At 55.7% G+C, this 56,990-nt stretch carries 52 protein-coding genes, 7 tRNA genes and 1 pseudogene (1 of these 60 running past the window's edge); 15 read left to right on the top strand and 45 right to left on the bottom strand.

What is annotated here, in order from left to right:
- Both recQ and pldA read right to left on the bottom strand, forming a co-directional pair.
- Window positions 1–1,246: the 5' portion of an ATP-dependent DNA helicase RecQ gene (recQ, locus tag ACH1XZ_RS21760; protein WP_395597135.1), read on the bottom strand. Its footprint begins 584 nt before the window's first position; 1,246 of the gene's 1,830 nt are visible here — the first part of the coding sequence; it begins with the start codon at window positions 1,244–1,246; its stop codon lies beyond the left edge, outside the window.
- A 117-nt stretch (window positions 1,247–1,363) separates the two neighbouring features.
- Complete coding sequence (pldA, locus tag ACH1XZ_RS21755) at window positions 1,364–2,230, bottom strand: phospholipase A (RefSeq protein WP_395597134.1); 867 nt, start codon at window positions 2,228–2,230, stop codon at window positions 1,364–1,366.
- 159 nt (window positions 2,231–2,389) lie between these two features.
- On the opposite strand from pldA, the gene yigI reads away from it, so the two are divergent.
- Window positions 2,390–2,857 (top strand): acyl-CoA thioesterase YigI, encoded by a 468-nt coding sequence (gene yigI, locus ACH1XZ_RS21750; RefSeq protein WP_395597133.1) that lies wholly within the window; start codon window positions 2,390–2,392, stop codon window positions 2,855–2,857.
- Window positions 2,858–2,907: 50 nt separating this feature from the next.
- Window positions 2,908–3,801 (top strand): EamA family transporter RarD, encoded by an 894-nt coding sequence (gene rarD, locus ACH1XZ_RS21745; protein ID WP_395597132.1) that lies wholly within the window; start codon window positions 2,908–2,910, stop codon window positions 3,799–3,801.
- 94 nt (window positions 3,802–3,895) lie between these two features.
- Here the strand turns inward: rarD and corA are convergent, their stop codons facing one another.
- The 8 genes from corA to lptM all read right to left on the bottom strand — a co-directional run bounded on the left by corA (window position 3,896) and on the right by lptM (window position 10,808).
- Window positions 3,896–4,846, bottom strand: coding sequence for a magnesium/cobalt transporter CorA (corA, locus tag ACH1XZ_RS21740; RefSeq protein ID WP_035896467.1), 951 nt, complete (start codon window positions 4,844–4,846; stop codon window positions 3,896–3,898).
- Between the two features lie 149 nt (window positions 4,847–4,995).
- Complete coding sequence (gene ysgD / locus ACH1XZ_RS21735) at window positions 4,996–5,052, bottom strand: YsgD/CorL family protein (protein ID WP_368301982.1); 57 nt, start codon at window positions 5,050–5,052, stop codon at window positions 4,996–4,998.
- Window positions 5,053–5,199: 147 nt separating this feature from the next.
- Window positions 5,200–7,362, bottom strand: a complete 2,163-nt coding sequence (gene uvrD, locus ACH1XZ_RS21730) for a DNA helicase II (RefSeq protein ID WP_395597131.1) — start codon at window positions 7,360–7,362, stop codon at window positions 5,200–5,202.
- 63 nt (window positions 7,363–7,425) lie between these two features.
- Window positions 7,426–8,142: a 5-amino-6-(5-phospho-D-ribitylamino)uracil phosphatase YigB gene (gene yigB / locus ACH1XZ_RS21725; RefSeq protein WP_395597130.1), complete on the bottom strand. Its 717-nt coding sequence runs from the start codon at window positions 8,140–8,142 to the stop codon at window positions 7,426–7,428.
- Window positions 8,142–9,044, bottom strand: a complete 903-nt coding sequence (gene xerC / locus ACH1XZ_RS21720) for a tyrosine recombinase XerC (RefSeq protein ID WP_395597129.1) — start codon at window positions 9,042–9,044, stop codon at window positions 8,142–8,144. The genes yigB and xerC overlap by 1 nt, the downstream gene beginning before the upstream one ends.
- Window positions 9,041–9,748 (bottom strand): DUF484 domain-containing protein, encoded by a 708-nt coding sequence (locus ACH1XZ_RS21715; RefSeq protein WP_185669768.1) that lies wholly within the window; start codon window positions 9,746–9,748, stop codon window positions 9,041–9,043. The genes xerC and ACH1XZ_RS21715 overlap by 4 nt, the downstream gene beginning before the upstream one ends.
- The gene (gene dapF, locus ACH1XZ_RS21710) at window positions 9,745–10,569 is read right to left on the bottom strand and encodes a diaminopimelate epimerase (protein ID WP_185669777.1); all 825 of its coding nucleotides are present in this window, start codon (window positions 10,567–10,569) and stop codon (window positions 9,745–9,747) included. Before dapF ends, ACH1XZ_RS21715 begins: the two co-directional genes overlap by 4 nt.
- A gap of 35 nt (window positions 10,570–10,604) precedes the next feature.
- Window positions 10,605–10,808 (bottom strand): LPS translocon maturation chaperone LptM, encoded by a 204-nt coding sequence (gene lptM / locus ACH1XZ_RS21705; protein WP_395597128.1) that lies wholly within the window; start codon window positions 10,806–10,808, stop codon window positions 10,605–10,607.
- A 139-nt stretch (window positions 10,809–10,947) separates the two neighbouring features.
- Between lptM and cyaY the strand changes: the two genes are divergently transcribed.
- Window positions 10,948–11,268 (top strand): iron donor protein CyaY, encoded by a 321-nt coding sequence (gene cyaY, locus ACH1XZ_RS21700; protein WP_035896460.1) that lies wholly within the window; start codon window positions 10,948–10,950, stop codon window positions 11,266–11,268.
- 98 nt (window positions 11,269–11,366) lie between these two features.
- Here cyaY and cyaA read toward each other — a convergent pair whose 3' ends face one another.
- Window positions 11,367–13,913, bottom strand: coding sequence for a class I adenylate cyclase (gene cyaA / locus ACH1XZ_RS21695; protein WP_395597127.1), 2,547 nt, complete (start codon window positions 13,911–13,913; stop codon window positions 11,367–11,369).
- Window positions 13,914–14,330: 417 nt separating this feature from the next.
- Here cyaA and hemC point away from each other — a divergent pair, with 417 nt between their 5' ends.
- Genes hemC through hemY form a run of 4 tightly spaced genes read left to right on the top strand, consistent with a single transcriptional unit; the run spans window position 14,331 to window position 18,427 of the window.
- The gene (gene hemC / locus ACH1XZ_RS21690; protein WP_395597126.1) at window positions 14,331–15,272 is read left to right on the top strand and encodes a hydroxymethylbilane synthase; all 942 of its coding nucleotides are present in this window, start codon (window positions 14,331–14,333) and stop codon (window positions 15,270–15,272) included.
- A complete protein-coding gene (hemD, locus tag ACH1XZ_RS21685; protein WP_395597125.1) occupies window positions 15,269–16,009 on the top strand; it encodes a uroporphyrinogen-III synthase in 741 nt (246 codons plus the stop codon). The genes hemC and hemD overlap by 4 nt, the downstream gene beginning before the upstream one ends.
- A 21-nt stretch (window positions 16,010–16,030) precedes the next feature.
- Window positions 16,031–17,227, top strand: coding sequence for a uroporphyrinogen-III C-methyltransferase (gene hemX / locus ACH1XZ_RS21680; protein ID WP_395597124.1), 1,197 nt, complete (start codon window positions 16,031–16,033; stop codon window positions 17,225–17,227).
- A gap of 3 nt (window positions 17,228–17,230) precedes the next feature.
- The gene (gene hemY / locus ACH1XZ_RS21675; protein ID WP_395597123.1) at window positions 17,231–18,427 is read left to right on the top strand and encodes a protoheme IX biogenesis protein HemY; all 1,197 of its coding nucleotides are present in this window, start codon (window positions 17,231–17,233) and stop codon (window positions 18,425–18,427) included.
- Between the two features lie 439 nt (window positions 18,428–18,866).
- Here hemY and ACH1XZ_RS21670 read toward each other — a convergent pair.
- The 21 genes and pseudogenes from ACH1XZ_RS21670 to trxA all read right to left on the bottom strand — a co-directional run bounded on the left by ACH1XZ_RS21670 (window position 18,867) and on the right by trxA (window position 36,144).
- Window positions 18,867–18,943, bottom strand: a tRNA-Pro gene (locus ACH1XZ_RS21670).
- An 89-nt stretch (window positions 18,944–19,032) separates the two neighbouring features.
- Window positions 19,033–19,109 (bottom strand) — tRNA-Pro (locus ACH1XZ_RS21665).
- A gap of 44 nt (window positions 19,110–19,153) precedes the next feature.
- Window positions 19,154–19,239, bottom strand: a tRNA-Leu gene (locus ACH1XZ_RS21660).
- A gap of 23 nt (window positions 19,240–19,262) precedes the next feature.
- Window positions 19,263–19,338 (bottom strand) — tRNA-His (locus ACH1XZ_RS21655).
- Window positions 19,339–19,395: 57 nt separating this feature from the next.
- Window positions 19,396–19,472, bottom strand: a tRNA-Arg gene (locus tag ACH1XZ_RS21650).
- 102 nt (window positions 19,473–19,574) lie between these two features.
- The gene (gene thrP, locus ACH1XZ_RS21645) at window positions 19,575–20,960 is read right to left on the bottom strand and encodes a bifunctional threonine/serine APC transporter ThrP (protein WP_395597122.1); all 1,386 of its coding nucleotides are present in this window, start codon (window positions 20,958–20,960) and stop codon (window positions 19,575–19,577) included.
- A gap of 233 nt (window positions 20,961–21,193) precedes the next feature.
- Entirely contained in the window at window positions 21,194–21,934 is a 741-nt protein-coding gene (wecG, locus tag ACH1XZ_RS21640; RefSeq protein ID WP_395597121.1) for a lipopolysaccharide N-acetylmannosaminouronosyltransferase, read from the bottom strand.
- Complete coding sequence (wzyE, locus tag ACH1XZ_RS21635; RefSeq protein ID WP_395597120.1) at window positions 21,927–23,285, bottom strand: ECA oligosaccharide polymerase; 1,359 nt, start codon at window positions 23,283–23,285, stop codon at window positions 21,927–21,929. The genes wecG and wzyE overlap by 8 nt, the downstream gene beginning before the upstream one ends.
- Window positions 23,282–24,361: a TDP-N-acetylfucosamine:lipid II N-acetylfucosaminyltransferase gene (locus ACH1XZ_RS21630; protein ID WP_395597119.1), complete on the bottom strand. Its 1,080-nt coding sequence runs from the start codon at window positions 24,359–24,361 to the stop codon at window positions 23,282–23,284. Before ACH1XZ_RS21630 ends, wzyE begins: the two co-directional genes overlap by 4 nt.
- A complete protein-coding gene (wzxE, locus tag ACH1XZ_RS21625) occupies window positions 24,358–25,608 on the bottom strand; it encodes a lipid III flippase WzxE (RefSeq protein ID WP_395597118.1) in 1,251 nt (416 codons plus the stop codon). The genes ACH1XZ_RS21630 and wzxE overlap by 4 nt, the downstream gene beginning before the upstream one ends.
- A 1-nt stretch (window position 25,609) precedes the next feature.
- Window positions 25,610–26,740, bottom strand: a complete 1,131-nt coding sequence (gene rffA / locus ACH1XZ_RS21620) for a dTDP-4-amino-4,6-dideoxygalactose transaminase (protein WP_395597117.1) — start codon at window positions 26,738–26,740, stop codon at window positions 25,610–25,612.
- Between the two features lie 4 nt (window positions 26,741–26,744).
- Complete coding sequence (gene rffC / locus ACH1XZ_RS21615) at window positions 26,745–27,419, bottom strand: dTDP-4-amino-4,6-dideoxy-D-galactose acyltransferase (protein WP_395597116.1); 675 nt, start codon at window positions 27,417–27,419, stop codon at window positions 26,745–26,747.
- Window positions 27,397–28,278, bottom strand: a complete 882-nt coding sequence (gene rfbA / locus ACH1XZ_RS21610; RefSeq protein ID WP_395597115.1) for a glucose-1-phosphate thymidylyltransferase RfbA — start codon at window positions 28,276–28,278, stop codon at window positions 27,397–27,399. Before rfbA ends, rffC begins: the two co-directional genes overlap by 23 nt.
- A gap of 22 nt (window positions 28,279–28,300) precedes the next feature.
- Window positions 28,301–29,368 carry a dTDP-glucose 4,6-dehydratase gene (gene rffG / locus ACH1XZ_RS21605; protein WP_395597114.1) on the bottom strand — a complete coding sequence of 356 codons (1,068 nt, stop codon included), beginning with the start codon at window positions 29,366–29,368 and terminating at the stop codon, window positions 28,301–28,303.
- Entirely contained in the window at window positions 29,365–30,627 is a 1,263-nt protein-coding gene (wecC, locus tag ACH1XZ_RS21600) for a UDP-N-acetyl-D-mannosamine dehydrogenase (RefSeq protein ID WP_395597113.1), read from the bottom strand. The genes rffG and wecC overlap by 4 nt, the downstream gene beginning before the upstream one ends.
- A complete protein-coding gene (gene wecB / locus ACH1XZ_RS21595) occupies window positions 30,624–31,754 on the bottom strand; it encodes a non-hydrolyzing UDP-N-acetylglucosamine 2-epimerase (RefSeq protein ID WP_395597112.1) in 1,131 nt (376 codons plus the stop codon). Before wecB ends, wecC begins: the two co-directional genes overlap by 4 nt.
- Window positions 31,755–31,811: 57 nt before the next feature.
- A complete protein-coding gene (gene wzzE / locus ACH1XZ_RS21590; RefSeq protein WP_395597111.1) occupies window positions 31,812–32,858 on the bottom strand; it encodes an ECA polysaccharide chain length modulation protein in 1,047 nt (348 codons plus the stop codon).
- Window positions 32,859–32,871: 13 nt separating this feature from the next.
- Window positions 32,872–33,975 carry a UDP-N-acetylglucosamine--undecaprenyl-phosphate N-acetylglucosaminephosphotransferase gene (wecA, locus tag ACH1XZ_RS21585; RefSeq protein WP_395597110.1) on the bottom strand — a complete coding sequence of 368 codons (1,104 nt, stop codon included), beginning with the start codon at window positions 33,973–33,975 and terminating at the stop codon, window positions 32,872–32,874.
- 240 nt (window positions 33,976–34,215) lie between these two features.
- Entirely contained in the window at window positions 34,216–35,475 is a 1,260-nt protein-coding gene (rho, locus tag ACH1XZ_RS21580; protein ID WP_312079719.1) for a transcription termination factor Rho, read from the bottom strand.
- Between the two features lie 86 nt (window positions 35,476–35,561).
- A pseudogene (locus tag ACH1XZ_RS21575) lies at window positions 35,562–35,624 on the bottom strand (rho operon leader peptide); the annotation flags it as partial.
- Window positions 35,625–35,814: 190 nt separating this feature from the next.
- Window positions 35,815–36,144: a thioredoxin TrxA gene (gene trxA, locus ACH1XZ_RS21570; protein ID WP_002883224.1), complete on the bottom strand. Its 330-nt coding sequence runs from the start codon at window positions 36,142–36,144 to the stop codon at window positions 35,815–35,817.
- Between the two features lie 143 nt (window positions 36,145–36,287).
- Between trxA and rhlB the strand changes: the two genes are divergently transcribed.
- The gene (gene rhlB, locus ACH1XZ_RS21565; RefSeq protein WP_035895780.1) at window positions 36,288–37,553 is read left to right on the top strand and encodes an ATP-dependent RNA helicase RhlB; all 1,266 of its coding nucleotides are present in this window, start codon (window positions 36,288–36,290) and stop codon (window positions 37,551–37,553) included.
- Between the two features lie 7 nt (window positions 37,554–37,560).
- Complete coding sequence (gppA, locus tag ACH1XZ_RS21560; RefSeq protein WP_395597109.1) at window positions 37,561–39,069, top strand: guanosine-5'-triphosphate,3'-diphosphate diphosphatase; 1,509 nt, start codon at window positions 37,561–37,563, stop codon at window positions 39,067–39,069.
- Between the two features lie 63 nt (window positions 39,070–39,132).
- On the opposite strand, the gene rep is transcribed toward gppA, so the two are convergent.
- Window positions 39,133–41,154 (bottom strand): DNA helicase Rep, encoded by a 2,022-nt coding sequence (rep, locus tag ACH1XZ_RS21555; RefSeq protein WP_395597108.1) that lies wholly within the window; start codon window positions 41,152–41,154, stop codon window positions 39,133–39,135.
- A 116-nt stretch (window positions 41,155–41,270) separates the two neighbouring features.
- On the opposite strand from rep, the gene ppiC (ACH1XZ_RS21550) reads away from it, so the two are divergent.
- Together ppiC (ACH1XZ_RS21550) and ppiC (ACH1XZ_RS21545) are read left to right on the top strand one after the other, a co-directional pair.
- Window positions 41,271–41,552, top strand: coding sequence for a peptidylprolyl isomerase PpiC (gene ppiC / locus ACH1XZ_RS21550; RefSeq protein ID WP_035896545.1), 282 nt, complete (start codon window positions 41,271–41,273; stop codon window positions 41,550–41,552).
- A gap of 51 nt (window positions 41,553–41,603) precedes the next feature.
- Window positions 41,604–41,885, top strand: a complete 282-nt coding sequence (gene ppiC, locus ACH1XZ_RS21545) for a peptidylprolyl isomerase PpiC (protein ID WP_003017999.1) — start codon at window positions 41,604–41,606, stop codon at window positions 41,883–41,885.
- Window positions 41,886–41,973: 88 nt separating this feature from the next.
- Here the strand turns inward: ppiC (ACH1XZ_RS21545) and ACH1XZ_RS21540 are convergent, their stop codons facing one another.
- The 3 genes from ACH1XZ_RS21540 to ilvC all read right to left on the bottom strand — a co-directional run bounded on the left by ACH1XZ_RS21540 (window position 41,974) and on the right by ilvC (window position 44,443).
- The gene (locus ACH1XZ_RS21540) at window positions 41,974–42,339 is read right to left on the bottom strand and encodes a DUF1360 domain-containing protein (RefSeq protein WP_395597107.1); all 366 of its coding nucleotides are present in this window, start codon (window positions 42,337–42,339) and stop codon (window positions 41,974–41,976) included.
- Window positions 42,332–42,775, bottom strand: coding sequence for an Rrf2 family transcriptional regulator (locus tag ACH1XZ_RS21535; protein ID WP_395597106.1), 444 nt, complete (start codon window positions 42,773–42,775; stop codon window positions 42,332–42,334). The genes ACH1XZ_RS21540 and ACH1XZ_RS21535 overlap by 8 nt, the downstream gene beginning before the upstream one ends.
- A 192-nt stretch (window positions 42,776–42,967) precedes the next feature.
- Complete coding sequence (ilvC, locus tag ACH1XZ_RS21530) at window positions 42,968–44,443, bottom strand: ketol-acid reductoisomerase (RefSeq protein ID WP_395597105.1); 1,476 nt, start codon at window positions 44,441–44,443, stop codon at window positions 42,968–42,970.
- 84 nt (window positions 44,444–44,527) lie between these two features.
- Between ilvC and ilvY the strand changes: the two genes are divergently transcribed.
- A complete protein-coding gene (gene ilvY / locus ACH1XZ_RS21525) occupies window positions 44,528–45,499 on the top strand; it encodes an HTH-type transcriptional activator IlvY (protein WP_395597104.1) in 972 nt (323 codons plus the stop codon).
- 172 nt (window positions 45,500–45,671) lie between these two features.
- On the top strand, window positions 45,672–46,865 hold the full coding sequence (fabV, locus tag ACH1XZ_RS21520; protein ID WP_395597103.1) for an enoyl-ACP reductase FabV: 1,194 nt from the start codon (window positions 45,672–45,674) through the stop codon (window positions 46,863–46,865).
- Window positions 46,866–46,930: 65 nt separating this feature from the next.
- Here fabV and ilvA read toward each other — a convergent pair whose 3' ends face one another.
- The 6 genes from ilvA to ilvL form a co-directional block, all read right to left on the bottom strand.
- A complete protein-coding gene (gene ilvA, locus ACH1XZ_RS21515; RefSeq protein WP_395597102.1) occupies window positions 46,931–48,475 on the bottom strand; it encodes a threonine ammonia-lyase, biosynthetic in 1,545 nt (514 codons plus the stop codon).
- A 2-nt stretch (window positions 48,476–48,477) separates the two neighbouring features.
- Window positions 48,478–50,328, bottom strand: a complete 1,851-nt coding sequence (ilvD, locus tag ACH1XZ_RS21510; RefSeq protein ID WP_395597101.1) for a dihydroxy-acid dehydratase — start codon at window positions 50,326–50,328, stop codon at window positions 48,478–48,480.
- Between the two features lie 65 nt (window positions 50,329–50,393).
- The gene (gene ilvE / locus ACH1XZ_RS21505) at window positions 50,394–51,323 is read right to left on the bottom strand and encodes a branched-chain-amino-acid transaminase (protein WP_035896405.1); all 930 of its coding nucleotides are present in this window, start codon (window positions 51,321–51,323) and stop codon (window positions 50,394–50,396) included.
- Window positions 51,324–51,340: 17 nt separating this feature from the next.
- Window positions 51,341–51,607 carry an acetolactate synthase 2 small subunit gene (ilvM, locus tag ACH1XZ_RS21500; protein WP_035896406.1) on the bottom strand — a complete coding sequence of 89 codons (267 nt, stop codon included), beginning with the start codon at window positions 51,605–51,607 and terminating at the stop codon, window positions 51,341–51,343.
- Window positions 51,604–53,250, bottom strand: a complete 1,647-nt coding sequence (ilvG, locus tag ACH1XZ_RS21495) for an acetolactate synthase 2 catalytic subunit (RefSeq protein ID WP_395597100.1) — start codon at window positions 53,248–53,250, stop codon at window positions 51,604–51,606. The genes ilvM and ilvG overlap by 4 nt, the downstream gene beginning before the upstream one ends.
- Before the next feature lie 139 nt (window positions 53,251–53,389).
- Complete coding sequence (gene ilvL, locus ACH1XZ_RS21490; protein WP_001311244.1) at window positions 53,390–53,488, bottom strand: ilv operon leader peptide; 99 nt, start codon at window positions 53,486–53,488, stop codon at window positions 53,390–53,392.
- Window positions 53,489–53,841: 353 nt separating this feature from the next.
- On the opposite strand from ilvL, the gene ACH1XZ_RS21485 reads away from it, so the two are divergent.
- On the top strand, window positions 53,842–55,362 hold the full coding sequence (locus tag ACH1XZ_RS21485) for a YifB family Mg chelatase-like AAA ATPase (protein ID WP_395597099.1): 1,521 nt from the start codon (window positions 53,842–53,844) through the stop codon (window positions 55,360–55,362).
- A 24-nt stretch (window positions 55,363–55,386) separates the two neighbouring features.
- Here the strand turns inward: ACH1XZ_RS21485 and ACH1XZ_RS21480 are convergent, their stop codons facing one another.
- A complete protein-coding gene (locus ACH1XZ_RS21480; RefSeq protein WP_035896409.1) occupies window positions 55,387–55,725 on the bottom strand; it encodes a MaoP family protein in 339 nt (112 codons plus the stop codon).
- Window positions 55,726–55,843: 118 nt separating this feature from the next.
- On the opposite strand from ACH1XZ_RS21480, the gene hdfR reads away from it, so the two are divergent.
- On the top strand, window positions 55,844–56,662 hold the full coding sequence (gene hdfR, locus ACH1XZ_RS21475) for an HTH-type transcriptional regulator HdfR (RefSeq protein WP_395597098.1): 819 nt from the start codon (window positions 55,844–55,846) through the stop codon (window positions 56,660–56,662).
- A 100-nt stretch (window positions 56,663–56,762) separates the two neighbouring features.
- Here hdfR and ACH1XZ_RS21470 read toward each other — a convergent pair.
- Together ACH1XZ_RS21470 and ACH1XZ_RS21465 are read right to left on the bottom strand one after the other, a co-directional pair.
- Window positions 56,763–56,838, bottom strand: a tRNA-Trp gene (locus ACH1XZ_RS21470).
- Window positions 56,839–56,901: 63 nt separating this feature from the next.
- Window positions 56,902–56,978, bottom strand: a tRNA-Asp gene (locus ACH1XZ_RS21465).
- Window positions 56,979–56,990 lie beyond the last annotated feature (12 nt).

The following is a 56,990-nucleotide window of genomic DNA, read 5'->3' as shown; positions in this document are numbered from 1 at the left end:
CGTCCTGCACGCCGTCGTACTGTTTCGGTGGGTCGAGGCAGATATCGCAGTTACCGCACGGCTCCTGACGACCTTCGCCAAAGTAGTTGAGCAGCACCAGGCGACGGCAGGTCTGCGCTTCAGCAAACGCCCCCATCGCGTTGAGCTTATGCCGCTCAATGTCCTGCAACATGCCCTCAGGTTTTTCTTCCAGGCAGCGGCGTAGCCACGCCATATCCGCCGGGTCGTAAAACAGCATCGCTTCCGCTGGCAAGCCGTCTCGACCAGCGCGACCGGTCTCCTGATAGTAGGATTCGATATTGCGCGGAATGTCGAAGTGCACCACGAAACGGACGTTAGGCTTGTTGATGCCCATCCCGAAAGCCACGGTAGCCACCACGATTTGCAAATCGTCGCGCTGGAATTTTTCCTGCACGTCGGCGCGCACGTTATTTTCAAGCCCGGCGTGATAGGCCCCCGCGCTGATGCCGCGGCTCTGCAAGCGGGCGGCGGTGTCTTCCACCTTCGCGCGGCTATTGCAGTAAATAATGCCAGATTTACCGCGCTGCTCCTGCACGTAGCGCATCAGTTGGTCGAGAGGCTTGAACTTCTCCATCAGCATGTAGCGAATATTCGGGCGGTCAAAACTGCTGATTTGGATAAACGGATCGTTCAACCCCAGCAGGCGGACAATATCGCTGCGGGTGGTGTCATCGGCGGTGGCGGTCAACGCCATAAACGGCAACGCAGGGAATCGCTGGCGCAGTTGACCCAGGGCGGCATATTCCGGGCGGAAATCATGCCCCCACTGCGAGATACAGTGCGCTTCATCCACCGCCAGCATCGCCGGATTCCAGTGCGCCAGATGCTCAAGGAAGTTATCCAGCATCAGGCGTTCCGGGGCGATATACAGCAGGCGAATCTGCCCGCTGCGGCAGCCAGCCATCACCTCTTGCTGCTGTTCACGAGTTTGAGTGGAGTTAATACAGGCCGCCGCGACGCCGTTCGCCAGCAGCTGATCGACCTGGTCCTTCATCAGCGAGATCAGCGGTGAAACCACCACCGTCAGGCCGTTAAGCACCAGCGCAGGAATTTGATAGCATAGCGATTTACCGCCGCCGGTGGGCATCACGACCAGGCAGTCGCGCCCTTCCAGCACGGTGTCGATAATGGTTTCCTGGCCAGGACGGAACTGCTGGTAGCCAAAGGTCTCTTGCAAAACCTGTTTAGCCAGCGATTCCTGATTTAAAACTTCCGCCTGTGCCACATTGACCCCATTACCGTTAAATAAAAACAGGCGCTATTTTCAGCGCCCGCGTGCCAAACTGCAACGTTTTAGACGAATTCCTTCGGCCATGCTCGCAACAAACCGCAGGATTTTCACTTAAAACAGATCGTTAAGCATCACCCCGACCCCAACGCGAGTCTGGTTAAAGTTATAGTCGATAAGCGATTCACCGTATCCACTATACACCTGAGTATAGAAACGGACGTGCTTAGTGATCGGATAGCTGACGCCAATCTCAGCGCCGCCGTAGCCGGTATTCCAGTTATATTGCCCCTGTGCGCTTAACACGGCATCTCCCAGCTGATAGCCAATTTTCAGCCGGTAATAGCCCATATATTTGGTGATATCCGGGTTATCGTCGGTATCGCCAATCACGTACCAAGGCTTCACTTCGACCAGCCAGTTGCCGTTCTGCGCCATTAAGCGTGTGTACAGACGGTTCCAACTGCGGGAGGTGGGGTCTGAGCGGCCGTTGGAGTCATGGTTATAGCCCATCTCAACGTCGCGAAGCGTCCAGCCCGCAAAGCGGTAGTCGGTCGCAAAACCAAGGAAAAGCTGCGGCTCATAGTTGGTTTCGCGGAATGGCGCAGACTCCTCGCTGTTGGAGAGCTGCCACCATGAACGCTGGGTGTAGGAGGCTGCCAGCACCGAGTTATCCCCCAGAATGCCACGCCACAGCGGGAAGGCCAGGCTAAGCTGGAATTTCACCTCATCTTTGCGCGCATTCTCAGCCCAATCGTAGGAACGAATCGCCTCTTTGTTGAGGTCGCTGGTCCAGGTGTAGAGCAGATAGTTGCTTTCATAGGGGTAGAGCGTGAACGGATTATCATGGTCCTGTAGAAGGTTGGCGATAATACTGCCGCGTACTGCCGGCGCATCGTGCACGTCTTTCATTGTCGCTTCCTGCGCCAGCGCCGCGACAGGCATCAGCAACGCCAGCAGCCCACTTAGTGAGATCCGCATCAATCAACTTCCCCTGAGATATATAAGTAATGGGTAACAAATTGACACGTATTCTACCCGTTTACGCGGTTCTTGCTCATCAAACCTTTCTGAAAGTAGAAATCAACATCCATTAGGCATAAAATCAACATTTTATTAACAATAAAATGTAAGGTTACTATGTCTGCAGAACTCACCGCGGAAGCCGCACTCAAGCTGGTTGGCGAAATCTTTGTCTATCACATGCCGTTCAACCGGGCGCTGAATCTGGAGCTGGAGATCTATGAGAAAGCGTTCGCACAGCTGAGTTTCAACAATCAGCCGATGATGGTCGGCAACTGGGCGCAAAGTATTCTGCACGGCGGGGTGATTGCCTCGGCGCTGGATGTCGCGGCAGGGCTGGTCTGCGTAGGCAGCACGCTGGCCCGCCATGACACCATCAATGAAGATGAGCTAAGACAGCGACTGTCAAAGATGGGCACCATCGACCTGCGCGTCGACTATCTTCGCCCAGGACGCGGCACGCGCTTTACCGCTACCAGCACGCTGCTGCGCGCAGGCAATAAGGTTGCCGTTGCCCGTGTTGAATTGCACAACGAAGAGAAGACGCATATCGCCAGCGCCACGGCGACTTATATGGTGGGATAACCGCCAGAATCGCGTAAAATTGCGTTACTTTTTCGAAATGGATGTTTCAAATGGATCCCAAACAGACGCGACAAGGCGTACTTCTGGCCCTTGCCGCCTATTTCATCTGGGGCATCGCTCCAGCCTACTTCAAGCTGATTTACTACGTTCCAGCCGATGAAATCCTGACCCACCGTGTTATCTGGTCATTTTTCTTTATGGTGGCGCTCATCAGCATCAGCCGTCAGTGGCCGCAGGTCAAAACGCTGCTGAAGACCCCAAAGAAGATCTTCCTGCTCGCGCTATCGGCAGTCTTAATCGGCGGTAACTGGCTGCTGTTTATCTGGTCGGTCAATAACCACCATATGCTGGAGGCGAGCCTCGGCTACTTCATCAATCCGTTGGTGAATATTTTGTTGGGGATGATTTTTCTCGGCGAGCGTTTTCGTCGGATGCAGTGGTTAGCCGTGGCGCTGGCGATTTGCGGCGTTCTGGTACAGCTATGGACCTTTGGCTCGCTGCCAATCATTGCCCTGGGGCTGGCGTTTAGCTTCGCCTTCTATGGGCTAGTGCGTAAGAAAATCGCCGTCGATGCGCAGACAGGTATGCTGTTTGAGACGCTCTGGCTGCTTCCCGTGGCCGCGATTTATCTCTTCGGCATCTCCGATAGCGCCACCAGCCACATGGGCAGCAACCCCTGGTCGCTGAACCTGCTGCTGATTGCCGCAGGCGTCGTGACGACTATCCCACTGCTGTGCTTTACCGGCGCGGCAACGCGTCTGCGCCTGTCAACGCTGGGCTTTTTCCAGTATATCGGCCCGACGCTGATGTTCCTGCTGGCGGTGACGTTCTACGGCGAAGTGCCGGGTGCGGATAAGATGGTGACCTTTGCGTTTATCTGGGTCGCGCTGGCGATATTCGTGATGGATGCGATTTATACGCAGAGACGAGGACGTCGGAGCTAAAAGACAATGCCGGATGGCGGCTGCGCCTTATCCGGCCTACATTGATGTGCTGTTGTAGGCCGGATAAGCGAAGCGCCATCCGGCACAGCCACAACTACAGCCAGTTCTTGCGCTTAAAGTACAGGTACGGCGCAAGCCCTGCCAGGATCATAAAGATAATCGCCCCAGGATAACCAAAACTCCATCTCAGCTCCGGCATAAACTCGAAGTTCATCCCATAGCTCGACGCCACCAGCGTTGGCGGCAGGAACACTACCGATACCACCGAGAAGATCTTGATGATGCGGTTCTGCTCGATGTTGATAAAGCCCATCGCCGCCTGCATCAGGAAGTTAACTTTCTGGAACAGCGATTCGTTGTGCGGCAGCAGAGATTCGATATCTCGCAGGATTTCTCGCGCCTGCTCAAGCTGATTCGCTGGCAAACGAGCCTTACGTACCAGGAAGTTCAACGCACGCTGGGTATCCATCAGACACAGGCGTACCTTCCAGCCGATATCTTCCAGTTCAGCCAGCGTCGAGAGCGCTTCGTCATACTCGTCGCCCTGGTGCCCTTCCATAATAACGCGGCTCAGCTTTTCGAGATCGCTGTAGATGTTTTCGATTTCATCCGCCAGCTGTTCGATTTTGGTTTCAAACAGGTCGAGCAGCAGCTCGTAGGCGTTACCGTCCGCCATCTCCTGATTACGCGCACGCATGCGGTAAAGGCGGAATGCCGGCAGCTCGCGTTCACGCAAGGTAAACAGACGCCCTTCGCGGATGGTGAATGCCACGGTGGAGTTACCCGCGTGATCGTCCGCATCTTCATAAAAGAAGAAGGAGTGAATATGCAGGCCGTCTTCGTCTTCAAAAAAACGTGCGGATGCTTCGATGTCTTCCAGTTCGGGGCGCGTGGCCAGGTTCTGGCCCAAATCCTTTTGCACACGGTTTCGTTCGTCGTCGTCAGGCTCGACTAAATCAACCCAGACCGAGCTGGCAAGATGATCGATCTCATCCGCCTCAAGACGCGTTAAACGATTGTTTTCCAGTTGAAATGCGCTCAGCATGACCGGGACTCCCAATGCAAAAAATTATCGGACAGCCGGTGGGCACACAGAAACTACAGGGGTTTCAGACCATTAAACAGCCTGACTCAATGCGACGGGAAATACGAGTCGCTGACAACCGCTAAGGCTATCAGCATAAGAGGATAGCCTTAGGAGTTGTTCCTGAATGACAGGAAGGTGAGCCAGCATCTACTGGGTGTGTCCAAGGCTTTGTCCTCTTAGCGTAATCGTGCGCGCATGTTACGCCAGCAAAAAAACGCCGTCAACACGCAACGAAACGCTATCCGGGATTAATTACCTTCTGTTCAGTAAGGCTAGCATATCGTTACAAAATAATGATATTTTTCTGAAAGTTATACCGTTTCCAGTCTGGCGTAGGCTGCCACCAGCCATTTAATTCCTTGCCCCTGAAACGCTACCTGCAAACGGCTATGTTCGCCGCTGCCTTCCAGGTTGACGATGGTCCCTTCACCAAACTTCGCGTGACGTACGCGCTGGCCGAGTTTATAGCCGGTATCATTCTCCGCCATTGGCGTGCCCATCCGCTGATGGCTCACCGGACGGCTGACCGTAGCGCGAAGACGAACCTCCTCCACGCAGGCTTCCGGCAGCTCGCCGATAAAGCGCGACGGACGGTGATACACCTCTTTGCCGTACAGGCGGCGCGTTTCGGCGTAGGTCAGCGTCAGCTTTTGCATGGCGCGGGTGACGCCAACATAGGCCAGACGGCGTTCTTCTTCCAGGCGACCGCCTTCATCCAGCGACATCTGGCTCGGGAACATCCCTTCTTCCATGCCGACGATAAACACCTGCGGGAACTCCAGGCCTTTCGCCGAGTGCAGGGTCATCAGCTGTACCGCGTCCTGCCAGGTGTCGGCCTGACCGTCCCCGGCCTCCAGCGCCGCGTGGGACAGGAAGGCCTGAAGCGGCATTAAATCTTCATCTTCTTCGTTGTAGCTGAACTGGCGCGTTGCCGTCACCAGTTCGTCTAAGTTCTCGATTCGCGTCTGGCCCTTCTCGCCTTTTTCCTGCTCGTACATCATGCGCAGGCCGGAGTCTTTCACCACGCGGTCGGTCTGCACGTGCAGCGGCATATCGGCCGTTTCCTGCGCCAGCGCGTCGATAAGCTCCATAAAGCGCTGTAAGGCGCTCGCGGCGCGACCGGCAAGGGCTTTCTCCTGCAGCAGCTCGCGGCAGGCCTGCCACAGCGTTAGCTGGCGGTCACGCGAGGTCTGGCGCACCACGTCGAGCGTGCGATCGCCAATACCGCGGGTTGGCGTATTCACCACACGTTCAAACGCCGCGTCATCGTTACGGTTGGCGATAAGACGCAGATAGGAGAGCGCGTCTTTGATTTCCTGACGTTCGAAGAAGCGCATACCGCCGTAGATACGGTACGGCATGCTGGCCTGTAGCAGCGCCTCTTCCAGCACGCGCGACTGGGCGTTGCTGCGATAGAGGATGGCGCATTGCGTCAGCGCGCCGCCGTTGTCCTGCCAGGTCTTGATGCGGTTCACCACAAAGCGCGCTTCATCGAGTTCGTTAAACGCGCAGTAGAGTGAAATCGGTTCGCCATCGGCGCCATCGGTCCACAGCTTTTTGCCCAGACGCCCGTTGTTGTTTTCAATCAGGGCGTTCGCAGCGCTGAGGATATTGCTGGTTGAACGGTAGTTCTGCTCCAGACGGATAGTTTCCGCGCCCGGGAAATCGTTGAGGAAGCGCTGGATGTTCTCCACCTGCGCCCCGCGCCAGCCGTAGATCGACTGGTCATCATCGCCGACGATCATCACTTTGCCGGTGTCGCCCGCCAGCAGGCGGATCCACGCGTACTGGATGTTGTTGGTATCCTGGAATTCGTCCACCAGGATATTGGTAAAACGTTCGCGATAATGCTGGAGAATGTGCGGCTTGTTGAGCCACAGCTCATGGGCGCGCAGCAGCAGCTCGGCAAAGTCCACCAGCCCCGCGCGGTCGCACGCTTCCTGATAGGCCTGATAAACCTTCTGCCAGGTCTGTTCAACCGGGTTACCGTAGCTTTGCAGGTGATGTGGGCGCAGCCCTTCGTCTTTCTGGCTGTTGATAAACCACATCGCCTGGCGCGGCGGCCACTGCTTCTCGTCGAGGTTCATCGCTTTGATCAAGCGCTTGAGCAGGCGCAGCTGGTCTTCGCTATCGAGGATCTGGAAATCCTGCGGCAGATTAGCGTCCAGGTGATGCGCGCGCAGCAGACGGTGCGCCAGCCCATGGAAGGTCCCGACCCACATGCCGCCCTGCGAGGTGCCCATCAGCTCAGCGATACGGTGGCGCATCTCTGCCGCCGCTTTGTTGGTAAAGGTGACGGCCATGATGGAGTACGGCGAGCAGTTCTCGACGCTTTGCAGCCAGGCAATACGGTGCACCAGCACGCGCGTCTTGCCGCTGCCAGCCCCGGCGAGCACCAGCATATTGGTCCGCTCCGCCGCGACGGCTTCGCGCTGTTTATCGTTGAGGCTGTCGAGCAGGTAAGAAACGTCCATTGGCACCGCCGGAAAAAAAGAGTCCCAGAAATACACTGGGAATTTATACAGAGTTGCTTACGATTATATCAGCGAGGTCAGAGATGCCAACCGGGAAATCTCGACATGCGGCAACAAACGGCTGTCTGCGGTTTGCATCAGATCGGCATTTTCCGGTTTGATCCAGCAGGCTTGCATGCCGCAGCGAATGGCACCGGCCACGTCGGTGGTCAGATCATCGCCCACGTGCAGGATCTCGCCGAGCGGCACGTTGAGCTTGTCTGCCGCCAGATGATACATATCGGCAAAGGGCTTCGAGCGCCCGTCCGGGCCAGCGCGCAGGACGAACTGAAAGTAGTCGCTCAGGCCGAACAGCTCCGGCTGGGCATTACCGTTGGTGATCGCCACCAGCGGCCATTTCTGGCCCAGTTTCGCCAGCGTGTCGTGGGTTTCCTGCGGCACGTCAACCCGGCTGCGCCACTGGGCGAAATTCGCCATCGCCGCGTCGGCACCGGCTTTGGCTTCCTGAGCCGTCAGCCCGAGCTGACGCATACCGGACTCCAGCGCACGCCAGCGCCACTCGGTGACGTCATGGTAAATTTCAGGCTCTGTCTTTAACAGTTCATCACGCCACTGCTGCAACGTGCGGGCATCGAAGTTAACCAGCGCCGGATGGTAGCCGCGCACAAAGGCCAGCGATTCCTGCATCGTGCGGTCAATCACCGGGCGGTTATCATAAAGGGTGTCATCAAGGTCAAACGTCAGCGCGGCGATAGCGCCCAGCGGCCGATAAAAACGCATTATTTCTCCCGTTTGGCGCGCGGATGCGCCGCATCGTACACCGAGGCAAGGTGTTGAAAATCAAGGTGGGTATAGATTTGAGTGGTGGACAGGTTGGCGTGGCCCAGCAGTTCCTGCACGCCGCGCAGGTCACCGCTCGATTCGAGCATATGGGTGGCAAACGAGTGGCGCAGCTTATGGGGATTAACGTGGCTGTTCAGCCCCTGCTTGATACCCCATTCCGCAAAGCGCTTTTGCACATTACGCGCCGAAATACGCTTGCCGAGCTTCGAGAGAAACAGCGCGTCCTCATCGCTGCCGAACAGCCCGCGCAGGTCGAGCCAGTGCTCAATCCACGTCACCGCGTTGCGGCCAATCGGCAGGCGGCGCTCTTTGCTGCCTTTCCCCATCACCCACACTTCGCCGGTATCGAGATCCAGATGTTTAATATCCAGATTCACCAGTTCAGAAAGACGTAGGCCCGCGCCGTACATCACCTCCAGCATGGCGCGGTCGCGCACCGCCAGCGGGTCGTTGAGATCGATATCCAGCAGGCGGTTAACGTCATCAACGTCGATATTTTTGGGTAGATGGCGCGGCGCTTTCGGCGCGGCGATGCCTTTTGCCGGGTTCGCCGGAAGCTCGCCCTGACCCACCATCCAGTCAAAGAAGCTACGCAGCGCCGACAGGCGTAGCGCCAGGCTTGCGGCACCGAGCCCTTTGCGGCGGCTACGAGTCGCAACACTGCGCACCATCGCAGCATCACATTGTTGCCAATTCTGTAGGCCCATTCCTTCGACCAGTTCAATAATGGCATCAAGCTGACGCTGGTAATTGAGGAGCGTGATGGGGCTAAGCTGGCGTTCTACGCCCAGATAGCGCAGAAAGCGGGTAACGGCTTGCCCTAGCTCGGTACTGGTCATACGCGCTCGATCCAGCGTTCCAGCAGGCCCGGCAACATCAGGGCGATTTCCTGCAGCAGCTGTGTACCCTGCCCCGGCTGATAGTGGTGCGGGTCGCGGCTGCTAAAGAGGATCACGCCTAAATCGCCGTCGCTGCCCATCATCGACATCGCCACCGATCCTACGGCTTTCGCTTCAGGAAGCACCAGCAGCAGTTCGGGGCCGTTGAGGGGACCAAGATAGTGGTTGGCCTGGCCTAAGCGCTGAATGCGCAGCGGCTCAAAGGCCTGACGGGAAAGCACCAGATCGGTATGCCTGGAAGGTGCGCCAAGGCGCCAGCGGTCGGAGAACAGCCGCAGCGATGCGCCCGCCAACCCCAGCTCGCGCGCCCAGCGATGGAAACGCAGCAGGAGATCGTCCAGGCTTTCCGCGCAGGCCAGTCGATTTTGCAGATGCAGCAAGCGATAAAACAGGCTTTCGTTAGCCGTCGCCTGCTCCATCAGCTGGCTCATGTTCTCTTCCAGCATAGCAATGTAGTTGCGCGAACGCGCCATGTGCCACTCGACCAGTGACACCATGCCCCGCACCGGGTGCGGGACGCGCATTTGCTCAACGACTGCGGCATTACGAATAAAGAATTCAGGATGTTGCAACAGATAATCCACGACCGCGCCATCATTCAGCGTGGTGAGAGCGTCCTGCTGTTCTTCCCCGACGTGTTTCATAAGTGAATAAATCCGTCATAGACATGTGCCGCCGGGCCAGTCATAAACAACGGTTGGCCCGGGCCTTTCCAGGCGATATCAAGTCGCCCGCCCGGCAGTTCCACGCGCACCTCTTCCGCCAGCAAGCCCTGCTGGATGCCAACGGCAACCGCCGCACATGCGCCGCTGCCGCAGGCCTGAGTTTCACCCGCGCCGCGTTCGTAAACGCGCAGACGGATGTGGTCCCGTTTCACTACCTGCATAAAACCAATGTTAGCGCGTTCTGGAAAACGTTCATGACTTTCCATCACCGGGCCCAGCGTTTCTACCGCCGCGGTGTCGACATCATCGACCTGAATCACGCAGTGCGGGTTCCCCATTGAAACCACGCCGCACAATACTGTCTGCTCAGACGCGCGCATGATATAGGTCTTTTCCGCTTTGTTAGCGCGGAACGGCACCTGAGACGGTTCGAAGTTCGGTTCGCCCATATTCACGCGGACCAGCTCATCGTCGGTCACGCTTAAGACCATACGGCCATTGGCGGTGCTGACGCGAATATCGCGCTTGTTGGTCAACCCTTTCAGGCGCACAAAGCGGGCGAAACAGCGGGCGCCGTTACCGCACTGGGAGACTTCGCTGCCGTCAGCGTTGAAGATGCGGTAGTGAAAATCAAGGTCAGGATCGTAAGGCGGTTCCACGACCAACAGCTGATCGAAGCCCACGCCAAGATGCCTGTCCGCCAGTCGGCGTATAAGCTCGGGCGAAAAAAAGACATTCTGCGTTACCGCGTCGACGACCATGAAATCGTTGCCGAGGCCATGCATTTTAGAGAACTGCATCATCTACTCCATTTGCGCGGAACGGAACGGTAATATTAGTAATTAACCTGCGTCGGGCCGCCGTTATCACCGCGGTCGTTACGATCCGGAGAGCTGCTCTGAATCGGTTGAGTGACGGGTTTCGTCGGCGGAGCCGCCGTTTTATCAGCCGGTGGAAAATAGAGTGGGCCCTTCAGGCCGCAGCCTGCGAGGCTAAATAATGCAAGTAACACTGCCAGCGGTCGAAAAATCTTATTCATTCTTAAGATGCCTGTAGTTCAATGCTTTCTATTTTCTATCATCGCAGGAGAAGGCGCAAAAGCAAGCGTTAAGCACCTGACTGCAACGTGATTTGTTTCACGCTATACTGCCGCCATCACTAAATAACGGGAAACAACAATGAACGACAGTGAATTTCATCGCCTCGCCGATACCCTGTGGCTGACCATCGAAGAGCGTCTGGACGACTGGGACGGCGATAGCGATATCGACTGCGAGATCAACGGCGGCGTGCTGACCATCAGTTTTGAAAACGGCAGCAAAATTATTATTAACCGTCAGGAGCCATTGCACCAGGTGTGGCTGGCAACGAAACAGGGGGGCTACCATTTTGACCTGAAGGGTGATGAGTGGATTTGCGACCGCAGCGGCGAAACCTTCTGGGATCTGCTTGAGCAGGCGGCGACGCAGCAGGCGGGTGAAGAGGTTAGCTTCCGCTAAGGTGGATTGCCGGATGGAGGTGTAAACACCTTATCCGGCCTACAAACGGCACGAAGCGAGTAGGCCGGATAAGGCGGAGCCGCCATCCGGCATCATGATTAAGAGAAATACTGCTGCAACAACGGTGCGTTGTTATTGTCCTGATTGGACGGCGGCGGCACGATAGCCTGGCTGCGGAACGGGATCACCTGCGCGCGCCCATCTACCTTCACAATCTGGTAGAACTGCGGCAGGTTGAAGTTGATAAAGCTTGAGCCATAGGTGAAGCGATCGTGTGATGACGAGTAGAAACGGCTGACGTCGCGCACCAGCTCTTCTTTACTGCCCTCACAGTGGTGATACACCTCTGCGCGGTTGCTCTCGTCAAGAATGTAGATATTAAAGCCCTGATCTTCACCCGACTCTTCGAAGAAGAACTGAATAATCCCTTCGCTCGCGAAACCATCGACCACCTGTGGCAGCTCAACATGGTTAGTCTCAACCTGAACGGAAAGCCCGTGCAGCTTGTTATGTGAGATAGCGCCGTAGAACTCAATGGCGTTTTCCAGCTTCTGCACCGACACGTTCAGACGTTCAAAGAACAGGCCCCAGGTCTGCCCGGAGACGCGCAGCGCTTTAAAGCGGCCGGTTTCCTGACGGGTGCTGGAAAGGCGCAGTTCGATGCACTCGGACACCAGCTGCTGCACGCGAGTACGGATTAAACCGCGCAGGTGCTGGCTATAGCAGAACACTTCGACGCTGTCCGGCGGCGCGGCATCCTGGTGCATTTTCCCGAGGATAGTTTTCAGCGCTTCGATCATCGCCTGCTCGCCGTTAAAGTGCAGCGTACGCACTTCGTTCCACGAGTTGCGATACAGCAAGTCGACGCTACCGACCAGGCATTTCTGATCTTCGCCGAAGCTGAAGATATCGAGCTTACGGAAATCGAAATGCACAACCTGATTGCGGAAGGCCGCCGTCGGGTCATATTCGAGGTTAACAATAATCGCCAGATGGCGAATTTCGCACGGGCTGTAGAGCGCTTTCGGCGTTGGCGCAGGCAGACGCAGCGGGAAGTGGTGCGACACGTCAGCGACCATCTCCTGCAGTTTTGCCAAATCGACAATACCGTTGCCCTTAATAAACAGGCGCGTACGTGAGGTCAGCAGGCCGTTAAACCAAGCCCAGGCCACCAGCTTATTCAGATAGCGGTTATACTCCAGCGGCTGATGGCTGACGATGGACTCCATGTTCGGCGCGCGGTTGTAAAGGTACCAACCCGTACGGTTGGCGCGTCCCGGCGGAACATAGATAAAGGTCAGATTCGGTTCGGACAGGTCCGGGGAGATCTGCGGGTTCACCAGCGTCACTTTACCCGGCAGCGCTTCAAACGCGGCGTACAGCTTACGCGTCAGCACGCCGATATCCTGCGGGCTGGCGGAAACGCTCAGGTTGTTACGACGGGCGAAGCGAATCAGGTTACGGTAGCTCTGCATCATCGCATCGAGCAGCTCGTTGTGCGCTTCGCGGACCTGGTCGATTTTCCAGTTGGCGCGGTTATCGAGCATCGCCAGACGCTCTTCGCTCCAGCCCCACTCTTTCACCAGTTGACCCACCACTTCACGACGCCAGCCAACGCAGGCGCGTTCGCGGCTGAGCTTTTCGCACACCTTCAGATAGAAGCAGCGGCGCACGAGGTCGAGGCGGGTTTCATCTTCAATCGCCTTCAGGTACTCGGTCACGCGCTCCAGCATCATGCAGTAGGCATCGAGACCGAAGGAGACGATCTCGCCATCGTGCAGGCGCTGTTTAATGTCTTTTGCCAGCAGGTGCGTATTTGGGTATTCCCAGGAATAGGCTTCCAGCAGCAGGGTTTTCAGCACCGCTTTATACGGTGAGTCGATGCTCTTATAGAGCTGCCACAGGCTGGCACCGAAGTACTCTTCGGCGGAGAGCGAGCTCAATCCACCGAGGTCGAGCCATTCGTTCGGCGTCAGGACGCCCTGGGCATAAAGGGTCATCACGTAATCGTCGTAATGATCTTCTTCTTCGCCCGGCACCATATTCCACAGAATACGTTTGCCCGCGAGGCGGACCGCCGTGCGGTAAAATTCGTCGAGCAGTAAAATGTGCTGCGTTGAACCGCAGTCTTCGCCACCGAGGCTGCCGCTTTCGTTATGACGGAAACGGTTTTCGTCGATCAGGAAGAAGCTGACTTCAACGCCCAGCGATGCCGCCCAGCTTTCCAGCAGGCTGCATTTGCGCTGTAACAATTGGCGTTCATCATTATCGAGCCACGACTGGTGGCAGACCCAGATATCCAGGTCGGAAGAGCAGCTCTGGCCTACCGATGAGGTACTTCCCATAGAGTAAACGCCGGTAATCGGCAGTTCACCTTTTGCGGAGGTCTGCGGCGGCATGCCGCGGTGCAGCTCGAGCTCATCAAGATAATGGCGTTGGGTTTCATCAGGCGTGTAGAGGCAGATGCCCTTGGGAACGTTACCGTCGAGGTAACCCGGCATCAGCGGATGATGATAATGTAATAATGTCGGCAGTAGACTGTAAACCTGTTGGAAAGCAGGTCCCATGGCAGCAAGCGCGCGATCCACGCGCAGTTGATTGATGGCATCCAGTCTCTGTTTCAGTGTCTCAATATAGAGGTACAAGACATATCGCCTGATGTTCAAAACCTCGACGTATCCTGTCAGAGCGGTACGGAGGTTTTAATATTTCAACAAGAAGAACCGTTACCGTTTTGTGTCCGCCGTTGTGATTATCAAAATTCGGACAAAAAATGGTTTAAAACGTGATCAATTTAACACCTTGCCGGTTGACCGTAAAGAATGTTGCACTACAACAAGTGTAGCATTGAATGCTGCTGTAAACCCCGGCATACGATCATGACAGTGCCAGTAATGAACGGTAAACACAACCCCGTTTATGCTTACCTTTACTGACTCTCAAGGCACGCTTCGTGCATACCCCTTAATTCCCAGCAAGAATTTTTACGAAGACCGTGAAAACTAACATCATTAGGGCAACAATGTTAGGATGGTCAATGGACGATAACGACGGTAACAAGCATGTTAGACAAAGTTTTGAGAATTGCCACACGCCAAAGTCCGCTCGCTCTCTGGCAAGCGCACTATGTACAAGAACGCCTGATGGCCTGCCATCCAGGGCTTACGGTGACGCTCGTGCCGATGGTCACGCGAGGGGACATCATCCTCGATACGCCGCTGGCCAAAGTGGGCGGTAAAGGGCTGTTCGTCAAAGAGCTTGAGCTTGCGCTGCTTGAAAACCGTGCAGACATCGCCGTGCACTCGATGAAAGATGTCCCGGTTGAGTTCCCGGAAGGGCTTGGACTGGTGACCATCTGCGAACGAGACGACCCGCGCGATGCCTTTGTCTCCAATCATTACGCCTGCATGGACGATCTCCCGGCAGGCAGTATCGTCGGCACCTCCAGTCTGCGTCGCCAGTGCCAGTTAGCCAAGCGTCGTCCGGATCTGGTGATCCGCTCGCTACGCGGCAACGTCGGCACGCGCCTTAGCAAGCTCGATAACGGTGAATACGATGCCATCATTCTGGCGGTCGCGGGGCTCAAACGCCTTGAGCTCAACGATCGTATTCGTCAACCGATGTCGCCAGAAGAGTCGCTCCCGGCCGTCGGTCAGGGTGCCGTCGGCATCGAATGCCGTCTGGACGATGAACAGACCCGCGCGCTGCTCGCGCCGTTAAACCACGATGACACCGCCATTCGCGTTCGCGCCGAGCGCGCCATGAACACGCGTCTGGAAGGCGGTTGCCAGGTGCCTATCGGCAGCTACGCCGAACTAAAAGACGGCGAACTGTGGCTGCGCGCATTGGTTGGCGCGCCAGACGGTAGCGAAATGGTATGCGGCGAGCGACGCGGCAAGCCTGAAGATGCCGAGCGTATGGGCATTGAGCTCGCCGATGAACTGCTGGATAGCGGGGCTCGCGCGATTCTTGCCGCCGTTTACGACGGAGATGCCGCCGTATGACCATCCTGGTTACCCGCCCCTCCCCGCAAGGTGAAGAGTTAGTCAGCCGTTTGCGCGCTCAGGGTCGAGTAGCCTGGAATTTTCCACTGATTGATTTCACGCCCGGGCGCGAGCTGAACAGGCTGGCACCCGCGCTGAGTGAACTGCAGGAAGGTGATTTAGTTTTTGCCCTTTCGCAGCATGCGGTGAGCTTTGCACACGCCCAGCTCAAGCAACAGCGCCAAAACTGGCCCACGACGCCTCGTTATTTTGCTATTGGCCGCACCACGGCGCTGGCGCTCCATCAGGTGAGCGGCCTCGATATTCGCTACCCATTAGATCGGGAAATTAGCGAAGTGTTGCTACAATTACCTGAATTGCAAACTATTGCGGGCAAGAAGGCGCTGATTCTACGCGGCAACGGCGGGCGTGAACTGCTAGCCGAGACGCTGACCGCGCGCGGTGCTGATGTCACCCTGTGCGAATGCTATCAGCGTTGCGCCATCCACTATGACGGCGCCGAAGAAGCCATGCGCTGGCAGTCGAGAGACGTCAACACTCTCGTGGTGACCAGCGGCGAAATGCTGCAACAACTCTGGACGCTGATCCCTCTCTGGTACCGCGAGCGCTGGCTGCTCACCTGTCGGTTACTGGTGGTGAGTGAGCGTATTGCAAAACTGGCCCAGGAGTTGGGCTGGCAGGATATTCAGGTTGCCGATGGCGCAGACAACGATGCGCTGCTGCGCGCACTACAATAACTCTCAAAATTGGAAGCCATAATGACGGAACAAAAAGAAAACTCCGCCGTGGTTGAAGAGTCCGAAGATGCGGTGAAAACCTCGCCGCAGCCCGAAGCTCGTAAGCCGGAAAATGCTGAGAAGAAAAATAACGGCGGGAAAACCAGCCTGGCGCTGAGCGCCGTCGCTATCGCCATCGCGCTGGCGGCAGGTATAGGCCTGTACGGCTGGGGCAAACAGCAGGCCGTCAACCAGACGCAGACCAGCGACACCCTCGCCAATCAGCTTATTGCTCTGCAAAAAACGCAGGATGCGCAAAAAGAGGCGCTGGAAACCACGCTTAAACAACAGGCTGAACAGCTGCAGGAAGCCAAAACCCAGCAGGCCGACATGGCGAAACAGCTGGATGAAATGCAGCAGAAAGTGGCGGCTATTTCCGGCACCGACTCGAAAACCTGGCTGCTGGCCCAGTCTGACTTCCTTGTGAAGCTGGCCGGACGTAAGCTGTGGAGCGACCAGGACGTCACTACCGCCGCTGCGCTGCTGAAAAGCGCAGACGCCAGCCTGGCGGATATGAACGACCCGAGCTTAATCGCCGCTCGCCGTGCGATCACCGAAGATATTGCCAGCCTCTCCGCCGTGTCACAGGTGGATTACGACGGCATTATCCTCAAGGTGAATCAGCTCGCCAACCAGGTCGATAACCTGCGTCTGGCAGACAACAATACCGATGATTCACCGATGGATAACGACGACAGCGAACTGTCGGCGTCGCTCAGCGAATGGCGCGTGAACCTGCAGAAAAGCTGGCAGAACTTTATGGACAGCTTTATTACTATTCGCCGCCGCGATGAGACCGCCGTTCCGCTGCTGGCGCCGAATCAGGATATCTACCTGCGGGAAAACATCCGCGCCCAGCTTCTTTCCGCGTCGCAAGCGGTGCCACGCCACCAGGATGAAACCTTCAAGCAGGCGCTGGATAACGTCTCGACTTGGGTACGCGCTTACTACGACACCGACGATGCTGCCACGAAGACGTTCCTCGATCAGATAGACCAGCTCAGCCAGCAGAGCATCGCCATGGACATCCCTGAAACCCTGCAAAGCCAGCCGATCCTGGAAAAACTGATGCAGACCCGCGTGCGTAACCTGATGGCACAGCCTGCCGTTACGTCAGCGGAACCTGCCGCTGCTGCTGTACCCGAGCAGCCAGCCCCCGCCCCAGCACAAGGAGAGTAACCGATGCTAAAAGTTCTTTTACTCTTTGCACTGCTGATTGCCGGTGTGGTGGTCGGCCCGATGATCGCAGGCCATCAGGGCTATGTGCTTATCCAGACGGACAACTACAACATTGAAACCAGCGTAACCGGCTTAGTCATTATCATGATCCTGATAATGGTGGTGCTGTTCGCCCTGGAGTGGATTCTGCGCCGCATCTTCCGCACCAGCGCCCACACGCGCGGCTGGTTTATGGGTCGTAAGCGTCGCCGTGCACGTAAGCAGACCGAACAGGCGCTGCTGAAGCTGGCGGAAGGCGACTATCAGCAGGTTGAGAAGCTGATGTCGAAAAATGCCGACCACGCCGAGCAGCCGGTGGTGAATTACCTGCTGGCAGCTGAAGCCGCACAGCAGCGCGGCGACGAAGCTCGCGCCAATCAGCATCTTCAGCGCGCGGCTGAAAACGCTGGCAACGACCTGATCCCGGTGGAAATCACCCGCGTTCGCCTGCAGCTTGCCCGCAACGAGAATCACGCAGCGCGTCATGGCATTGATAAGCTTCTGGAAGTCGCCCCGCGTCACCCTGAAGTACTGCGCCTGGCAGAACAAGCCTATATCCAGACCGGAGCCTGGGGCTCACTGCTGGATATCATTCCGTCCATGGCGAAAGCCCACGTCGGCGACGACGCGCACCGCGCCGCACTGGAACAGCAGGCGTGGATTGGCCTGATGGACCAGGCACGTGCCGATCAGGGCAGCGAAGGGCTGCGTAACTGGTGGAAAAATCAGAGCCGCAAAACCCGCCACCAGGTAGCGCTACAGGTCGCCATGGCCGATCATCTGATTGAATGTGACGATCATGACACCGCGCAGCAGATCATTATCGATGGGCTGAAGCGCCAGTATGACGATCGCCTGGTGATGCTGATCCCACGTCTGCACACCAATAACCCTGAGCAGATGGAAAAACTACTGCGCCAGCAGATCAAAACGGTAGGCGATCGTCCACTGCTGTGGAGTACGCTGGGTCAATCGCTAATGAAGCACGGCGAGTGGCAGGAAGCGAGCCTGGCGTTCCGCGCCGCGCTCAAACAGCGCCCGGACGCGTTTGACTACGCGTGGCTTGCCGATACGCTTGACCGTCTGAAGCAGCCGGAAGAAGCGGCGGCAATGCGTCGTGATGGGTTGATGCTGACGTTGCAGAATAACCCGCCTGCGTAAGGTGAAGCGTTTATTAAGGGGCCGAATGGCCCCTTTTTTTTGGCCGCGGTGCGGCCCCGGCGGCGCTGCGCTTGGCCGGGCTACGATTTGGGCATAAAAAAACGCCTGCTCCTTTTGGGAGCAGGCGTTAAACAGGTTTAATTCGACAACATAATGGGTGCTTCACTCAACGTAATGTCCATGGTGTCTGATGAGGCAAAAGCGACATCTGTCAGTGGACGATAAGCACCGTAAACGGCTCTGCGTCATTCCTGAGTTTATGAGGCCTAAGGCGAACATAAGAGGTGGAATGAGCATCTACGCGGCGCATTATGTCACAGTCAGTTACTGATAACATCCCCTTTGTTTCACAACGGGATTAATCTGTAGAGGTAATAAAAATAGATGCGATTGGGCGGGGAGAGAAAACAAAAAACCCCGCCGAAGCGGGGTTCAAAATTGGTCGGCGAGAGAGGATTCGAACCTCCGACCCACTGGTCCCAAACCAGTTGCGCTACCAAGCTGCGCTACTCGCCGAAATACTGCTTTTTGAATTATCGTTCAATTCGGTTTTATTCAGAACATTAAGTCTTGAATAAAAAACCCTGCGCTGCAGGGTCTAAAATTGGTCGGCGAGAGAGGATTCGAACCTCCGACCCACTGGTCCCAAACCAGTTGCGCTACCAAGCTGCGCTACTCGCCGATGTACTGCTTTTTGAATTATTAATTCAATTCATTATAAAGTCGTGGTGCGAGGGGGGGGACTCGAACCCCCACATCCTAAGGACACTAACACCTGAAGCTAGCGCGTCTACCAATTCCGCCACCTTCGCAATTTCACAACTCTATCAAATAATGGGGTGGCTAATGGGATTCGAACCCACGACAACTGGAATCACAATCCAGGGCTCTACCAACTGAGCTATAGCCACCACTGCAAACCTCTTACGCGGTCTTTTAGAACCACCGCAGCTCCAGCACCGGGTAAATGGTGCGCCCGACAGGATTCGAACCTGAGACCTCTGCCTCCGGAGGGCAGCGCTCTATCCAGCTGAGCTACGGGCGCTTAGCGCCGTTGCGGGGTCGGATAATACGGACTTCCTCCCCCGCTGTCTAGTGCCTTTTTAAAGAAAATTATCGTTTGCTCATGCTTTGCGCATTTTGTCTCTTATTTCTGCAAATCTTGCACTTCCGCGCCCCTGCTCATGCCAAAAACCTTATAAACCAGCGTCACGATCACAAGGAAAAGCGCACCAACAAACAGCGACATCCGAGTGTCATCATTGAATCCCATACCGATCAGGACGCAAATCAGGAACGCCATGGTCAGATAGTTGGCCCACGGGAACAGAATCGAGTGGAACGGGTGGCTGGCAATCGCTTCTTTGTGTGCACGACGGAAACGCAGCTGGCTAATCAGAATCACAAACCACGGCACCATGCCCGGCAGTACGCTCGCGCTGTACACATAGACAAACACGCGCTGCGGGTTAGGAATGATGTAGTTCAGGCAAGAGCCAATCAGCAGGATAACAATGGATACGCTCACGCCCGCTGCCGGAACGCCGCTTTTGGTGACTTTCGCCATCGCCGACGGCAGTTGGCGGTTTTTCGCCAGCGCGTAGAGCATACGGCCACAGCTGTACATGCCGCTGTTACAGCCGGAGAGCGCCGCCGTCAGCACCACGAAGTTGATAATCCCTGCCGCCGCGGTGATACCGATTTTCGCAAAGGTCAGCACAAACGGACTGCCGTTGGTGCCAATTTCATTCCACGGGAAGATGGTCACGATAACGAAAATTGCACCCACGTAGAAAATCAGGATACGCCACAGCACTTTGCCTACCGCGCTGCGCAGCGTCACCTGCGGGTTTTTCGCTTCACCGGCGGTCATGCCGATAAGCTCCACGCCCTGATAGGACGCCACAACAATACACAGCGCCGTCAGGAAACCTTTCCAGCCGCCAGCAAAGAAGCCGCCGTGCTCGGTCAGATTGCTAAAGCCGATGGAAGTCCCGCCGTTGCCAAAGCCGAAGAAAATCACGCCGAGGCCAATGACAATCATCACGATAATGGTCGTGACTTTAATCATCGCAAACCAGAATTCGATTTCGCCGTACAGGCGCACCGCCGCCAGGTTCGCCAGCGCCACCAGCCCCACGGCAATGAGCGCCGGTATCCACTGCACCATATCCGGGAACCAGAACTGGACGTAGACCCCTATCGCGGTAATTTCCGAGATACCGACCGCCATCCACATAAACCAGTATGACCAGGCGGTGAGATAGCCGAAAAACGGGCTCATATAACGGTGCGCATAAACGGCGAACGACCCGGTCACCGGTTCGATAAACAGCATTTCGCCCATCGAGCGCATAATGAAGAAGACGAATACCCCTGCCAGAATATAGGCCAGCAGCACCGACGGCCCGGCCCACTTCAGGGTGCTTGCCGCCCCCATAAATAGGCCCACGCCGATAGTGCCCCCAAGGGCAATTAATTCGATATGACGGGCTTCCAGACCGCGCTGGAGCTCCGGTTTATTCTCTGCCATAGATCCTCTGTGTTTGCATATATCCGGTCGGTGCCGGTTTTATTTTTTTATAAAAAAATGAGATGTCTGTCGGATACGGATATCAACGTAGAAAATACGTAGATATCGTCAGGGCAGGCGAATGGTTTAACAATTTGGCTTAAATGGCAAATAGAAATGAGGAATAAAGTATCGAGGTTGTGAATGCATCACGCATATTCTGCGTGATGCATTGCCGGTAACGCGCAGAAAATTCAGAGATTATTGGTGTAGTGCCAGCGTAAATAGCGTAGCAGCCGAAGCTGGCGTTTAATCCGGCTTGGCTGGGATAGCAGGCGGTAGAGCCACTCCAGCCCCAGGTTCTGCCACACCTTCGGCGCACGCTTCACGTGCCCGGTGAAGACATCATAGGTGCCACCCACGCCCATATAGAGCGCGTCGGGATGTACCAGACGGCAATCGCGCATCAGGATTTCCTGCTTCGGCGAGCCCATCGCCACGGTGACGATTTTCGCCCCGCTTTCATGAATACGTTCAAACAGTGCCTGACGTTCTTCCGGCGTAAAGTAGCCATCCTGAGTGCCGACCAGATTCACGTTCCACTGCTTACGCAGCTTCTCCACGGTTTCCGCCATCACCTCTGGCTTACCACCGACGAGGAACACCGGCGTACCTTCGGCTCCCGCACGGGCCATCAGCGCTTCCCAAAGATCCGCTCCCGCTACGCGTGAGACATTCGCCTCGGGATATTTCTTGCGAACGGAGCGCACCACGGAAATACCGTCGGCGTATTTAAACTCCGCCGCGTTAATCAGCTCTCGCACCTCCGCGTTATCTTCCAGCGTCAGCATCTTCTCGGCGTTAATCGCCACCAGCGTGCCCTGCTTCAGGTTGCCATCCGCATACAGGTAGTCCAGCGCATGCTGCATGTTGCGCCAACCGATAAGCGTCAGCCCACGCAGGGTGTAAGTCGGTGCGGTTAATGAATCAGCCATTTTGTCCTTCTCCAACGTGCGAGGGACGTTTTAGCCGCTGATGAATCAGCCCCGCGCTTTCAAACAACCAGTACAGCAGTTTTGCCACCAGCAAGCAGACCCCAAAGATAACCATGAAAAAGACGACGCGAGAGCCGAAAGAGTCCAGCCCTTCACGCGCCAGCACGATCATATTGAAGATCGCACCAAAGCAGAAACTGTGCAGAATGGCCGATTTGTAGCGGTTGGTTTCCCGGTTGCCCAACATATACAGCCAGTCGAACCATTTGATAATCAGCCCCACCGCTACCGCGCCCAGCGGTACAAACCACATACCGCCCATCACCACCAGCGAACCGATGAGCGTCGGGGAGATAGCCAGCCCGGAGTGGTTATTCAGCACTTCCCAGGTAAAGTAGTTGGCGGTATTCAGTACGATGCTCGGCCGCGATGGCCACAACCAGCTTGGGATAAAGACGTAGAAGTCGCGCACCATTGGCGCCAGACCCTGGAAGTCAATTTTGTCGTAGTTTTGCAGCAGCAGCGCCAGATTCTCCCACGGCGAGAAGGTGTCGCGCGTCAGGTAGAGGAAGGTATAAAACGCTTCGTCGCCGCTGACGTTCATTCCGTAGCGCTTCAGCGCCAGCCAGAACATGCCGACAATCCCCATCACCCCGGCGGCCACCAGCATCCACAGCGAAATCCAGCCGCGAATGATGCCGATAAACAGGAAGATGGCAAAGGCGATAATAATGTTGGCGCGGGTGCCGCCGACAATCGCGTAGGTCAACAGGCCAAAGGCGGTGGTGGCAATCAGAAAACCTATCCACCGTTTCCAGGTTGGATTAAGGAAGTAGACCACCAGCATCGCCGGAATAAAGAAGTAGAAGAAGCGCTTAAGCGCCACGCCCGACACTTCACTGGAGAAAATCTGACTGTAGGAGTGCAGCTTAAACAGCAGGAAGCCGTTATGCATGAAGAAGGTGCCGACCGTAAACAGCGCAATCACCATCAGCAAAAACCAGGTGATGTTGGTTTCAACCCGGTTCATGGTAAACAACGGCCGACGCGCCGCGCCGGTCTGCGCAGGCCGCAGGCGCGTTTTGTAGGTTACGTAGTAGACCGCATAGAAGCAGACCGAAATCAGCAACGTTTGCAGCAGCACGTCCGGCGGTGACACGCCGACGCCAAAGCGGAACACCAGCGTACAGGTCAGCGGGAAACCGAAGAAAAAGGTCAGCAGGAACAGCAACGAGAAGAAGACGTTGAAGTTAAAACGGACGCGGCGGAACTCAAACCAGGTCAGGGTGCCGATAAACAGCGTCGACAACAGCCAGACGGCGAACAGCCCGGTAAACTGCATTTCGCTCATACCGCTTCCCCCGCCGCCAGTTGCAGCGCCCGATGCCACGGCGCCAGATAGTTAGGTTTGAAAAAGGCGATGGCGTTTTTATCCACCAGCGCTAACTGCCGCTGCGCTTCACGCACCACCGGGACGGTCAGCGCATCGTCGGTGAATAGCACCGGAATATGCTGCTCGGCCATATCCTGCCAGAACGGATTCTGCCGGTTGAGCACGCAGGGGATCCCCGCCTGAATCAGCAAACAGAGCGTGCCGATACCCTGCTGGCGCGCAAAAATAAAATAGCCCAAATCGCAGCGGCGTAACAGTGCAAGATAGGCATCAAAGTCGAGCTTTTCGCGGAGAATTTGTACATTTTCGTTGCTAAACAGCGCCTGCGCGGCGTCACTGACTTCCGCAATATAGGCCGCGTTATTCGCCGGGTAGCCCATCGGCACAATGACGTTCACCGTATCGCCAAACTGCTGATGCACGGCCTTCAATGCCGCGACATGGTCATTGCTGCGATCGCCGGAATTACCCACCAGAATCGTCAGCTTGCCGTCGCGCGGCGCGGCGTCCGCCAGCCCATTCAGCGAAGGGTCCATCCGCGTTGGGAAATAAAGCAGTTCGCCAGACACCTGCGGGTGACGGGCAGCAAAATAGCTGAGATCGCCGCGCGTGGCAAAAACACGGCCCACGCGCCCTTGCGCCATGCGGCGCAGCGGGTAGAACAGGCGGAACTTCAGGCCGCGGGAAACTTCATACAGATCCGCCCCCCAGATATGCCAGCTTACCTGCGAGGGCTTCAAGCCGCCGCTCAGCAGCGCCAGCCAGATACCGGTATTAAACTGACCGTGGAAGAAAAAGCGCTGCTGCCGATTGGCTTTCGCCTTTGCCACCACCGCCTTTGCCAGCGCGGATTTATCGTTATAGCGGTCGATCACCAGCGAAGGAAACGCCTGCGCCAGGCCCTCGTCACCGCTCACCACCATAAACTGACGGGCGTGCGCGGGCTCTGCGGCCAGCTCATCGGCAAAAAACCGTAGCACCGTCTGGTTATGGTGAGGGATATCCGATCCCAGAATATGTATCAGTTCGGTCATTGCCGTTTACGCCAAATTAAAAATACGCCGCTACACAGCGTGAAATAGACAATATAGGTCGCCATATAGGCTTGTGCCGCGCCCAGTGCGCCGTGCGCCGGGATAAGCCAGTGAGAGAACGCAGTTAGCAGCGTAAACTGGCTCAGTTCGGCCAGGATATAAAAACGCAGCGAGGCTTTGGCTATCACTAAATAACCATAAACGTAAGCGCCTACTTTCAACACGTCGCCGACTAACTGCCATGCAAACAGGTCTCGCATCGCCACGAACTTCGATGAAAACAGCAGCCAGATAGCAAAATCGCGCAGCAGCCAGACGGTCAGGCTTGCCGCCGCCACCGCCGGCACCACAAACTTTAGCGAGCGGCCAATTTCTCGGCCAATATCCTGCTTGGCGGTCAACCGCGATAGCGTAGGTAACAGATAGACGCTGAACGAGGCGGTAATAAATTGTAGGTAAGCATCGGAGATACTGCTCACACCCTGCCAAATCCCGACCTCATCCCAACTGTAATGCTCCGCCATCAGGTTTCGCATCATCACGTAGGCCACGGGCATGGTGACGGAGGTAATCACCGCCATCAGGGTAAATTTACCCAGTTGACCGGCCAGCAAACGATCCCACTGTGGCTTAAGATAGCCCCAAGGAATGACACCGCGTTTGGTGAGCATCACCGCCGCAGGGATCACTATCAGCGCCGGTACCAGCGCCAGCCCCAGCAGCGCGCCCTGATAGCCGCCAAAATGATAGCAGGCGTAATAGGCCACCACGCCAATCAGGCTGCCGGCAATTAACGACAGTGCATTACCCGCCGCATCACGAAAGCCTTTCATCAGCGCCAGCAACAGGTTCGCCCAGGCGATCCCTAACTGCACCAGCGCCACCAGGCGCACCAGCCCCTGATAATGGGTATGGCCAAACAGCCCTTGGCTTATCGGCGCTGCCGCAAGCAAAAAGACAACCGCCAGTAGCGTGGAGAAACCAAGCACCATCGCAGAGGACGTACCCACCACCTGGCGCAGACGCGCCGGGTCATCGTGATGCTGGGCGACAAGTTTCGTCACTCCATTAAAAATACCCGCGCCAGCAAGCACGCCGAGCACGGTCACCAGTTGGCGAAAGTTACCTGCCTGCCCAACGCCTGACGGGCCAAACGAAACCGCCAGCAGCTTGACCACCAGCAGCCCGACACCAATTTTGACGAGCGTGGACGCGGCGGTCCACACCGAAGCTTTTGCCAATGACATATCAGGAGAAGTAGCTCAGCAGGGTGTTAATGACCGTACGCTGGTCGACCGGCGACAGGTTGTAGAACAGCGGCAAGCGAAGTAAACGCTCACTTTCCTGCGTAGTGAAACGATCTTCGCCGTGGAACTCGCCAAACTTCTCGCCCGCCGGGCAGGAATGCAGCGGGATGTAGTGGAACACCGCCAGAATTTCCGCCTCTTTCAGCCAGCTAATCAGCGCGCTGCGGTCTTCGACGTCACGCAGTTTGATGTAGAACATGTGCGCGTTATGCCCACAGCCTTCAGGAACAACCGGCAGATCGATGCGCCCAGCGTTTGCCAGCGGCAGCAGCGCGTCGTAGTAGGTTTGCCACAGGGACAGACGCTGTTTATTGATACGTTCAGCGGCTTCCAGCTGTGCCCAGAGATAGGCGGCCTGCAGGTCAGACATCAGGTAGCTGGAGCCGATATCGCGCCAGGTGTATTTATCCACCAGGCCACGGAAGAACTGGCTGCGGTTGGTGCCTTTCTCGCGGATGATTTCCGCGCGTTCCACCAGCGCACGATCGTTAATCAGCGTGGCGCCGCCTTCACCGCCAGCGGTGTAGTTCTTGGTTTCGTGGAAGCTAAAGCACCCGATATGACCAATAGAGCCCAGTGCGCGGCCTTTGTAGGTCGACATTACGCCCTGCGCGGCATCTTCCACCACGAACAGATGGTATTTTTTCGCCAGCGCCATGATGGTGTCCATCTCGCAGGCCACGCCCGCGTAGTGCACCGGCACAATGGCGCGGGTTTTGTCGGTGATGGCGGCTTCAATCAGCGTCTCATCGATATTCATGGTCTCTTTATGCACGTCAACAAACACAATTTTCGCGCCGCGCAGCACAAAGGCGTTGGCGGTGGAGACAAAGGTGTAGCTCGGCATAATCACTTCATCGCCCGGCTGGATATCCAGCAGGATGGCGGCCATTTCCAGCGACGCGGTACAGGACGGGGTCAGCAGCACCTTGGCACTGCCGAAGCGTTGTTCCATCCACTGCTGGCAGCGACGGGTAAAGCCGCCGTCACCGCACAGTTTCCCGCTGCCCATCGCGGATTGCATGTAATCGAGTTCAGTACCCACTACCGGTGGGGCGTTAAATGGAATCATGGAGTCACCTGTATAGCCAGTAGGCGGTGCTAACCACGTTAGCGCCGCTACGAATATAGCGTTGAAGTGCTGCGGTATTGCCGGCTTGCGTCGCCACCCGTAGCGTCGAAAGGCCGCGGGTATGCGCCCAGCATACCGCCGCCTGCATCAGTTCTGCACCTGCGCCGCGACCGGCCAGCAGGCCTATTCTCGCGTCACGGGCGTTTAATTCTCGTAGGGAAACGAAGGCGCGAATAGTCCCGCGTTCATCGCGAAATACCAGACACTGGTTATCAAAGGTGCCTTTTACCGCGTTTTCAATCCACTGCGCATAGAAACGGCCACTCGCCTCTGGCGCATACCACGGCGCACGGAAACGACTTTGGGCAAACGCTTGAGCGGCAAGGCTGCGCAACACGGGGATATCATCGTCAGTGGCAACCTGCGCCAGCGTGGTGCCACCGGCGGTTACCGGCAGCGCGAGGTCAACTTCACCCTCAACGAGCCGAAAACCCAGCAACTGGAGCGCATCAAGGTCATCCACCTGATGCGCGGCGATTTTCGCCTGCACCCGTGACCATTGTGCTAATCGTTCAGCGGTCAGCGGTGGCGCGTCGTCGGCCATGCGAACAATGGCACTGTTCACGCCGAAGAATTGGTTCTCCCACGTCAGGGGATCAATATTGGCGCGGACGAGCACGAAGCAGCTCCAGCAGATACTGGCCGTAGCCGGTTTTCGACAGCTGCGCGGCGGCACGTTTTACGCCGTCGTCGTCGAGCCAGCCGTTGCGCCAGGCGATCTCTTCCAGACAGGCAATTTTAAAGCCCTGACGTTTTTCTACCGTCTGCACAAACATGCTCGCTTCAATCAGGCTGTCGTGCGTACCGGTATCGAGCCAGGCGAAACCGCGGCCGAGCAGCTCAACGGTCAGGTTGCCGTCGTCCAGATACATCTGGTTAATTGAGGTGATTTCCAGCTCGCCGCGCTCGGAAGGCTTCACGCGCTTAGCGTACTCCACCACCTTGCTGTCGTAGAAATAGAGGCCGGTGACCGCCCAGTTAGACTTCGGCTGCTTGGGTTTTTCTTCCAGCGAGAGCGCGTGGAAGTTATCGTCAAACTCCACCACGCCAAAGCGTTCCGGGTCCATAACCTGATAACCAAACACCGTCGCCCCTTCGGTACGCGCCGCCACGTGGCGCAGTTTCGGGCTAAAGCCCTGACCGAAGAAGATATTATCGCCCAGCACCAGGCACGACGGTTCGCCATTCAGGAAGGTCTCACCGATGATAAACGCCTGCGCCAGGCCGTCCGGACTTGGCTGTTCGGCATACTGCAATGAAATACCAAATTCGCTACCGTCACCCAGTAGACGCTGGAAGTAGCTCTTGTCTTCCGGCGTAGTGATTATCAGGATTTCACGGATACCCGCCAGCATCAGCACCGACAGCGGGTAGTAGATCATCGGTTTGTCGTAAATCGGTAGCAGCTGTTTTGATACGCCGCGGGTGATCGGATGCAGGCGCGTGCCCGACCCGCCAGCAAGAATAATGCCTTTCATTGCTTTTCCTCCTCCGGGGTAATTAACCCTTCAGACCGAGACGCTCACCCTGATAGCTGCCGTCCTGTACCTGTTTCCACCAGCTTTCGTTGGCGAGGTACCACTGCACCGTTTTCCGCATTCCGCTTTCGAAGGTCTCTTCCGGGGTCCAGCCCAGTTCGCGGGCAATTTTCGCCGCATCAATGGCGTAACGTAAATCGTGGCCAGGACGATCGGCAACAAACGTAATCAGATCATGATAATGCGCGATACCCTGCGGCTTCTCCGGCACCAGTTCTTCAAGCAACGCGCAGATAGTCTCAACCACGTCGAGGTTTTTACGCTCGTTATGACCGCCGATATTGTAGGTCTCGCCAATAGCACCTTCGGTGGCGACGAGGTAGAGCGCGCGGGCGTGATCGTCAACGTAGAGCCAGTCGCGGATCTGCTGACCATTGCCGTACACCGGCAGCGGTTTTCCGGCTAGCGCGTTGAGGATCGTCAGTGGGATCAGCTTTTCCGGGAAATGGTACGGGCCATAGTTGTTTGAGCAGTTGGTAATGAGCGTCGGCAGGCCGTAGGTACGCAGCCAGGCGCGGACCAGATGATCGCTGCTGGCCTTGGAGGCCGAGTAAGGGCTGCTTGGCGCATAAGGGGTCGTTTCCGTGAAGAAATCATCCACCGAATGCAGGTCGCCGTACACTTCATCGGTTGAAATATGATGGAAGCGGAACGCCGCTTTGCCGTCGGTATCCAGCGCCGACCACCAGGCACGCGCGGCCTCCAGCAGCGTGTAGGTACCGACGATATTGGTTTCGATAAACGCCGCTGGGCCGTCGATAGAACGGTCAACGTGGCTTTCCGCCGCCAGATGCATCACCACATCCGGGCGATATTGTTCAAATACGCGGTTCAGCGCGGCGCGATCGCAGATATCCACCTGTTCAAAGGCAAAGCGCGGGTCTTGTGCCACCGGTGCCAGCGAAGCCAGGTTACCTGCATAGGTCAGTTTGTCCACAACGACGACGCTGTCAGAGGTGTGGCTGATAATATGGCGGACGACCGCCGAGCCGATAAAGCCTGCGCCACCGGTTACCAGAATTCGTTTCAACGCCAGACTCCTTTTGTATCAACCACGTACTGCTGGGCGATTGCGTCGCCGCTAACAGCTTTAAATTGGGCGTGATCCACCAGCATCACAATCACGTCAGCGCTGGCGAGTGCGGTCTCAACCGAGACCAGCGTGCACAGGCCGTCGAGCTTTTTCGGCAACTGATGAATATTCGGTTCCACCACCAGGGTTTCGCCACTGTGCCATTGGGCAATCAGCTCTGCGATTTCCATCGCCGGGCTTTCGCGCAGGTCATCAATGTTTGGCTTGAACGCCAGGCCGAAGCAGGCAATTTTCAGCTCGCTGGCGCGCTTATCGCTGGCCGCCAGGCAGTCGGCAACGTTAGCTTTAACCTTGTCGATAACCCAGAACGGTTTATGGTCGTTCACCTCACGCGCGGTGCGAATCAGACGCGCTTGCTCCGGGTTTTGCGCCACGATAAACCACGGGTCGACGGCAATACAGTGACCGCCGACGCCAGGGCCAGGCTGAAGGATATTCACGCGCGGGTGGCGGTTCGCAAGGCGAATCAGCTCCCAGACGTTAATCCCCTGATCGGCGCAGATAAGCGACAGTTCGTTAGCAAAGGCGATATTCACATCGCGGAAGCTGTTTTCCGTCAGTTTGCACATCTCGGCGGTACGGGCGTTAGTCACCACGCACTCACCTTCAAGGAAGATGTTATAGAGTTCGCTGGCGCGCGCGGAACATACCGGCGTCATCCCGCCAATCACGCGGTCATTCTTAATCAGTTCCACCATCACCTGCCCTGGCAGCACGCGCTCCGGGCAATAGGCGATATTGATGTCCGCCTGCTCACCCGCCTGCTGTGGGAAGGTCAGGTCCGGGCGCATTTCGGCCAGCCAACCGGCCATCAGCTCTGTAGCCCCCACCGGAGAGGTGGATTCGAGGATCACCAGCGACCCTTTTTTCAGTACCGGTGCGATAGAACGCGCCGCGGCTTCGACGTAAACCATATCCGGCTCGTGATCGCCTTTAAACGGCGTTGGCACGGCAATCAGGTAGGCGTCTGCCGCTTCTGGCGTAGTCGTGGCGCGTAAATAACCGGCGGCCACCGCCGTTTTTACCACCCTGTCGAGATCGGGCTCAACAATATGAATCTCGCCGCGGTTGATGGTATCGACCGCATGCTGATTAATGTCTACACCCACCACCTGCTTTTGCCGTGAAGCAAACGCTGCCGCAGTTGGAAGGCCGATATAGCCCAGACCGATCACCGAGAGGGTTGAGAAACTCATAGCGTTACCTGATTATTTTTTAATGCTGACAATATACGTTCGCATGCCCGGCCATCCCCATAGGGGTTATGGGCCCGGCTCATCCTTTGATATTCTTCTTCGTCACGCAGTAACCGCGTGACTTCATCCACGATGCGCTGACTATCCGTTCCCACTAAACGTACCGTACCGGCATCAATAGCCTCTGGACGTTCGGTGGTTTCACGCATGACCAGCACCGGTTTGCCCAGCGACGGCGCTTCTTCCTGAATACCGCCAGAGTCAGTCAGGATAAGCCAGGCATGGTTCATCAGCCAGACGAACGGCAGATACTCCTGCGGTTCAATCAGCATGACGTTATCAATATGCCCCAGAATACGGTTAACCGGTTCACTGACGTTTGGATTCAGATGCACCGGATAGACAATCTGTACGTCTGGGTTGGACGCGGCGATTTCCGCCAGCGCGTGGCAAATTTTTTCAAATCCCTGCCCAAAGCTCTCCCGACGATGCCCTGTCACCAGGATCATCTTCTTCCCGCTATTCAGGAAAGGGAAACGTAGGGAAAGGTCTGTATTCAGCGCCTTATCGTTCATCACCCGATCGCGCACCCAGAAAAGGGCATCAATGACCGTATTGCCGGTAACAAAAATGCGCTTGTCGGAGAGATTTTCCCGCAGCAGGTTCTGGCGCGAGTTTTCGGTTGGCGCAAAGTGATACATCGCCAGATGCCCGGTCAGCGTGCGGTTGGCTTCTTCCGGCCACGGCGAGTACAGATCGCCCGTGCGCAGGCCCGCTTCAACGTGGCCGACAGGAATACGCTGATAAAACGCCGCCAGACTCGCGGCGGCCGTCGTGGTCGTATCGCCATGCACCAATACAACGTCGGGTTTGAAAGATTCAAGAACAGGTTTTAAACCCTGCAGAATCCGGCAGGTTATTTCCGTTAACCCCTGCCCTGGACTCATGATATTGAGGTCATAATCCGGAACGATGGAGAAGAGGTTTAGCACCTGATCAAGCATTTCCCTATGCTGTGCGGTGACGCATACTTTTGCCTCAAAATGAGGATCCTTTGCGAGCGCATGAACCAGAGGCGCCATTTTGATCGCCTCCGGACGCGTGCCAAATACAGTCAGTACTTTCACATCGATTCTCTTCTATAGATGAAACAGGCCCATCGCCCTTCATCAAATGATGGGTATTTACTGCGTGCGTCGACGCGCCAGTGCTACCCCAGCACCAACCAATGCGCCGACAATGCCCCACATGACCATCAGGAATACACGACGTGGGCTAGTGCGTTTTACCGGTTCCTCTGGTGTGCGCAAATACCGGTATGTCTGGAAACTTGGCGCCAGCGTTGGCCCAACATTGAGGGTCGTTAGCATAGCCCTCCCCTGATCGTAATCAAGGTCAAACGTCGGCCCTACAGCCTGCAGGTTTTCCAGACGTGCTTGCAGCATCGGGCGACCAAGCAAGGAGAGCTCGGAATCCGGCAGTTCATCGGCCGGGATATCGGTTACGCTGCGGTTGATATTGTGCTGCTGCGCGATTTTGAGCGCAGCTTCAATGCTGTGCATACGGCGGTTGAAAATCGCCTGCGCGACCTCTTCCTGGCGTTTCACCTGCGCTTTTACCTGAATAGTACGGGCGGCCCAGGCACCTTTGAGTTCGTCATTCAGGTGCCCTGCGGCGCGCTGGCTGGCGAAGGCAACGTACTGACGCAACAGGTTATTCGCATCCGGTGCCGTTTCCGCAGAGAGCTTCACGCTATCGCTGATGCTTTTCTGGGCATCACCGGGAATAAACTGAATGTCGTTAATCAGATCGTCGAGCTGTGCGGCATCGGCACGAGAATTCCCCACCATCCGCTGCTTGTAGTAATCCGTCTGCAACCAGAAGTCACGGCGGGTATCCCAGGATGCCAGCTGCATGACAAACTCTTTGTAGACTTCATCCATGACCGAAGGCGGCGTGGCGGTGGTTGGATTAACCTTCACGTCCAGGTTGCGCAGGAACTGCTGCTGCGAATAGTAGCCGCCGAGCATATTCACGGTTGGCCGGTCGGTGATTGCCGTGGTACTCCACTCCTGTCGGGCGAAAAAGGTATAAATCAGCACCACGGCAGCAAACAGCACCGCGCAGCCGATAATCCAATGTTTTCCCGACCACAACGCGCGAAACAGGCCACGAATATCCAGTTCATTCTCAGCACTTGCCAACGGTGCTTCCGGTAATGGTTGTGTCATTACTACCCCAGTTTTACTTGGTTAATTTTGGATTGTTTTCACTGTTTCGGCGCATTCTGCGCTTCATGCGTTTAATAAAACGCGCCACTTTCCAGGCCCGTTTGATGCAGTAGCCATAGAGACCAAACGCCAGCAGGAACAGTATCAGCATGACCCATTCAGGTACAACGCGGGTGTATTCAGCGGCGACACCAATCGTCGCAAGCAACGCGGCAGCAAGTGTAATCAGTACCAGCGCCTGACGAGACGTGAAGCCCGCACGCATAATGAGGTGGTGAATATGTTGACGGTCAGGTGAGAACGGGCTCATCCCTTTGCGTAAACGGCGATACATGATGGCGACCATGTCCATTAATGGGATAGCCACAATCCACAGCGCCGTCACAGGGCTTATCGGATGATGCTTTCCTTGAGTCGTTTCAAGCAGGATCCAGATAATCGTAAAGCCAATCAGCGTACTGCCTGCATCGCCCATAAAGACTTTATAACGACGCCCCAGCACGCCCAGGTTCAGCATGATGTAAGGGAGGATGGTGGCAATCATCGCAAAGCACCACATGGCGAGGCTGGTCTGGCCGTCAAACCACAGGATCAGGCCAATAGCGCCGAAGCTGACGCACGACAGACCGCCGAGCAACCCATCAATGCCATCGACCATATTGAACGCGTTAATCATTCCCCAGACGGCAAACAGGGTCAGGAAGAAACCAAACGGCCCCAGCACCAGCTCCCACGAACCAAAGAGATAGCCCAGGCTTTGCAGATACAAATGACCCGCCGTCATCATGACGATGCCTATCGCCGCCTGAACAGTGGCACGGATTTTGACGCTGATGTCGTAACGGTCGTCCAGAGCCCCTACCAGTACCAACACACCGGCACAGGAAAGGTACAGGGAGGCGTGTGGGATATAGTAATTGGCGATCGCGAAGGTGAGGCAGATCCCGGCATAGACAGAGATGCCGCCCACAAGCGGGATAAGCCCCTGGTGACGTTTACGAAAGTTTGGTTTATCCACCAAACCGACCCATTTAGCCGCTTTGCGGGCAAAAAACAGGAATACGGTGGTGAACAAAAAAATACTGATCAGGTCAGTACCGACGGTCAGTAAACTCACAATTTATACTCGCTGCGAATATTAATAGCGAAAGTATACCCACGATAGCAACGCTTCAGAAGAGGAAGCCTGATGAATATTGGGGAAACTTGCCTGATTTATAACCGATTTTGCAAACTAACTATCATTGTAGCTGTAAACCACAATTATCCGTGAAAAAAATGTTAACCCCCATTGGCTAAACTCCTAAAAACAAAAACGCCACACAATTGTGTGGCGTTCGTCGGCAAAAAACCGATTTTACGAGCGTTTCATCATATCGAAGAAATCGTCGTTAGTTTTGGTCATTGCCAGCTTATTGATGAGGAACTCCATCGCGTCAATTTCACCCATTGGATGGATGATTTTGCGCAGGATCCACATTTTCTGCAGCTCTTCTTGCGTGGTGAGCAGTTCTTCTTTACGGGTACCGGAGCGGTTGTAATCGATAGCCGGGAAGACGCGTTTTTCAGCAATCTTACGAGAGAGGTGCAGTTCCATGTTGCCGGTACCTTTGAACTCTTCATAGATAACTTCATCCATTTTAGAGCCGGTATCGACCAGGGCCGTTGCAATGATAGTCAGGCTACCGCCTTCTTCCACGTTACGCGCAGCACCGAAGAAACGCTTCGGACGGTGCAGGGCGTTGGCATCCACACCACCGGTCAGGACTTTACCTGAAGCTGGGACCACGGTGTTGTAGGCACGAGCCAGACGGGTGATGGAGTCGAGCAGAATGATAACGTCTTTCTTGTGTTCAACCAGACGTTTCGCTTTCTCAATAACCATTTCCGCAACCTGAACGTGACGGGATGCTGGTTCATCAAAGGTAGAAGCAATAACTTCACCTTTAACCAGACGCTGCATCTCGGTCACTTCTTCCGGACGTTCGTCGATCAGCAGAACCATCAGCACGCAGTCAGGGTGGTTGTAAGCGATGCTCTGCGCGATGTTCTGCAGCAGCATGGTTTTACCCGCTTTCGGCGGTGCCACAATCAGACCACGTTGGCCGCGACCGATTGGCGAGGCCAGATCCAGTACACGAGCGGTTAAGTCTTCGGTAGAACCGTTACCACGTTCCATACGCAGACGTGAGTTTGCGTGCAGCGGGGTTAAGTTCTCGAACAGGATCTTGTTGCGCGAGTTTTCCGGCTTATCGTAGTTAACCTCGTTAACTTTCAACAGCGCAAAGTAACGCTCACCCTCTTTCGGAGGACGAATCTTACCTGAAATGGTGTCACCAGTGCGGAGGTTGAAACGACGGATTTGGCTAGGGGAAACGTAGATATCATCAGGGCCGGCGAGGTAGGAGCTGTCTGCGGAGCGGAGGAAACCAAATCCATCCTGCAGTATCTCCAGCACACCGTCGCCAAAGATATCCTCGCCACTCTTCGCGTGCTGCTTCAGGATGGCGAAAATGATGTCCTGCTTGCGCATACGTGCCTGGTTTTCCAGACCCATATTTTCGCCGAGAGTGATCAGCTCAGAAACCGGCGTGTTCTTTAATTCGGTAAGATTCATAATGGTGTGGGTTCTTAAACTCGGGGTAAATCTCGAACTTAATTTGTGAATGGTATGGCAGGGTCATCCGTGCCTGTTTACGGCCATCAACTCATGTCTGTTCGCTGCCTGGTCACAGGAGAGTACGCAGAACTGAAACGACAAGACGGAAAAGAGTGACAAGCCTGGAATTTTTCAACCTCTGACGCCGTTAACGACAACGGGAGGTTTGGGTCAAACAGATTCAAACAAGGTATGTTTAAAACGAAGTCAAAGTTAACTTAGCACGACTGATGGCAAGCGTCCAGAGTTCCGCTCAAATTAAGAACACAGGAACCCTGAACGCTTACGTTGAATCTCTTACGCCAGATTCGCGTCGAGGAACTCTTTCAGCTGGCCTTTAGACAGTGCGCCAACTTTAGTCGCTGCAACTTCACCGTTTTTGAACAGCAGTAGCGTAGGGATACCGCGGATACCGTACTTCGGTGCAGTACCTGGGTTCTGATCGATGTTCAGTTTAGCCACGGTCAGTTTACCCTGATACTCCTCGGCGATTTCATCCAGAATCGGGGCGATCATTTTGCACGGACCGCACCACTCTGCCCAGAAATCGACGAGTGTCAGCCCGTCAGCTTTAAGTACGTCCGTGTCAAAACTGTCGTCAGTCAGGTGAATAATTTTATCGCTCATATATAACTCCACAGGAATAAGCCTGGTGTGTTGGTGTAGCATTAACCAACGAGGTGTTGATGTTGACTTCGCCAACAAAGGTTGACGTTATTTCACCGGATACGCTTTCTTAATGCAATAGTAAGCTGATATTCTACCACACTATGAGCAAAACACATTTAACTGAACAGAAGTTTTCCGACTTCGCCCTGCACCCTAAAGTGGTTGAAGCCCTTGAAACCAAAGGGTTTTATAATTGCACGCCCATTCAGGCGCTGGCTTTGCCGCTGACGCTTGCTGGACGTGATGTAGCGGGACAGGCGCAAACCGGTACCGGGAAAACGATGGCGTTCCTGACGTCGACGTTTCATTATCTTCTTTCTCACCCGGCAATTGCTGACCGCCAGGTGAATCAACCGCGCGCCTTAATTATGGCGCCAACCCGTGAGCTGGCAGTACAGATTCACGCTGACGCAGAGCCGCTGGCTCAGGCGACCGGCCTGAAACTGGGACTGGCCTACGGTGGCGACGGCTATGACAAACAGCTGAAAGTGCTGGAAAGCGGCGTCGATATTCTGATCGGCACCACTGGCCGTCTCATTGACTATGCAAAACAGAACCATATCAATCTGGGCGCGATCCAGGTCGTGGTGCTGGACGAAGCCGATCGTATGTACGATCTGGGCTTTATTAAAGATATCCGTTGGCTGTTCCGCCGTATGCCTGCGGCCAACCAACGTCTGAACATGCTGTTCTCCGCAACGCTGTCTTACCGCGTACGTGAACTGGCGTTCGAGCAAATGAACAACGCCGAATACGTGGAAGTCGAGCCAGAGCAGAAAACGGGCCACCGTATTAAAGAAGAGCTGTTCTACCCTTCCAACGAAGAGAAGATGCGTTTACTGCAAACGCTGCTGGAAGAAGAGTGGCCAGACCGCGCGATTATCTTCGCCAACACCAAGCACCGCTGTGAAGACATCTGGGGCCATCTGGCTGCCGATGGTCATCGTGTCGGCCTGCTGACCGGTGACGTGGCGCAGAAAAAACGTCTGCGTATCCTGGAAGATTTCACCCGCGGTGATATCGATATCCTGGTGGCGACCGACGTTGCGGCCCGCGGCCTGCACATTCCTGCCGTCACGCACGTCTTTAACTATGACCTGCCGGACGACTGTGAAGACTACGTACACCGTATCGGTCGTACCGGTCGCGCGGGCGCAAGCGGTCACTCAATCAGCCTCGCCTGTGAAGAGTATGCGCTCAACCTGCCGGCCATTGAGACCTACACCGGCCACTCTATTCCGGTGAGTAAGTACAACCCGGATGCGCTCTTAACCGAGCTGCCGAAGCCGCTGCGTCTGACGCGCGTGCGTCAGGGTAACGGTCCGCGCCGTTCGGGTGCACCGCGTAATCGTCGTCGTTCAGGTTAAATACGTTATGCTCACTACCACCTCGCTCTATGCAGCTATCGATCTCGGCTCCAATAGTTTTCATATGCTGATAGTTCGCGAGGTGGCGGGCAGCATCCAGACGCTGACGCGCATTAAGCGCAAAGTACGTCTGGCCGCCGGACTTAACCGCGACAACACGCTTTCGACGGAAGCAATGGAGCGAGGCTGGCAATGTCTGCGCCTGTTTGCTGAACGTCTTCAGGATATTCCCCCAACGCAAATTCGTATCGTGGCTACCGCGACGCTGCGTCTTGCCGTTAATGCCGACGTCTTTATCGCCAAAGCCCAGGAAATCCTCGGCTGCCCGGTGCAGGTTATTCGCGGTGAAGAAGAAGCGCGCCTGATTTATCAGGGCGTAGCGCACACCACCGGCGGCGACGATCGTCGTTTAGTGGTCGATATTGGTGGTGCTAGTACCGAACTGGTCACCGGCACCGGTGCGCAAACCACCTCGCTGTTTAGCCTCTCGATGGGCTGCGTTACCTGGCTTGAACGCTATTTTACCGACCGAAACCTGGCGCAGGAACACTTCGACGAAGCGGAACGTGCCGCGCGTGAAGTGCTTAAGCCCGTTGCCGATGAGCTGCGTCAGCACGGCTGGAAAGTCTGCGTCGGCGCATCCGGTACGGTACAGGCGCTGCAGGAAATCATGATGGCGCAGGGGATGGATGAACGCATTACCCTCGCCAAGCTTCAACAGCTAAAACAGCGCGCGATTCAATGCGGTCGCCTGGAAGAGCTGGAAATTGAAGGGCTGACGCTAGAACGCGCGTTGGTCTTCCCAAGCGGGCTCGCGATTCTTATCGCCATTTTCACCGAACTGGATATCCAGTGCATGACCCTGGCTGGCGGCGCGCTGCGCGAAGGACTGGTCTACGGTATGCTCCATCTGGCGGTCGACGAGGACATTCGTAGCCGCACGTTACGCAATATTCAGCGTCGCTTTATGGTCGATATCGAGCAGGCCAATCGCGTGTCTCAATTGGCCGCGAATTTTATCGAACAGGTAAAAGATAGCTGGGATCTGGAGCCATTAAGCAGCGAACTGCTATTAAGCGCCTGCGCGCTGCATGAGATTGGCCTCAGCGTCGATTTCAAACAGGCACCACAGCATGCGGCCTATCTGGTACGTAATCTCGACCTTCCGGGTTTTACTCCTGCGCAGAAAAAACTGCTTGCTACCCTGCTGCTGAATCAGACCAACACCGTGAATCTGCCGTCGCTCCACCAGCAGAACGCCGTGCCACCGCGCGTCGCAGAGCATCTTTGTCGTCTGCTGCGTCTGGCGATTCTGTTTGCCAGCCGTCGTCGCGATGATCTTCTGCCCGCAATTACGCTGACCGCCGACGGGGAAAATCTGACCCTGACGCTGCCGGACAGTTGGCTGGAACAGCATCCGCTGGGGCGTGAAATGGTCGATCAAGAATGCCAGTGGCAAAGCTATATTCACTGGCCGCTGCAGGTTGCTGGCGTCGGGCTACCCGAAAGTTTGTAACGCCAACTTCGGGAAGGGCACTGTGTATATTCCCGGCGTCGCTTCGCTCGGCCGGGTTACTGGTTAACCCTTTTTCGCCTTTGCCAGCATTTCACGAATATTGGCGACGTTCGCCTGCCCTTTATGCATGCGCTCTTCAGGCGTAATCACCTTTCGTTCCTGCTCCCACACCACATCGTCCTGCGGCAACTCCAGCAGGAAGCGGCTCGGCTCCGGACGTACCAGTTCACCGTACTGACGACGTTCTTTGCACAGCGTAAAGATCAGCTCTTTCTGCGCGCGGGTGATGCCCACGTAGGCCAGACGACGTTCCTCATCGACGTTATCCTCGTCAATACTGCTCTGGTGCGGCAGCAGCCCCTCTTCCATCCCCACGAGGAAGACGTACGGGAACTCCAGCCCTTTCGAAGCATGTAGCGTCATCAACTGAACCTGATCCAGCTCCTCTTCACTTTCACCGCGTTCCATCATATCGCGCAGAGTAAAGCGGGTGACTACCTGAGTCAGGGTCATCGGCTCTTCCAGCTCGCTACCTTCCAGCATCTCCGTCATCCAGCTGAACAGCGTGTTGACGTTTTTCATGCGCATTTCAGCGGCTTTCGGGCTCGGTGAGGTTTCAAACAGCCAGGACTCGTAGTCGATGCCGTGAATCAGATCGCGTACGGCGGCAATCGGCTCGCGCTCCGCCAGACGCTGGATTTCGCCCAGCCACTGGGTAAAGCGGGTGAGAGATTCATAGCCACGCCCGGTCAGCGTCTGACTCAGCCCCATATCAAAGCTGGCGGTGAACAGGCTTTTGTTGCGGGTCATCGCCCACTCGCCGAGCTTTTGCAGCGTCGCCGAACCTATCTCACGCTTCGGCGTGTTGACGATGCGCAGGAACGCGCTGTCGTCATCCGGGTTGCTCAGCACGCGCAGATAGGCCAGCAGGTCTTTAATTTCCGGGCGGGAGAAGAACGAGGTGCCGCCGGAAATTTTGTACGGGATGCGGTTCTGCATCAGGAATTTTTCAAACACTCGCGACTGGTGATTACCGCGATAAAGAATGGCGTAATCCTTATACTGCGTCTTATTGACGAAGTGATGGGCGATAAGCTCGCCGGTGACACGCTCCGCTTCGTGCTCCTCATGGTTGGCGCTCAGCACTTTAAGCTCCGGACCATAGCCCAACTCGGAGAACAGGCGCTTTTCAAACACGTGTGGGTTATTGGCAATCAGGATGTTCGCCGCCTTCAGAATACGCCCGGAAGAACGGTAGTTCTGCTCCAGCTTAATCACCTGAAGCGCCGGAAAATCTTTGCTCAGCAGTACCAGGTTCTGCGGACGCGCGCCGCGCCAGGAGTAAATAGACTGGTCATCGTCGCCAACCACGGTAAACCGCGCGCGCTGCCCCACCAGCAGCTTCACCAGCTCGTACTGGCTGGTGTTGGTGTCCTGATATTCATCCACCAACAGGTAGCGAATTTTGTTCTGCCAGCGCTCGCGCACTTCTTCATTACGCTGCAACAGCAGCGTCGGCAGCAGGATCAGGTCATCGAAGTCCAGCACGTTGCAGGCCTTCATGTGGGCGTCGTACAGGCTGTAGCAATGGGCAAAAATACGATCGCGCTCGCCCTTCGCACTGGCTGCTGCCTGCGGTGGAGTCATCAGATCGTTTTTCCAGTTGGAGATCGTCGAGATCAGCTGCTGGAACACCACTTTATCGTCTTCGATCAGCCCCTCGGTCAGATCCTTAAGCAGCGCGGTTTGATCGGTATCGTCAAACAGCGAGAAGTTAGACTTCATGCCCAGCGCTGCATACTCGCGCTTAATGATATCCAGCCCCAGGGTGTGGAAGGTGGAGATCATCAGCCCGCGCGCCTCTTTACGTCCCAGCGTTTGTGCCACACGCTCTTTCATCTCGCGCGCGGCCTTGTTGGTAAAGGTGACGGCGGCGATATGACGTGCCTGATAGCCGCAAACGCGGATCAGGTGAGCAATTTTATTGGTGATAACGCGGGTTTTGCCGGAGCCAGCACCCGCCAGCACCAGGCAAGGGCCAGTGACGAATTCGACGGCTTGTTGTTGTCCGGGGTTTAAACGCATAGGGGCATTGCTCAATCTGTAAACACGGGGGTGTGGATTGTAGCAGAAAGTCAGGCTGAGATTTACCCGCCGAATGGTAAAGTGTTGGGTAGCAAACCAACGATAAGAGTGACCTTATGGCAAAGAGCGCGGCAGCCCTGCACATCCTGGTAAAAGAAGAAAAACTGGCACTGGAGATCCTTAGCAAACTGGAGCGAGGAATCAGCTTCGATCATCTAGCAAAACGCTATTCCCGCTGCCCTTCCGGGCGCAACGGTGGCGATCTTGGCGAATTTAAGCAGGGGATGATGGTGGGGCCATTCGACGCCGCTGTTTTTAGCTGCCCGCTACTTAAGCCTTTCGGGCCGGTCAAAACCAAATTTGGCTATCACATCATCAAGGTGCTGTATCGGCGATAAGCCATGCTAAAATCGCCAGCCTTACAGACTCGCTAATAGAAAGGCTCGATCATGGCAAAAACAGCAGCAGCAGTGCATATCCTGGTGAAAGAAGAGAAACTGGCACTGGACCTTCTGGAACAGATTAAAAACGGCGCCGACTTCGGCAAGCTGGCGAAGAAGCACTCCATCTGCCCATCGGGCAAACGTGGCGGTGACTTAGGTGAATTCCGCCAGGGCCAGATGGTTCCGGCGTTTGATAAAGTGGTTTTCTCCTGCCCGGTGCTGGAGCCAACCGGCCCGCTGCACACTCAGTTCGGTTATCACATTATTAAGGTGCTGTACCGTAACTAAGGTGCATCCCCGGAGTCGGCGCTGCCTCGTCCGGGCTACGAATGACCGGTAGCCCGTAGCCCGGCCGAGCGAAGCGACGCCGGGTTTTTTATTTCTGCGATTGCAGCGTCTGCTGGGCGTTATGCTTCATCACGTGGGTGCTAACCGCCGCCTGGAACACCTTAAACATCAATCCGTTAATCAGCGTCGTAATGGTAATCACGATAAACGCCGTCATCACCCAATCTATCAGCGCAAAGCCGCTGTTCAACAGCGCCGGACGATAGACCGCCATCCCGCCAAATACCACCCAGTGGCTTAAGCAGTAGAAGCAGTGGAACAAGTGCCCCATCAGCGCGTTCTTTTTCGCCGTCCATTCGCGAAATGCAGCAAACAGCTCCGTCTGCGTCACCGTCATCGAAATACTGCTCGCCGCCATCGCAATCATCAGGCAGGTGGTTAAATTTTCAATCATGGTCGTGGCCTTTGTCGTTGAAGTAGCTAATAAATTCGCTGCCGATATCCTGTAGCGTCAGGCGCTTAAAGCGATCGAGGATCAGCGTCTGCGCATCGGCGAGCGTCTCTGACATCACCCGGTTTACCCCCTGCTCGACCAGGCACTGTGGGTTTTCGCTGCGGTTGCCCAACGCAAACAGCGCCGGCTCGCCGAGCGCCATGTAGATATCGTAAAGCGTGATTTCACCGACCGGCCGACACAGTCGCCAGCCGCCGTGGTGCCCTTTGGTGGCACAAACAATGTTGTTTTCCCTGAGCCCGGCAAGCAGCTTGCGGATGAACGCCGGATTGCCGTCGATAAAGGCGGCCATCTGTTCGGACGTCAGAGGTTTGTCCATCTGCTCCAGGTGAAGCAGGATGTGCAACGTCGCTGAGAATGAGTTGTTTGTTTTCATGTAACTTACAATATTACATAAGATGGGCGCGAGCAATCCCAGAAATGATCATCTGTACAAATAAAAGCTATCTACATGATAACAAGATGAATTTATATGATGAGAGAGTGGAGCCAGCGATCCGGTCAAACGCAGATAAAAAAACGGCCCGGTAGCGAGGCGCTGACCGGGCCGGATGATAACGAGGTTTTATTAGCCTGCTACTGCGATACGCTTCATATCGGTCATGTAGCCACGCAGTTTCTTACCAACCTGCTCGATAGCGTGGCCGCGAACCGCTTCGTTCACGTCGCGCAGCTGGGCGTTGTCTACCGCGCCTTCAGCAATCGCTTTGCCCAGGTCGCCGGTCTGCAGGGTGGTCATGAACTCTTTCAGCAGCGGTACGCAAGCGTAAGAGAACAGGTAGTTACCGTATTCAGCGGTATCGGAGATAACCACGTTCATTTCGTACAGACGCTTACGGGCGATGGTGTTCGCGATCAGCGGCAGTTCGTGCAGTGATTCGTAGTAAGCAGACTCTTCGATGATGCCGGAATCCACCATGGTTTCGAACGCCAGCTCAACGCCCGCTTTCACCATCGCAATCATCAGAACGCCTTTATCGAAGTATTCCTGCTCGCCGATTTTACCTTCAAACTGCGGTGCGGTTTCGAACGCGGTTTTACCGGTCTCTTCACGCCAGGTCAGCAGTTTCTTATCGTCGTTAGCCCAGTCAGCCATCATGCCGGAAGAGAATTCACCGGAGATGATGTCGTCCATGTGTTTCTGGAACAGCGTCGCCATGATCGCTTTCAGCTGTTCGGACAGCGCATAAGCGCGCAGTTTCGCCGGGTTAGACAGACGATCCATCATCAGAGTGATGCCGCCCTGCTTCAGCGCTTCGGTGATGGTTTCCCAGCCGAACTGAATCAGTTTTTCTGCGTAAGCGGCGTCGGTGCCTTCAGCCACCAGCTTGTCGAAGCACAGCAGAGAACCAGCCTGCAGCATACCGCACAGGATTGTCTGCTCGCCCATCAGGTCAGATTTTACTTCTGCTACGAAGGAGGATTCCAGTACGCCAGCACGGTGACCGCCCGTTGCTGCTGCCCAGGCTTTAGCGATGGCCATACCTTCGCCTTTTGGATCGTTTTCCGGGTGAACGGCGATCAGGGTTGGAACACCGAAACCACGTTTGTACTCTTCACGTACTTCGGTACCCGGGCACTTCGGTGCCACCATCACAACGGTGATGTCTTTACGGATCTGCTCGCCCACTTCAACGATGTTGAAGCCGTGGGAGTAACCCAGCGCCGCGCCGTCTTTCATCAGCGGCTGTACGGAACGCACCACGTCGGAGTGCTGTTTGTCTGGCGTCAGGTTAACCACCAGGTCAGCCTGCGGGATCAGCTCTTCGTAGGTACCCACTTTGAAGCCGTTTTCGGTCGCTTTACGCCAGGAAGCACGTTTCTCAGCAATCGCTTCTTTACGCAGGGCGTAGGAGATATCCAGACCGGAGTCACGCATGTTCAGGCCCTGGTTCAGACCCTGAGCGCCACAGCCGACGATGACCACTTTTTTACCCTGAAGGTAGCTTGCGCCGTCGGCGAATTCTTCGCGGCCCATGAAGCGACATTTGCCCAGCTGAGCCAGCTGCTGACGCAGATTCAGTGTATTAAAGTAGTTAGCCATGATGGTGTACTCCGTGATGTTGTGTGTCTTATTGTTCGGTTCGCGTCTCAGCGAGAATGAACCCACATTACAACAGGAAATTTATTGCGGAAATTGATATATTCACAACGTCACATTGCAATTTATGCAACGTCGAAAACCGGAGACTCGTCTGTGGATTTACGCGATCTGAAAACCTTTCTGCATCTGGCGGAAAGCCGCCATTTTGGCCGCAGCGCGCGGGCGATGCACGTCAGCCCGTCCACGCTTTCCCGGCAGATTCAGCGCCTCGAAGAGGACCTCGGCCAGCCGCTATTTGTCCGCGATAACCGCACGGTGACGCTCACTGAAGCAGGTGAGGAGCTGCGCGTGTTTGCCCAGCAGACGCTGTTGCAGTATCAGCAACTACGCCACACCCTTGATCAGCAGGGGCCGTCCCTTTCCGGCGAGCTGCATATCTTCTGCTCGGTCACCGCCGCCTATAGCCACCTGCCGCCGATTCTTGACCGCTTCCGCGCCGAGCATCCGTCGGTTGAAATCAAGCTCACTACCGGTGATGCCGCCGATGCGATGGAGAAGGTCGCCACCAACGAGGCCGATCTCGCCATCGCCGGTAAGCCCGAAACGCTGCCCGGCGCGGTGGCCTTCTCGATGCTGGAGAATCTGGCGGTGGTGCTCATCGCCCCGGCGCTACCCTGCCCGGTGCGCAATCAGGTTTCCGTCGATGAGCCAGACTGGTCAACGGTGCCGTTTATCATGGCCGACCAGGGGCCGGTGCGCCGCCGCATCGAGCTGTGGTTCCGCCGCCATAAAATCAGCAACCCGTCGATTTATGCCACCGTTGGCGGCCACGAGGCGATGGTGTCGATGGTGGCGCTGGGCTGCGGCGTGGCGCTGATCCCCGAAATCGTGCTGGAAAACAGCCCGGAGCCGGTGCGTAACCGCGTGATGATTTTAGAGCGCAGCGATGAGAAAACCCCGTTCGAGCTAGGCGTCTGCGTACAGAAAAAACGGCTGCACGAACCGTTGGTCGATGCCTTCTGGAAGATTGTTCTGGAGCGCAAAATCGCCGAGTAACCTCAGCGCCAGGCCTAAAATCAGTGGTAGATTCAGTATTGGCGCTGCTTTTCTGTATAATGTCGCGATCCATTGTAGTGGGGGGCTTGTTAACCATCGCGTTAAGCAAGCCAGAACAGACGGTGTCATTGCGCACTTGACAGCGAAAATACAAACTTAATTAGCCATCATTATGATAATCAAACCAAAAATTCGTGGATTCATCTGTACAACGACCCATCCGACTGGCTGTAAAGTCAACGTGGAAAAACAGATCGAGTACGTTAAGCAAAACGGGAAAATCGAGAACGGCCCTTCCCGCGTGCTGGTCATCGGTGCTTCCACCGGTTATGGCCTTGCATCCAGAATTTCCGCAGCGTTTGGCAGCGGTGCCGCCACTATCGGCGTATTTTTCGAAAAACCAGGCACGGACACCAAACCAGGTTCCGCGGGCTGGTATAACTCTGCCGCTTTCGATGAAGCCGCAAAGCGTGAAGGCCTGTACTCTAAAAGTATCAACGGCGACGCGTTCTCTGACGAATGCCGCGATGAAGTTATCAAGCTGATCAAAGAAGATCTGGGTCAGATCGACCTGGTGGTTTACTCACTGGCTTCTCCAGTGCGTAAAATGCCAAAAACCGGTGAAATCGTTCGTTCTGCGCTGAAGCCAATCGGCGAGGTTTACACCTCTAAAGCGATTGATACCAACAAAGATCAGATCATGACCGCCAGCATTGAGCCGGCAACCGAAGAAGAAGTTCAGAACACCGTTACCGTAATGGGCGGCGAAGACTGGGAACTGTGGATGGGCGCGCTGAGCGAAGCTGGCGTGCTGGCTGAAGGCGTGAAAACCGTAGCCTACTCCTACATCGGTACCGACCTGACCTGGCCAATCTACTGGCACGGCGCGCTGGGCAAAGCGAAAGAAGACCTCGATCGCGCGGCGGGTGAACTGCGTAACCAGCTGGCTCCGCTGAACGGCTCCGCGAACGTTGCGGTACTGAAGTCCGTCATCACTCAGGCATCCTCCGCTATTCCAGTGATGCCGCTGTACATCTCCATGGTCTTCAAGCTGATGAAAGCGCAGGGAATTCACGAAGGTTGTATCGAGCAGATCAATCGTCTGATGACCACCAGCCTGTACGGCGATAAAGTGGCGCTTGATGACAACCAGCGTATCCGCATGGACGACTGGGAACTGCGTGAAGATATTCAGCAGGCATGTCGCGACCTGTGGCCGCTGATCACCACTGAAAACCTGGCGCAAGAAACCGACTATGCAGGCTACAAGCAGGAATTCCTGAACCTGTTCGGTTTCGGCCTCGACGGTGTGGATTACGACGCTGACGTGAACACCGAAGTTGAATTCGATGTGATCACGCTGTAATTCGCGGATAACGCGATAAAAAAAGGGTACATGTGAAAACATGCACCCTTTTTTAATGGCTGCGGTTAGCCCGCCAGGAAGAAGCGGAACGCCGGGTTATTGGTTTCGTCGTGACAATCGTAGCCCAGCTCATTGAGCCGCGTTTCAAAATCAGGCTCATGTTCGCCCAGTTCAAACGCCGCCAGTACGCGACCATAGTCGGTACCGTGGCTGCGGTAGTGGAACAGAGAGATATTCCAGTGCGTGCCTAAGGTATGCAGGAATTTCAGCAACGCGCCCGGGGATTCCGGGAATTCGAAGCTGTACAGACGTTCCTGTAACGGTTTAGACGGACGGCCGCCGACCATATAGCGCACGTGCAGCTTCGCCATTTCATCGTCGGAGAGATCGACCACGCTGTAGCCGCCCTCGTTGAGCAACTGCAAAATCTCTTTGCGCTCTTCCAGACCCCGGCTCAAGCGAACGCCAACAAAAATGCAGGCATCTTTCGCGTCGGCAAAACGGTAGTTGAACTCGGTGACCGATCGCCCACCCAGCAGTTGGCAGAACTTCAGGAAGCTGCCCTTCTCTTCTGGAATCGTCACCGCCAGTAGCGCTTCACGCTGTTCCCCCAGCTCGCAGCGTTCGGAGACGTAGCGCAGGCCGTGGAAGTTAACGTTCGCGCCGGAGAGCACGTGCGCCAGACGTTCACCGCGAATGTTGTGCTGGGCGATGTATTTTTTCATGCCCGCCAGCGCCAGCGCCCCGGAAGGCTCCGCCACCGCACGTACATCTTCGAACAAGTCTTTCATCGCCGCGCAGATAGCATCGCTATCCACGGTGACGATATCGTCGAGATATTCCTGGCACAGGCGGAAGGTTTCATCACCGATGCGCTTCACCGCCACGCCTTCAGCAAAGAGACCTACGCGCGGCAGGTCGACCGGATGGCCGGCATCCAGCGCCGCTTTCAGGCAGGCAGAATCTTCGGCTTCTACCGCAATCACTTTGATTTGCGGCATCAGCTGTTTAATCAGCACCGCAACGCCCGCTGCCAGACCACCGCCGCCAACCGGCACAAACACGCGGTCAAGGTGAGCGTCTTGTTGCAGTAATTCGAGCGCCAGCGTGCCCTGCCCGGCAATCACCATCGGGTGATCGAACGGCGGAACCCAGGTAAAACCCTGCTGCTGCGCCAGTTCAATCGCTTTAGCTTTGGCTTCATCAAAGTTCGCGCCGTGCAGCAGCACTTCGCCGCCAAAACCACGTACTGCATCCACTTTGATGTCGGCAGTCGCGACCGGCATGACGATAAGCGATTTCAGGCCAAGGCGAGCGGAGGAGAACGCCACGCCCTGCGCATGGTTGCCCGCGGATGCGGTGATCACGCCGTGCGATTTCTGCTCGGGCGTCAAGCCCGCCATCATCGCGTAAGCCCCGCGCAGCTTGAAGCTGTGCACCGGCTGGCGGTCTTCACGCTTCACCAGAATCACGTTATCGAGGCGCGAAGAGATCTTTTCCATTTTCTGCAGCGGCGTCACCTGCACCGCTTCGTAGACCGGTGCGCGAAGCACCGCTCTGAGATACTCGGCCCCCTCAGGGGAGCCGGATAGGGGTTGTGAATCTGCCATGATTAGCCACCCAGTTTCGATTTATCGCGCACGGCGCCTTTGTCGGCGCTGGTTGCCAGGCTGGCATAGGCGCGAAGGGCAAAGGAGACCTGACGTTCACGGTTTTTCGGGGTCCACGCCTGTTCGCCGCGGGCTTCCTGCGCTTCACGACGCGCAGCAATTTCTGCATCGCTCAACTGCAGCTGAATGCCACGGTTCGGGATGTCGATAGCAATCATGTCACCATCTTCGATGATCGCGATATTGCCGCCGCTTGCCGCTTCCGGAGAAACGTGGCCGATAGAGAGGCCGGATGTACCGCCAGAGAAACGACCGTCGGTAATCAGGGCGCAGGCTTTGCCGAGACCCATTGATTTCAGGAAGGTGGTTGGGTAGAGCATTTCCTGCATGCCCGGGCCGCCTTTCGGCCCTTCGTAGCGAATCACCACCACGTCGCCTGCAACCACTTTGCCGCCGAGAATCGCTTCTACCGCATCGTCCTGGCTTTCGTACACTTTCGCCGGGCCGGTGAATTTGAGGATGCTGTCATCGACGCCAGCGGTTTTTACGATACAGCCGTTTTCCGCAAAGTTACCGTACAGCACGGCCAGGCCGCCGTCTTTGCTGTAGGCGTGTTCCAGAGAACGAATACAGCCTTCGGCGCGGTCGTCATCCAGCGTGTCCCAGCGACAATCCTGCGAGAACGCCTGAGTGGTACGGATGCCCGCCGGGCCCGCGCGGAACATTTTCTTGACCGCGTCGTCCTGGGTGACGGTGATGTCGTACTGCTCCAGCGTCTGCGGCAGGGAAAGACCGAGAACGTTTTTCACGTCGCGATTCAGCAGGCCTGCGCGGTCCAGCTCGCCGAGGATCCCCAGCACGCCGCCGGCGCGGTGTACATCTTCCATATGATATTTCTGGGTACTTGGCGCCACTTTACACAGCTGCGGAACCTTGCGGGACAGCTTGTCGATATCGCTCATGGTGAAGTCGATTTCGGCTTCCTGCGCAGCCGCCAGCAGGTGCAGAACGGTGTTGGTGGAACCGCCCATGGCGATATCCAGCGTCATGGCGTTCTCGAACGCCTCTTTGCACGCGATGTTGCGCGGCAGCGCGGATGCATCATCCTGCTCGTAATAGCGCTTGGTCAGCTCAACGATGCGCTGGCCTGCGGTAAGGAACAGTGCTTTGCGGTCAGCATGGGTAGCCAGCAGCGAGCCATTGCCCGGCTGAGACAGACCCAGCGCTTCGGTCAGGCAGTTCATCGAGTTGGCGGTGAACATACCGGAACAAGAGCCGCAGGTTGGGCAGGCGGAACGTTCAACCTGCTCGCTCTGCGAGTCAGAGACTTTCGGGTCTGCGCCCTGAATCATTGCATCGACCAGGTCGAGCTTGATGATTTTGTCAGAGAGCTTAGTTTTCCCGGCTTCCATCGGGCCGCCGGAAACGAAGATAACCGGAATGTTCAGGCGCAAAGAGGCCATCAACATCCCTGGGGTGATTTTGTCGCAGTTGGAGATACAGACCATCGCATCGGCGCAGTGGGCGTTCACCATATACTCGACGGAGTCGGCAATCAGTTCACGCGACGGCAGAGAGTAAAGCATGCCGCCATGGCCCATGGCGATACCATCATCCACCGCAATGGTATTGAATTCTTTAGCGACACCGCCGGAGGCTTCAATCTGCTCGGCAACCAGTTTACCGAGGTCGCGCAGGTGCACGTGGCCCGGCACGAACTGGGTAAACGAGTTTACGACAGCAATAATCGGTTTACCGAAATCATCGTCGGTCATCCCGGTGGCGCGCCACAGTGCGCGAGCGCCCGCCATATTGCGGCCGTGAGTGGTGGTGGCGGAACGGTATTTAGGCATGCTTTAGTACTCCCAGTCTTTATCTTGTTAAATGGGGTGCTGCGTGACACCCCATCTTTTTATACTTATGGATTAACCTGATCCAACCAACCCCATTTATCTTCGGTTTCACCGGTAAAGAGGCCAAAGAATGCTTGCTGAACGCGTTTGGTGACCGGGCCACAGCGGCCTTCACCTACCTGGATACCGTCGACGCTACGTACTGGCGTGATTTCAGCGGCGGTACCGGACATGAAGACTTCATCTGCAAGGTACAGGGATTCGCGAGACAGTACCTGCTCGCGCACTTCAATACCGAGGTCTTTCGCCAGTTTGATGATGGCGTCACGGGTGATCCCCGGCAGCGCGGACGAGGTGAACGGAGGAGTAAAGATCACACCATCTTTCACTTCAAACAGGTTTTCGCCCGCCCCTTCAGACAGATAGCCATTCACATCCAGCGCAATCCCTTCCTGATAACCGTGGCGGCGCGCTTCGCTGCCAACCAACAGTGAGGAGAGGTAGTTACCGCCCGCTTTTGCCGCCGTTGGGATGGTGTTCGGTGCCGCGCGGTTCCAGGAAGAAACCATGGCATCGATCCCCTGATCCAGCGCTTCTGCGCCCAGATAAGCACCCCACGGGAACGCCGCGATGATCACGTCGGTGGTGTAGCCGTCCGGCGGATTAACGCCCATACCCACGTCACCCACGAAGACCAGCGGACGGATATAGGCGCTGGTCAGATTGTTTTTGCGCAGCACTTCGCGGCAGGCTTCCATCAGTTCGTCAACGCTCTGAGAAACCGGGAAGCGATAGATTTTGGCGGAGTCACGCAGGCGCTGCATGTGCTCACGGTGACGGAAGACAACCGGGCCTTTGTGAGAGTCGTAGCAGCGGATACCTTCAAACACGGAGGTGCCGTAGTGCAGCGCGTGGGACATGACGTGTACTTTCGCGTCTTCCCAACGCACCATCTCACCGTTGAACCAGATGTAATCCGCTTTTTTCGTCGTCATTTCTCTTCCTATTGCGCTCAGGCGCGAATCTGTTGTTGTGATGTGCTTGTACACTGCTGAACGGCAACCGAGGCCACGTCCACCAGTTTATTTAACTGACTAAACAGTAAGTCGACCGACCGTGGGCTGGCAACGGTCAATTCGATATTTATGTTCTGTGCATCGCTCGCCGTTTCCATATTCATCGCGCAAATCTGAAAGCCGCGATGACGAACCACACGTAAGACGCGTTCTAAGGTTTCCGGGTTGAAGCGGGCCTGCACGTTGACCTGATGTTGCATCATGATAATTTCTCCAGCATTTGTGAGTTGCTGGCGCCAGGCGGCACCAGTGGCCAGACATTCTCAAGTTCGTCGATTGAGACATGAAGCAGGTACGGGCCTTCGCTTGCGAGCATGGTGTCGAGTGCCGCTTCTACCTGGTCTTTACGGGTGATATGTTGGCCAGGGATGCCGAAGGCGCTGGCCAGCGTGAGGAAATCGGGGTTATCGGTCAGGGTGGTTTCGCTATAACGTTCCTGGAAGAACAGCTGCTGCCATTGTCGAACCATCCCTAACCGCTGGTTGTCGAGCAAGACGATCTTCAGCGGCAACTGCTTGCGTTTTACGGTGCCCAGCTCTTGCACATTCATCATGAAAGAGCCGTCACCGGAGATACAGATAACCGTATCGTTCGGGCGCGCTACCTGTGCGCCAACGGCTGCCGGCAGACCGAAGCCCATGGTGCCTAAGCCGCTTGAGGTAATGAAGTTCTCCGGGCGGGTGTAGGTCATGTGCTGAGCGGACCACATCTGGTGTTGGCCAACATCCGTCGTCACCACGCTTTCTGCCGGTTTACGATCGGAGAGCTGTTTCAGTAACAGTGGCGCGTAGATAGCCTCGCCCGGATGGTCGTAACGCCACTCATGCTCTGCGCGCATCGCCGCGTTATGTTCACACCAGGCATCGATCGTCAGCGGCTGCTGTAACGCAGGCAGCAGTGTATTCAGGTCGCCCTGCAGGGCAACGTGCGCCTGGCGCAGTTTGTTCATTTCAGCCGGGTCGATATCCATATGGATAACTTTGGCGTGCGGTGCGAAGGTGTTCAGCTTGCCGGTTACGCGGTCATCAAAGCGTGCGCCAACGGCGATCAGCAGGTCACACTCCTGTACCGCCAGGTTGGCCGCTTTGGTACCGTGCATGCCCAGCATACCGAGGTAGTACGGATAATCCGCAGGCACGGCGCCCAGACCTTTCAGCGTGCAGGTCGCTGGCATTTTCGTGACCGCCATAAATTCTCGCAGCGCCGGAACCGCCTGCGCCATCCCCACACCGCCGCCGACGTACAGCATCGGTTTCTGCGCTTCAGCCAACATTTTCTGTGCCTGCGCCATTTCGCTGTGCGGGAAGGTGTCGTCGCTTTCTACGGTAGAGAAGTAAGGGTCCAAATCACCTTGAGCAACCTGGATATCTTTAGGAATATCAACCAGAACAGGTCCAGGACGGCCTGAGTTTGCCACCTCAAAGGCTTCCGCAATCACGCGAGGGAGCTCTTCCAGAGATTGCACCAGGAAACTGTGTTTGGTGCAGGCCAGCGACAAACCGAGAACGTCCACTTCCTGGAAGGCATCGGTGCCGATAAACGGCGCGGCAACCTGGCCGGTGATGGCAACAACGGGAACGGAATCGAGCAGCGCGTCCGCCAGGCCGGTGATCAGGTTCGTTGCCCCTGGGCCAGATGTGGCGATACAGACGCCGGTTTTACCGGTAGAGCGGGCATAACCAATGGCCGCCATCGCCGCGCCCTGCTCGTGTCGACACAGCAGGTGCTCTACGCCGCCGTCATACAGAGCGTCGTAAACTGGCATAATGGCACCACCTGGATACCCAAATACCGTTTCGACTCCCTGCGCTCGCAACGCATGTACCACCCACTGTGCGCCATTCATAGTTAGTTCCCCGCCTTAGATCGTAAGAAACAGAATTTTGTGCTACTCGTCATTCTCTGCTCCTCGTTATTGTTTTTTAGTCATAAAAAAACCCCCGGACCTTTCGGTGCGGGGGTCTTAGTTCGTTAAGGCTTGATTTCTAAGCCTTTCCTCGTCCAAGTGCAGCCCCGCACGGTGGGATAATAATCACCACCACGCTAATCACGACCAGGCTAATCACTCGTAGAAGGGCTGTCATTTTTGTCTATTCTTGCATCTTGTTCGAAGGAATACCTACAGAGTTACCACAGACATCACAAAATGCACAAGTTTTTTTTATGACGCCATTGATTACCACGCTAAGGATCTTTAGAAAAAGATTTGTTTTATATAGAAAAAATATGAAATGAAAATATTTCACCATCTGGCGTTTACCGCGCATAAAAACGGACATCGCTTATCAATAGCGTAAAAAAATGCGGGCGTGCGTGCGTGAAAAATGAAAATACATGAAAAGTAGCGAAAAAACCGGAATAAGCCCTGTAAATTCATCAAGTAACAGATTAATACGACAACGCGCCAATGCATAATGCCCTTCATCAGGGAGGGTTTATGTCACTATCCGTCGTCTATACGCGCGCAGCGCTCGGCGTGAATGCGCCACTGATTACCATTGAAGTGCATATCAGCCAGGGGCTGCCGGGGCTGGTGATGGTGGGTCTGCCGGAAACGACCGTCAAAGAGTCCCGGGATCGGGTTCGTAGCGCAATCATCAACAGCGGTTATACCTTCCCGGCAAAAAAAATCACCATCAATCTGGCGCCAGCCGATCTGCCGAAAGAAGGCGGTCGATATGATTTACCTATCGCTATTGCGCTCCTGGCAGCTTCTGAGCAGCTTAGCACCCAGAAACTGGGTCAGTATGAGTTCGTGGGGGAATTAGCGCTTACAGGCGCATTACGCGGCATTCCTGGAGCTATCTCTGCCGCCATGGAGGCCATCAGCGCCGGGCGGCAGATAGTACTTGCTGAAGACGATGCCCCACTGGTTGGCTTGCTAGGTGGCAACGATTGTCTTATCGCCAGCCATCTTCTGGAAGTTTGTGCGTTTCTGGAAGGGAAGCAGGAATTGCGCCTTCCACCCGCGGAGACACCTGTGATTACCGAGGCCGTTGATGACCTGAACGAAGTCATCGGGCAGCAGCAGGGGAAACGCGCGTTAGAGGTGACGGCTGCGGGCGGGCATAATTTACTGCTGATTGGCCCACCGGGCACCGGGAAAACCATGCTCGCCTCCAGGCTCAGAGGGCTACTGCCGCCGCTCAACGATCGTGAGGCGCTGGAAAGTGCTGCTATCATCAGTCTGGAAAATAGTCACCGCGTGCAGGCCGAGTGGCGCTGTCGGCCTTTTCGCGCACCGCACCATAGCGCTTCGTTAACCGCGATGGTAGGCGGAGGGTCAATACCTGCGCCTGGCGAGGTCTCGCTGGCCCATAACGGTATTCTATTTCTGGATGAACTGCCGGAGTTTGAACGTCGGGTGCTGGATGCACTAAGAGAGCCCATCGAGTCGGGCAAGATCCATATTTCACGAACGCGCGCCAAAATCACCTACCCTGCTCGCTTCCAGCTTATTGCTGCCATGAATCCCAGCCCGACCGGGCATTATGAGGGAAAGCACAACCGCTGCACGCCAGAGCAGACGCTGCGCTATCTCAATCGTCTGTCAGGGCCTTTTCTCGATCGTTTCGATTTATCGCTCGAGATACCCATGCCGCCACCAGGATTGCTGAGCCAACCCGTTCGTCTCGAAGAGAGTAGCGGGGAGGTACAACGTCGCGTGATTGCCGCCCATCAGCGTCAGTTTACCCGGCAGGGGAAACTAAATGCCCATCTCGGTAGCGGTGAAGCAAGGCTGCATTGCGCTCTCTGTGATGAAGACTCACGGTGGCTGGAGCAGACGCTCACGCAGTTGGGGCTTTCAATACGCGCCTGGCAGCGGCTACTCAAGGTTGCGCGCACGTTGGCCGATATGGAGGGCGTTGACGCCATTGAGCGTCGACATTTGCAGGAGGCGTTAAGCTACCGTGGGATTGACCGCATGCTCAGCCATCTGCAAACCTTATTGCAATAAAAAAGGGGCCGGAGCCCCTTTTTCTTAATCGTCGCTTTCAGTGTAGTCGTCAGCGCCTTCCATCTGCGGTTTACCACCGGACAGCGTATGGAAACGCTTAGGACGCTTAATGCGAGTCACATACTTGTGCCATACGCGTTCAGCTTCTGAAGCCGGTTCACGCTCACCACGGCATACCGCGACGAACTGGTGTTCCTCATCGGTTGCAGGCTCACGCTTGCCAAGATCGAGTTCGTTAAAGGCAAAGCCATAACGCTCCAGCAGCTGCGCCTCTTTGATGGTGAAGTCACCATGACGAGAGAACCCGCGCGGATAATTTTTATTATCGAAAAAACGATTAGTCGTCGTAAAGCTTTCCGCCATCCTACACGCTCCTAATTCTTTGGCCGAGCTATTTATGGCGCGGAGTATTAGATACGCTTGACAGAGTGTAAAACAAAAGATTTAAATCATTACGACAAAAAATTTTGCGGAGAAAGCTGTGGATACCGAATTGCTGAAAACTTTCCTCGAAGTGAGCAGAACTCGCCACTTTGGGCGAGCCGCAGAAGCGCTCTATCTGACACAATCTGCGGTGAGCTTTCGTATTCGTCAGTTAGAAAATCAGCTTGGCGTTAATTTATTTACCCGTCACCGCAATAACATACGGCTGACGGCTGCGGGAGAAAAGCTGCTCCCCTACGCAGAGACATTGATGAGTACCTGGCAGGCAGCACGTAAGGAAGTTGCCAGCACCTCACGGCACAACGAATTTTCGATTGGCGCCAGCGCTTCACTGTGGGAGTGTATGCTCAATGAGTGGCTAGGAAGGCTCTACCAGGCGGAAGATGCCCTGCAGTTTGAAGCACGAATTGCGCAACGGCAGTCTCTGGTGAAGCAGTTGCATGAGCGCCAGCTCGATCTGCTGATCACCACAGAAACACCAAAGATGGATGAATTCAGCAGCCAGCTGCTGGGACATTTTACTCTGGAGCTGTTTTGCGCGTCACCAGCCACCATCAAAGCCGATCTCAACTATCTCCGTCTCGAGTGGGGCGCGGATTTTCAGCAGCATGAAACCGGGCTTATCGCCAGCGATGATATTCCGTTATTAACCACCAGTTCGGCGAGTCTGGCCTATCGACAGCTGCTGCCGTTAAAGGGGTGTACCTGGTTACCAACGGCGTGGGCGCAGGAACAAAGCGGCGTATATCCGGTTGCTGATGGATCATCAATTTCACGACCTTTATACGCAATCTGGCTGCAAAATAGCGACAAACAGGCGCAAATTCGCGACATATTGAAAAACAACGTTTTTTGATAACTAAGGAAAATGAGTGGCCCGAAGTGAACAGCGACGGGCATTTAGAAAGGTAAATTTTGGGCAAAAAAAATCCTTTGCCTAAGCAAAGGATTATATATGGCAGGGGCGGAGAGACTCGAACTCGCGACACCCGGTTTTGGAGACCGGTGCTCTACCAACTGAGCTACGCCCCTAAAGACTTCTTAATTTTTCTTATCATTAAGCCTGCTAATGTAGCAGGCTTAATTTTAAATAAGTGGCGGAACGGACGGGACTCGAACCCGCGACCCCCTGCGTGACAGGCAGGTATTCTAACCGACTGAACTACCGCTCCACCGAATTTCTT

The sequence above is a fragment of the Kluyvera chengduensis genome (assembly GCF_044197065.1).
Lineage (GTDB): Bacteria > Pseudomonadota > Gammaproteobacteria > Enterobacterales > Enterobacteriaceae > Kluyvera > Kluyvera ascorbata_C.
This window is presented reverse-complemented; position numbering and strand designations above follow the sequence as displayed.

Bases quoted from the DNA above. Each gene is read 5' to 3' on its own strand.
- pldA (WP_395597134.1), bottom strand. From the start codon at position 2,230: ATGCGGATCTCACTAAGTGGGCTGCTGGCGTTGCTGATGCCTGTCGCG.
- yigI (WP_395597133.1), top strand. From the start codon at position 2,390: ATGTCTGCAGAACTCACCGCGGAAGCCGCACTCAAGCTGGTTGGCGAA.
- rarD (WP_395597132.1), top strand. From the start codon at position 2,908: ATGGATCCCAAACAGACGCGACAAGGCGTACTTCTGGCCCTTGCCGCC.
- corA (WP_035896467.1), bottom strand. From the start codon at position 4,846: ATGCTGAGCGCATTTCAACTGGAAAACAATCGTTTAACGCGTCTTGAG.
- uvrD (WP_395597131.1), bottom strand. From the start codon at position 7,362: ATGGACGTTTCTTACCTGCTCGACAGCCTCAACGATAAACAGCGCGAA.
- yigB (WP_395597130.1), bottom strand. From the start codon at position 8,142: ATGCGTTTTTATCGGCCGCTGGGCGCTATCGCCGCGCTGACGTTTGAC.
- xerC (WP_395597129.1), bottom strand. From the start codon at position 9,044: ATGACCAGTACCGAGCTAGGGCAAGCCGTTACCCGCTTTCTGCGCTAT.
- ACH1XZ_RS21715 (WP_185669768.1), bottom strand. From the start codon at position 9,748: ATGAAACACGTCGGGGAAGAACAGCAGGACGCTCTCACCACGCTGAAT.
- dapF (WP_185669777.1), bottom strand. From the start codon at position 10,569: ATGCAGTTCTCTAAAATGCATGGCCTCGGCAACGATTTCATGGTCGTC.
- lptM (WP_395597128.1), bottom strand. From the start codon at position 10,808: ATGAATAAGATTTTTCGACCGCTGGCAGTGTTACTTGCATTATTTAGC.
- cyaY (WP_035896460.1), top strand. From the start codon at position 10,948: ATGAACGACAGTGAATTTCATCGCCTCGCCGATACCCTGTGGCTGACC.
- hemC (WP_395597126.1), top strand. From the start codon at position 14,331: ATGTTAGACAAAGTTTTGAGAATTGCCACACGCCAAAGTCCGCTCGCT.
- hemD (WP_395597125.1), top strand. From the start codon at position 15,269: ATGACCATCCTGGTTACCCGCCCCTCCCCGCAAGGTGAAGAGTTAGTC.
- hemX (WP_395597124.1), top strand. From the start codon at position 16,031: ATGACGGAACAAAAAGAAAACTCCGCCGTGGTTGAAGAGTCCGAAGAT.
- hemY (WP_395597123.1), top strand. From the start codon at position 17,231: ATGCTAAAAGTTCTTTTACTCTTTGCACTGCTGATTGCCGGTGTGGTG.
- thrP (WP_395597122.1), bottom strand. From the start codon at position 20,960: ATGGCAGAGAATAAACCGGAGCTCCAGCGCGGTCTGGAAGCCCGTCAT.
- wecG (WP_395597121.1), bottom strand. From the start codon at position 21,934: ATGGCTGATTCATTAACCGCACCGACTTACACCCTGCGTGGGCTGACG.
- wzyE (WP_395597120.1), bottom strand. From the start codon at position 23,285: ATGAGCGAAATGCAGTTTACCGGGCTGTTCGCCGTCTGGCTGTTGTCG.
- ACH1XZ_RS21630 (WP_395597119.1), bottom strand. From the start codon at position 24,361: ATGACCGAACTGATACATATTCTGGGATCGGATATCCCTCACCATAAC.
- wzxE (WP_395597118.1), bottom strand. From the start codon at position 25,608: ATGTCATTGGCAAAAGCTTCGGTGTGGACCGCCGCGTCCACGCTCGTC.
- rffA (WP_395597117.1), bottom strand. From the start codon at position 26,740: ATGATTCCATTTAACGCCCCACCGGTAGTGGGTACTGAACTCGATTAC.
- rfbA (WP_395597115.1), bottom strand. From the start codon at position 28,278: ATGAAAGGCATTATTCTTGCTGGCGGGTCGGGCACGCGCCTGCATCCG.
- wecC (WP_395597113.1), bottom strand. From the start codon at position 30,627: ATGAGTTTCTCAACCCTCTCGGTGATCGGTCTGGGCTATATCGGCCTT.
- wzzE (WP_395597111.1), bottom strand. From the start codon at position 32,858: ATGACACAACCATTACCGGAAGCACCGTTGGCAAGTGCTGAGAATGAA.
- rho (WP_312079719.1), bottom strand. From the start codon at position 35,475: ATGAATCTTACCGAATTAAAGAACACGCCGGTTTCTGAGCTGATCACT.
- trxA (WP_002883224.1), bottom strand. From the start codon at position 36,144: ATGAGCGATAAAATTATTCACCTGACTGACGACAGTTTTGACACGGAC.
- rhlB (WP_035895780.1), top strand. From the start codon at position 36,288: ATGAGCAAAACACATTTAACTGAACAGAAGTTTTCCGACTTCGCCCTG.
- gppA (WP_395597109.1), top strand. From the start codon at position 37,561: ATGCTCACTACCACCTCGCTCTATGCAGCTATCGATCTCGGCTCCAAT.
- rep (WP_395597108.1), bottom strand. From the start codon at position 41,154: ATGCGTTTAAACCCCGGACAACAACAAGCCGTCGAATTCGTCACTGGC.
- ppiC (WP_035896545.1), top strand. From the start codon at position 41,271: ATGGCAAAGAGCGCGGCAGCCCTGCACATCCTGGTAAAAGAAGAAAAA.
- ppiC (WP_003017999.1), top strand. From the start codon at position 41,604: ATGGCAAAAACAGCAGCAGCAGTGCATATCCTGGTGAAAGAAGAGAAA.
- ACH1XZ_RS21540 (WP_395597107.1), bottom strand. From the start codon at position 42,339: ATGATTGAAAATTTAACCACCTGCCTGATGATTGCGATGGCGGCGAGC.
- ACH1XZ_RS21535 (WP_395597106.1), bottom strand. From the start codon at position 42,775: ATGAAAACAAACAACTCATTCTCAGCGACGTTGCACATCCTGCTTCAC.
- ilvC (WP_395597105.1), bottom strand. From the start codon at position 44,443: ATGGCTAACTACTTTAATACACTGAATCTGCGTCAGCAGCTGGCTCAG.
- fabV (WP_395597103.1), top strand. From the start codon at position 45,672: ATGATAATCAAACCAAAAATTCGTGGATTCATCTGTACAACGACCCAT.
- ilvA (WP_395597102.1), bottom strand. From the start codon at position 48,475: ATGGCAGATTCACAACCCCTATCCGGCTCCCCTGAGGGGGCCGAGTAT.
- ilvD (WP_395597101.1), bottom strand. From the start codon at position 50,328: ATGCCTAAATACCGTTCCGCCACCACCACTCACGGCCGCAATATGGCG.
- ilvE (WP_035896405.1), bottom strand. From the start codon at position 51,323: ATGACGACGAAAAAAGCGGATTACATCTGGTTCAACGGTGAGATGGTG.
- ilvM (WP_035896406.1), bottom strand. From the start codon at position 51,607: ATGATGCAACATCAGGTCAACGTGCAGGCCCGCTTCAACCCGGAAACC.
- ilvG (WP_395597100.1), bottom strand. From the start codon at position 53,250: ATGAATGGCGCACAGTGGGTGGTACATGCGTTGCGAGCGCAGGGAGTC.
- ilvL (WP_001311244.1), bottom strand. From the start codon at position 53,488: ATGACAGCCCTTCTACGAGTGATTAGCCTGGTCGTGATTAGCGTGGTG.
- ACH1XZ_RS21485 (WP_395597099.1), top strand. From the start codon at position 53,842: ATGTCACTATCCGTCGTCTATACGCGCGCAGCGCTCGGCGTGAATGCG.
- ACH1XZ_RS21480 (WP_035896409.1), bottom strand. From the start codon at position 55,725: ATGGCGGAAAGCTTTACGACGACTAATCGTTTTTTCGATAATAAAAAT.